Annotated in this window: 53 protein-coding genes, 2 tRNA genes and 2 pseudogenes (1 of these 57 only partly in view); 24 read left to right on the top strand and 33 right to left on the bottom strand. The window is 56.9% G+C overall.

Annotation, left to right across the window (positions count from 1 at the left end):
- The 4 genes in view from VY732_RS07095 to VY732_RS07080 are tightly spaced (at most 3 nt apart) and all read right to left on the bottom strand, a layout consistent with a single transcriptional unit that may run on beyond the window.
- Nucleotides 1-1,938: the 5' portion of a DUF6311 domain-containing protein gene (locus VY732_RS07095; RefSeq protein ID WP_331695066.1), read on the bottom strand. The gene continues 159 nt to the left of window position 1, outside the view; the window shows 1,938 of its 2,097 coding nt (coding positions 1-1,938); its start codon is at nt 1,936-1,938; its stop codon lies off the left edge, out of view.
- Nucleotides 1,935-2,321 carry a GtrA family protein gene (locus tag VY732_RS07090; protein WP_137218105.1) on the bottom strand — a complete coding sequence of 129 codons (387 nt, stop codon included), beginning with the start codon at nt 2,319-2,321 and terminating at the stop codon, nt 1,935-1,937. The genes VY732_RS07095 and VY732_RS07090 overlap by 4 nt, the downstream gene beginning before the upstream one ends.
- On the bottom strand, nt 2,318-3,028 hold the full coding sequence (locus VY732_RS07085) for a class I SAM-dependent methyltransferase (protein WP_077571539.1): 711 nt from the start codon (nt 3,026-3,028) through the stop codon (nt 2,318-2,320). The genes VY732_RS07090 and VY732_RS07085 overlap by 4 nt, the downstream gene beginning before the upstream one ends.
- Nucleotides 3,029-3,031: 3 nt before the next feature.
- A complete protein-coding gene (locus VY732_RS07080; RefSeq protein WP_077571538.1) occupies nt 3,032-3,997 on the bottom strand; it encodes a glycosyltransferase family 2 protein in 966 nt (321 codons plus the stop codon).
- A 276-nt stretch (nt 3,998-4,273) separates the two neighbouring features.
- Here VY732_RS07080 and VY732_RS07075 point away from each other — a divergent pair, with 276 nt between their 5' ends.
- A complete protein-coding gene (locus VY732_RS07075; protein WP_212622765.1) occupies nt 4,274-4,465 on the top strand; it encodes a YegP family protein in 192 nt (63 codons plus the stop codon).
- Between the two features lie 148 nt (nt 4,466-4,613).
- Here the strand turns inward: VY732_RS07075 and VY732_RS07070 are convergent, their stop codons facing one another.
- The 7 genes from VY732_RS07070 to dapA form a co-directional block, all read right to left on the bottom strand.
- Nucleotides 4,614-8,114, bottom strand: a complete 3,501-nt coding sequence (locus VY732_RS07070; protein ID WP_331695065.1) for a glycosyltransferase — start codon at nt 8,112-8,114, stop codon at nt 4,614-4,616.
- Between the two features lie 480 nt (nt 8,115-8,594).
- Nucleotides 8,595-9,713, bottom strand: coding sequence for an alginate O-acetyltransferase AlgX-related protein (locus VY732_RS07065; protein WP_331695063.1), 1,119 nt, complete (start codon nt 9,711-9,713; stop codon nt 8,595-8,597).
- A gap of 501 nt (nt 9,714-10,214) precedes the next feature.
- Nucleotides 10,215-10,304 (bottom strand) — tRNA-Ser (locus VY732_RS07060).
- Between the two features lie 83 nt (nt 10,305-10,387).
- On the bottom strand, nt 10,388-11,101 hold the full coding sequence (purC, locus tag VY732_RS07055) for a phosphoribosylaminoimidazolesuccinocarboxamide synthase (RefSeq protein WP_077571533.1): 714 nt from the start codon (nt 11,099-11,101) through the stop codon (nt 10,388-10,390).
- A gap of 28 nt (nt 11,102-11,129) precedes the next feature.
- Nucleotides 11,130-11,891 (bottom strand): MBL fold metallo-hydrolase, encoded by a 762-nt coding sequence (locus VY732_RS07050; RefSeq protein WP_331695062.1) that lies wholly within the window; start codon nt 11,889-11,891, stop codon nt 11,130-11,132.
- Between the two features lie 6 nt (nt 11,892-11,897).
- Entirely contained in the window at nt 11,898-13,013 is a 1,116-nt protein-coding gene (bamC, locus tag VY732_RS07045) for an outer membrane protein assembly factor BamC (RefSeq protein ID WP_038358367.1), read from the bottom strand.
- Between the two features lie 17 nt (nt 13,014-13,030).
- Complete coding sequence (gene dapA, locus VY732_RS07040; protein WP_007911392.1) at nt 13,031-13,909, bottom strand: 4-hydroxy-tetrahydrodipicolinate synthase; 879 nt, start codon at nt 13,907-13,909, stop codon at nt 13,031-13,033.
- Nucleotides 13,910-14,239: 330 nt separating this feature from the next.
- Here dapA and VY732_RS07035 point away from each other — a divergent pair, with 330 nt between their 5' ends.
- On the top strand, nt 14,240-14,800 hold the full coding sequence (locus tag VY732_RS07035; RefSeq protein WP_034153153.1) for a glycine cleavage system protein R: 561 nt from the start codon (nt 14,240-14,242) through the stop codon (nt 14,798-14,800).
- Between the two features lie 10 nt (nt 14,801-14,810).
- Nucleotides 14,811-15,284, top strand: coding sequence for a peroxiredoxin (locus tag VY732_RS07030; RefSeq protein WP_127926198.1), 474 nt, complete (start codon nt 14,811-14,813; stop codon nt 15,282-15,284).
- A 131-nt stretch (nt 15,285-15,415) separates the two neighbouring features.
- On the opposite strand, the gene VY732_RS07025 is transcribed toward VY732_RS07030, so the two are convergent.
- Both VY732_RS07025 and VY732_RS07020 read right to left on the bottom strand, forming a co-directional pair.
- Entirely contained in the window at nt 15,416-16,486 is a 1,071-nt protein-coding gene (locus VY732_RS07025) for an AI-2E family transporter (RefSeq protein ID WP_077571529.1), read from the bottom strand.
- 32 nt (nt 16,487-16,518) lie between these two features.
- Nucleotides 16,519-16,758 (bottom strand): sulfurtransferase TusA family protein, encoded by a 240-nt coding sequence (locus tag VY732_RS07020; RefSeq protein WP_007911399.1) that lies wholly within the window; start codon nt 16,756-16,758, stop codon nt 16,519-16,521.
- A 98-nt stretch (nt 16,759-16,856) separates the two neighbouring features.
- Between VY732_RS07020 and VY732_RS07015 the strand changes: the two genes are divergently transcribed.
- Entirely contained in the window at nt 16,857-18,290 is a 1,434-nt protein-coding gene (locus tag VY732_RS07015; protein ID WP_116028861.1) for a M48 family metalloprotease, read from the top strand.
- An 81-nt stretch (nt 18,291-18,371) separates the two neighbouring features.
- Here the strand turns inward: VY732_RS07015 and VY732_RS07010 are convergent, their stop codons facing one another.
- Entirely contained in the window at nt 18,372-19,805 is a 1,434-nt protein-coding gene (locus VY732_RS07010) for a DegQ family serine endoprotease (protein ID WP_116028860.1), read from the bottom strand.
- A gap of 34 nt (nt 19,806-19,839) precedes the next feature.
- Here VY732_RS07010 and VY732_RS07005 point away from each other — a divergent pair, with 34 nt between their 5' ends.
- Nucleotides 19,840-20,001 carry a hypothetical protein gene (locus VY732_RS07005; protein WP_176091700.1) on the top strand — a complete coding sequence of 54 codons (162 nt, stop codon included), beginning with the start codon at nt 19,840-19,842 and terminating at the stop codon, nt 19,999-20,001.
- 14 nt (nt 20,002-20,015) lie between these two features.
- On the opposite strand, the gene VY732_RS07000 is transcribed toward VY732_RS07005, so the two are convergent.
- Genes VY732_RS07000 through rpoE form a run of 3 tightly spaced genes read right to left on the bottom strand, consistent with a single transcriptional unit; the run spans nt 20,016 to nt 22,189 of the window.
- A complete protein-coding gene (locus VY732_RS07000) occupies nt 20,016-20,981 on the bottom strand; it encodes a MucB/RseB C-terminal domain-containing protein (RefSeq protein ID WP_331695061.1) in 966 nt (321 codons plus the stop codon).
- 8 nt (nt 20,982-20,989) lie between these two features.
- The gene (locus VY732_RS06995; protein ID WP_116028859.1) at nt 20,990-21,577 is read right to left on the bottom strand and encodes a sigma-E factor negative regulatory protein; all 588 of its coding nucleotides are present in this window, start codon (nt 21,575-21,577) and stop codon (nt 20,990-20,992) included.
- Between the two features lie 30 nt (nt 21,578-21,607).
- Entirely contained in the window at nt 21,608-22,189 is a 582-nt protein-coding gene (gene rpoE, locus VY732_RS06990; RefSeq protein WP_003172477.1) for an RNA polymerase sigma factor RpoE, read from the bottom strand.
- Nucleotides 22,190-22,747: 558 nt separating this feature from the next.
- On the opposite strand from rpoE, the gene nadB reads away from it, so the two are divergent.
- Complete coding sequence (gene nadB / locus VY732_RS06985) at nt 22,748-24,355, top strand: L-aspartate oxidase (RefSeq protein WP_331695053.1); 1,608 nt, start codon at nt 22,748-22,750, stop codon at nt 24,353-24,355.
- A 310-nt stretch (nt 24,356-24,665) separates the two neighbouring features.
- On the opposite strand, the gene VY732_RS06980 is transcribed toward nadB, so the two are convergent.
- From VY732_RS06980 to VY732_RS06960, 5 genes are all read right to left on the bottom strand, one after another.
- Nucleotides 24,666-25,202: a hypothetical protein gene (locus tag VY732_RS06980; RefSeq protein ID WP_331695052.1), complete on the bottom strand. Its 537-nt coding sequence runs from the start codon at nt 25,200-25,202 to the stop codon at nt 24,666-24,668.
- A gap of 241 nt (nt 25,203-25,443) precedes the next feature.
- Complete coding sequence (locus tag VY732_RS06975) at nt 25,444-26,457, bottom strand: hypothetical protein (protein WP_331695051.1); 1,014 nt, start codon at nt 26,455-26,457, stop codon at nt 25,444-25,446.
- A 52-nt stretch (nt 26,458-26,509) separates the two neighbouring features.
- The gene (locus VY732_RS06970) at nt 26,510-26,905 is read right to left on the bottom strand and encodes a hypothetical protein (RefSeq protein WP_331695050.1); all 396 of its coding nucleotides are present in this window, start codon (nt 26,903-26,905) and stop codon (nt 26,510-26,512) included.
- 199 nt (nt 26,906-27,104) lie between these two features.
- Complete coding sequence (locus VY732_RS06965; protein ID WP_331695049.1) at nt 27,105-27,407, bottom strand: hypothetical protein; 303 nt, start codon at nt 27,405-27,407, stop codon at nt 27,105-27,107.
- 511 nt (nt 27,408-27,918) lie between these two features.
- Nucleotides 27,919-28,533: a hypothetical protein gene (locus VY732_RS06960; RefSeq protein ID WP_331695048.1), complete on the bottom strand. Its 615-nt coding sequence runs from the start codon at nt 28,531-28,533 to the stop codon at nt 27,919-27,921.
- Nucleotides 28,534-28,815: 282 nt separating this feature from the next.
- Between VY732_RS06960 and VY732_RS06955 the strand changes: the two genes are divergently transcribed.
- Complete coding sequence (locus tag VY732_RS06955) at nt 28,816-29,061, top strand: protein L (RefSeq protein ID WP_331695047.1); 246 nt, start codon at nt 28,816-28,818, stop codon at nt 29,059-29,061.
- Between the two features lie 55 nt (nt 29,062-29,116).
- On the opposite strand, the gene VY732_RS06950 is transcribed toward VY732_RS06955, so the two are convergent.
- Complete coding sequence (locus VY732_RS06950; protein ID WP_331695046.1) at nt 29,117-30,574, bottom strand: tyrosine-type recombinase/integrase; 1,458 nt, start codon at nt 30,572-30,574, stop codon at nt 29,117-29,119.
- Between the two features lie 43 nt (nt 30,575-30,617).
- Between VY732_RS06950 and VY732_RS06945 the strand changes: the two are divergent.
- A pseudogene (locus tag VY732_RS06945) lies at nt 30,618-30,809 on the top strand (L-aspartate oxidase); the annotation flags it as partial.
- On the opposite strand, the gene VY732_RS06940 reads toward VY732_RS06945, so the two are convergent.
- Nucleotides 30,778-31,230 carry a protein YgfX gene (locus tag VY732_RS06940; protein WP_331695045.1) on the bottom strand — a complete coding sequence of 151 codons (453 nt, stop codon included), beginning with the start codon at nt 31,228-31,230 and terminating at the stop codon, nt 30,778-30,780. The pseudogene VY732_RS06945 and the gene VY732_RS06940 sit on opposite strands and share 32 nt — an antisense overlap.
- Nucleotides 31,214-31,468, bottom strand: coding sequence for an FAD assembly factor SdhE (locus VY732_RS06935; RefSeq protein WP_095049216.1), 255 nt, complete (start codon nt 31,466-31,468; stop codon nt 31,214-31,216). Before VY732_RS06935 ends, VY732_RS06940 begins: the two co-directional genes overlap by 17 nt.
- A gap of 150 nt (nt 31,469-31,618) precedes the next feature.
- On the opposite strand from VY732_RS06935, the gene ygfZ reads away from it, so the two are divergent.
- Together ygfZ and VY732_RS06925 are read left to right on the top strand one after the other, a co-directional pair.
- Nucleotides 31,619-32,551 (top strand): CAF17-like 4Fe-4S cluster assembly/insertion protein YgfZ, encoded by a 933-nt coding sequence (ygfZ, locus tag VY732_RS06930; RefSeq protein ID WP_331695044.1) that lies wholly within the window; start codon nt 31,619-31,621, stop codon nt 32,549-32,551.
- A 35-nt stretch (nt 32,552-32,586) separates the two neighbouring features.
- Nucleotides 32,587-33,408: an HDOD domain-containing protein gene (locus VY732_RS06925; protein ID WP_331695043.1), complete on the top strand. Its 822-nt coding sequence runs from the start codon at nt 32,587-32,589 to the stop codon at nt 33,406-33,408.
- Between the two features lie 148 nt (nt 33,409-33,556).
- Here the strand turns inward: VY732_RS06925 and VY732_RS06920 are convergent, their stop codons facing one another.
- Nucleotides 33,557-34,942, bottom strand: a complete 1,386-nt coding sequence (locus VY732_RS06920; RefSeq protein WP_095119116.1) for a sensor histidine kinase — start codon at nt 34,940-34,942, stop codon at nt 33,557-33,559.
- A complete protein-coding gene (locus VY732_RS06915; RefSeq protein WP_007911422.1) occupies nt 34,935-35,606 on the bottom strand; it encodes a response regulator in 672 nt (223 codons plus the stop codon). The genes VY732_RS06920 and VY732_RS06915 overlap by 8 nt, the downstream gene beginning before the upstream one ends.
- 236 nt (nt 35,607-35,842) lie before the next feature.
- Between VY732_RS06915 and VY732_RS06910 the strand changes: the two genes are divergently transcribed.
- The 5 genes from VY732_RS06910 to VY732_RS06890 are packed head-to-tail and all read left to right on the top strand — an operon-like array spanning nt 35,843 to nt 41,231.
- Nucleotides 35,843-37,135: an OprD family porin gene (locus VY732_RS06910; RefSeq protein ID WP_007911430.1), complete on the top strand. Its 1,293-nt coding sequence runs from the start codon at nt 35,843-35,845 to the stop codon at nt 37,133-37,135.
- Nucleotides 37,136-37,188: 53 nt separating this feature from the next.
- The gene (locus tag VY732_RS06905) at nt 37,189-38,166 is read left to right on the top strand and encodes a Bug family tripartite tricarboxylate transporter substrate binding protein (RefSeq protein WP_034153137.1); all 978 of its coding nucleotides are present in this window, start codon (nt 37,189-37,191) and stop codon (nt 38,164-38,166) included.
- A 57-nt stretch (nt 38,167-38,223) separates the two neighbouring features.
- Nucleotides 38,224-38,688, top strand: a complete 465-nt coding sequence (locus VY732_RS06900; RefSeq protein WP_123594780.1) for a tripartite tricarboxylate transporter TctB family protein — start codon at nt 38,224-38,226, stop codon at nt 38,686-38,688.
- 1 nt (nt 38,689) lies between these two features.
- Nucleotides 38,690-40,204 (top strand): tripartite tricarboxylate transporter permease, encoded by a 1,515-nt coding sequence (locus tag VY732_RS06895; RefSeq protein ID WP_123594781.1) that lies wholly within the window; start codon nt 38,690-38,692, stop codon nt 40,202-40,204.
- A complete protein-coding gene (locus tag VY732_RS06890; protein WP_331695041.1) occupies nt 40,197-41,231 on the top strand; it encodes an AbrB family transcriptional regulator in 1,035 nt (344 codons plus the stop codon). The genes VY732_RS06895 and VY732_RS06890 overlap by 8 nt, the downstream gene beginning before the upstream one ends.
- A 119-nt stretch (nt 41,232-41,350) precedes the next feature.
- Here VY732_RS06890 and ung read toward each other — a convergent pair whose 3' ends face one another.
- A complete protein-coding gene (ung, locus tag VY732_RS06885; protein WP_331695040.1) occupies nt 41,351-42,043 on the bottom strand; it encodes a uracil-DNA glycosylase in 693 nt (230 codons plus the stop codon).
- 132 nt (nt 42,044-42,175) lie between these two features.
- Here ung and VY732_RS06880 point away from each other — a divergent pair, with 132 nt between their 5' ends.
- A complete protein-coding gene (locus VY732_RS06880; protein ID WP_212622773.1) occupies nt 42,176-43,288 on the top strand; it encodes an enoyl-CoA hydratase/isomerase family protein in 1,113 nt (370 codons plus the stop codon).
- A 67-nt stretch (nt 43,289-43,355) separates the two neighbouring features.
- On the opposite strand, the pseudogene VY732_RS29925 reads toward VY732_RS06880, so the two are convergent.
- The 5 genes and pseudogenes from VY732_RS29925 to VY732_RS06845 all read right to left on the bottom strand — a co-directional run bounded on the left by VY732_RS29925 (nt 43,356) and on the right by VY732_RS06845 (nt 52,056).
- Nucleotides 43,356-48,918 (bottom strand): annotated as a pseudogene (locus VY732_RS29925) (calcium-binding protein).
- A 2-nt stretch (nt 48,919-48,920) separates the two neighbouring features.
- The gene (locus VY732_RS06860; RefSeq protein WP_331695036.1) at nt 48,921-49,775 is read right to left on the bottom strand and encodes a hypothetical protein; all 855 of its coding nucleotides are present in this window, start codon (nt 49,773-49,775) and stop codon (nt 48,921-48,923) included.
- Nucleotide 49,776: 1 nt separating this feature from the next.
- Nucleotides 49,777-51,021, bottom strand: a complete 1,245-nt coding sequence (locus VY732_RS06855; protein ID WP_116028852.1) for a glycosyltransferase family 4 protein — start codon at nt 51,019-51,021, stop codon at nt 49,777-49,779.
- 195 nt (nt 51,022-51,216) lie between these two features.
- Nucleotides 51,217-51,624 carry a hypothetical protein gene (locus tag VY732_RS06850; protein ID WP_034153134.1) on the bottom strand — a complete coding sequence of 136 codons (408 nt, stop codon included), beginning with the start codon at nt 51,622-51,624 and terminating at the stop codon, nt 51,217-51,219.
- 180 nt (nt 51,625-51,804) lie between these two features.
- On the bottom strand, nt 51,805-52,056 hold the full coding sequence (locus VY732_RS06845; RefSeq protein ID WP_137218092.1) for a hypothetical protein: 252 nt from the start codon (nt 52,054-52,056) through the stop codon (nt 51,805-51,807).
- A gap of 326 nt (nt 52,057-52,382) precedes the next feature.
- Between VY732_RS06845 and VY732_RS06840 the strand changes: the two genes are divergently transcribed.
- From VY732_RS06840 to VY732_RS06805, 8 genes are all read left to right on the top strand, one after another.
- Entirely contained in the window at nt 52,383-53,870 is a 1,488-nt protein-coding gene (locus VY732_RS06840) for a sensor domain-containing diguanylate cyclase (protein ID WP_212622777.1), read from the top strand.
- Nucleotides 53,863-54,093, top strand: coding sequence for a cysteine-rich CWC family protein (locus tag VY732_RS06835; RefSeq protein ID WP_123452375.1), 231 nt, complete (start codon nt 53,863-53,865; stop codon nt 54,091-54,093). The genes VY732_RS06840 and VY732_RS06835 overlap by 8 nt, the downstream gene beginning before the upstream one ends.
- A 33-nt stretch (nt 54,094-54,126) precedes the next feature.
- Nucleotides 54,127-54,819 (top strand): pseudouridine synthase, encoded by a 693-nt coding sequence (locus VY732_RS06830; RefSeq protein WP_331695033.1) that lies wholly within the window; start codon nt 54,127-54,129, stop codon nt 54,817-54,819.
- A gap of 316 nt (nt 54,820-55,135) precedes the next feature.
- A complete protein-coding gene (locus VY732_RS06825) occupies nt 55,136-56,020 on the top strand; it encodes an alpha/beta fold hydrolase (protein ID WP_077571505.1) in 885 nt (294 codons plus the stop codon).
- A gap of 158 nt (nt 56,021-56,178) precedes the next feature.
- Nucleotides 56,179-56,252 (top strand) — tRNA-Gly (locus tag VY732_RS06820).
- 276 nt (nt 56,253-56,528) lie between these two features.
- Nucleotides 56,529-56,708 carry a type II toxin-antitoxin system HicA family toxin gene (locus VY732_RS06815; RefSeq protein ID WP_242204587.1) on the top strand — a complete coding sequence of 60 codons (180 nt, stop codon included), beginning with the start codon at nt 56,529-56,531 and terminating at the stop codon, nt 56,706-56,708.
- A 36-nt stretch (nt 56,709-56,744) separates the two neighbouring features.
- Nucleotides 56,745-57,152, top strand: a complete 408-nt coding sequence (locus VY732_RS06810) for a type II toxin-antitoxin system HicB family antitoxin (RefSeq protein ID WP_331695029.1) — start codon at nt 56,745-56,747, stop codon at nt 57,150-57,152.
- Nucleotides 57,153-57,295: 143 nt separating this feature from the next.
- Nucleotides 57,296-57,613, top strand: a complete 318-nt coding sequence (locus VY732_RS06805; protein ID WP_331695028.1) for a helix-turn-helix domain-containing protein — start codon at nt 57,296-57,298, stop codon at nt 57,611-57,613.
- Nucleotides 57,614-57,671: the final 58 nt, after the last annotated feature.

Raw genomic sequence — 57,671 nt, 5'->3', positions numbered from 1 at the left:
CAGCAGATTGCCCTCAACCTGCGTCAACCGCGTCGACAAGACTTCAACGCCATTGATGCTGACGATGACCCGTTGCGTCAACTTGGGCGGCATGACGAACGCCAGAACATCGATCACGATCGAAGAGGCTTGTGGCGCAACCCGCAGCGCAATTTCCGCGTCCTGCCCTTCACTCCAGGTACCCCAGGTTTCCGGAGCGGCCCAACCTTTGACCAACTGTCGGCTCTTGCGATTGAACGCTTGCACCCGCCCCGGCTGGCTCAAGGGAACAGCTGACATTGAGCGCCCCTCATCAACCATCGCCAGACATTGATCACAGCGTTTCCAGCCTGGTGCCAGTACGACAAAGTCGTCGACTCTGGTCAGCAGGTCGGTATCGCTGTGAACGTTTCTGATGGCCAGGTCCAGCGAATCATCGTCGAGGATGTACAGCGAATCGGCCTCGTATTGCCCCGAACTCAGCCGGCGTTGCGCGTCACGTTGAGCGATGTCTAGCGCCTTGGGGCTCATGCGCCCCATGTAAACAGCATCGGTCTTCATGCCATGAGCGGCAGCAAAGTCGGCAATGACTTGCCACTGGTCCGCCTGATTTTTGGGGATCAACGCACGGATGTTCTTGTAGTGCGCCGCCGCGCTGCTCCAGAACGGATCGTGCATGGGGCTTGCCCAGGTCGAAGTTTGCGTAACCATTTTTGCCGCTCTCAAGCCCGCCCAGGCAATGCGGGTATCGATGACTTGGGCCGTCAGCGCCACTGCCAGCAGCCCCATGGCGATCTGCGGTCGATAGCCACGCACCACCAGAAACGTAATCAGCAAAACGATGGCGTAGAACACCGGCCAGAACATACGGCCCGAGGCGCGGAAGATGCTTGCCAGTCCCTCGACCGTCTTCGGTAGCGGATAACTGAACGTCTGTGTGCCCAGACCAATTTGATTGGACAACGCAAACAGGCTCAGCCCGACCATCGCCAACAGTAGCCATGGCCAACGACTCAGCAACGCCTTGACGCGAATATTGCCGCGCAACATGGCGAAACCCGCCACCGGCACCAGCAGCAGCACTCCGAGGCCCAGATAGTTGAAACCTTCATAGTCTCCACCGCCCTTGGCAAAACCTGGCAAGACGAATGACCATCCATCCGCATCGAACAGCGAGACCAGATTCATCCGGTACCAACCGAAACCGCCCCCTCCCGCTCCGTCGACAATGCTGAAATAACCCGCCTGCCAGCAACACAAGCTGACCAGGGCAAACAGGCTGCCGAACTCGATCAGCCCCTGACGACGGGTCAGCTTGCCGATCATGACTTTGGCAAAAAGGTCGGCAACCCAGAGCAAAGCCACCATGACCAGCAGGTAGGCGTGCACCAGCGCCGTAGCTGCAAGCAACACGCCCCATGCCCGCCGTCGCCGCGCAAGCGCCGGATGCAGGGCCAGATAGAGGGCAGCGAGGATCAGGAAGTGTCCGGCGAGGGAAAGGTGCCCGCCGGTGCGCAAAAACATCGGCGGCGAAAACACCAGCAAACCGGTACCCAATAAGCGCAGCACAGGGTTATCGGTAATCAGGCCGAGCAGTTTCCAGGCAAACCAGGCTTGCAAAACAAAACAGGCCAGCAGCCATAAGCCGAAATATTGGAACGTTTGCGGCAACCAGCCATTAAACGGTTTGAACAGCAGTGCCAACAGCGGATTGGAGTCTGAAAAAATCACCGCACTGCCCAGCTCCAGTCCATAAGACGGATTGAGTCCGAGCGGAAACGCCCAGGGCGCATGCCGAAAATATAACCAGCCCAGATAGTGCGTCGCCGGATCCCCCTCCTTGAGCCAGGCGATGTTCTGCGGATCCAGCGCTCGCGGTCCGATTACCAGAAAAAACGCCAGCACACCCAACAACAACGGCAGCAGCGCGAGGGCTGGGTGCTTGTTCAATTCCCTCATCGGTACGTCCAGAAGTTATGCAGTACGAAGGTGAATGCCGGGATCGTCAGCGCCACCGCAGCGATGCCCAGCAAATAGTGGAAACCCGCTATTTGCGCAGCCCAGGCGACGAACATCGCCAGCCAAAACCCACAGACCGAAACCAGCAGAAAGCGCAGCAGGGTTCGGCCTTGCAATCGTGCCGAGAAGCTCCAGGTGGTGTTGATCACATACGACACGAGCGTCGCCACGGCAAAAGCCACGCCGTTGGCGAGGGGCGGTAGCGGACTGATGAAGTTGATGAACAAAACCGCGACCAGTGCATGTAGGGCCGTAACGAACAGCCCGGTCACGGCGAAACGCACACCGCGCTGGATCAGCGCTGATTTCTCGGCTGAAGTCACGGTTTTTGCGCCAGCACAAAAACGCTCAAACCCGCCAGACGATTCATGCCCATCAACGGTAGCTCCAGGCTGCAAAGTGTCTTGAGCAGCGTGTTCACCAGGGGATGATGACGCTTGAGCTGCGAACGCGGCGGTTGCGCTTGCGCGCCTTGCGGCAACAAGCGCAACGCCGCCGCAATCGGAAACACTGCACCGAAATAGTAGGCTCCGCGCTGCACCGTCAAACCGGCATCGTGCGCCAGTGTTTCGAATTGCGCCAACGTGTAGCGGCGCTTGTGCTCGAGAAAATCATCGTGCCCGCTCCACAAGAACTGGAACGCCGGCACTGTCATCAGAAATCGACTACCCGATGGCACTTTATCAACGTACATCTTGAGCAGACCGAGGTCGTCATCGACATGCTCAAGCACATCCATCAACAACACCAGATCGGCATCGATGGTTTCGATCCCGCGACGGTAATGCACCGGCTTGCCGGCGGTGGTCGCGCTGGAGTCGGCGGGATAGCTGATATCCACGCACCACGCTTCCCTTGCATCGGTATGCGTCAGCAAATGGTGGGAGAAAAACCCCGAGCCAGCGCCGACATCGAGGATCCGTGTGATCGGTGCCGCACCGAGCAACCGTGTGGTGGCTGCGGCTTTCGAGCAGTAATACCAATGCTCGCCGATGCTGTCGCCGAGAATGTCGGTTTCCTTGAGATCCATGTATCAGTCCTTGGGGTCGTAGACGCGACGCACCAGAAAAACCGGCCGGCGTTTGGATTCGATATACGTGCGGCCCAGGTACTCACCGAGCACCCCGATGCCAATCAATTGCAGGCCGCCGAGAAAGGTCACGGCCACCATCAGCGAGGCGTAACCGGGCATGTCGACCCCGTGGATCAACGTACGCACGACAATGAACATGGCGAAGGCAAAGGACACCAGCGACACCAATGCGCCGACATACGTCCAGATCCGCAAAGGCTCGGTGCTGAAACTGGTGATGCCTTCCAGCGCGAAATTCCACAACCGCCAACCATTGAACTTGCTCTGCCCCGCCACCCGCTCCGGGCGTTCGTAATCGACGTGGGTGGTACGAAAGCCGACCCAGGCGAACAGGCCCTTCATGAAGCGCCGGGATTCGGGCAAGGTCAGCAAGGCGTCGACCACGCAACGATCCATCAAGCGAAAATCGCCGACGTTTTCGGGTAAAGGCTGTTCGGCAATCTTGTTGTGCAGGCGATAGAACCAGTGAGCGGACGTCTGCTTGGCCCAGGTGTCGCTGCGACGGCTGATGCGGTGACCGAGCACCACTTCAAAGCCTTCTCGCCAGCGCTCGATCATCTGCAAAATGACCTCCGGCGGGTCCTGCAAGTCAGCATCGATGGGGACCACGATCTGTCCGGTCGCGATCTGCAAACCGGCGGACAGCGCCGCTTCTTTGCCGAAGTTACGACTCAGGTCGACGATACGCAGGCGCACATCCTGATGCTGATGTTCGAGCAGGCGTTCGAGGGTCGCGTCTGTGCTGCCGTCGTTGACGAACACCAGCTCCAGATCGATCAACGCCTGTGCCTGAAAGACTTCATTGATGCGCCGCAAAAAGGTGTCGAGGCTGTCCTCCTCGTTAAAAACGGGGACCACCAGCGATAACGTCACCTGCCCGGCCTGTTGCGTTCCGTGCTCAGTCAAAGGAGTGCTCTTCTTATAGTGTTTGTCGGTCGCCGAACGATATTCGACGCCATGAGCCGTCCCGTATTAAGCAGGAGCGTCGACGGCGTTGCAAGGTGCAGACGGCGTCATATTGGCCAATCCAGAGGCCTATCCACACGCTCTGGCCCGCGCCCTTCAGAAACATCCGCGAACGATTGGAAACAAATGTCCGATAGCCAAAAAAACCGTCTGCGCTAGGCTTGCGAGCATGCGCCACACAGGCTGTCGCACAATGAATCGCATGGAGCGAACTGAATGTATTTCGAGATTTACAGGCAATCCAGAGGCACCCCGAGCACTGGCAAAGGGCAATGGCGCTGGAGACTGAGGGCGGGTAACCACGAGACCATCGCCAGTGGCGAGTCTTATGTGAACAAGACGGACTGTTTGCATGTGATCGGGTTGATCAAGGCTGTGCAGGGAGAGACGCCGGTCAAGGAGATTTAGTCGCTCTGCACGACCCTGCGAAAATGGAAAAGCCCCACAGTTCAGAGACTGTGAGGCTTTTTTCGGGCCGGTATCGAACAAGCTAGGGCACTTTGCGCGACTGCGTGAAAAACCTGAAAGAGACCCGCCTGCAATGCAGGCTCGTTGTTCAGTCCGCCAGCCAGGCGTTTCGCCACGCCAACAGATGTTCGTCCTTGAGCATCCAGTGATCGAGGACAACGCTGCGCAGGGCCTCTCCAGCCTTGGCGCTGGCATCGGCGTCAGCAAGATGCTCGCGAATAGCGGCAATCCAGTCTTGCGAACGGTTCCTGACCCTCGTCACCGGGAAATCACCCTGATAACAAACGATATCCGAGCAGATCACGGGGAAACCACAGGCGCCATATTCCAACAAGCGCAAATTGCTTTTGCAGGCGTTGAAAAAGTTGTCTTTCAGCGGTGCCAAAGCCAGGTCCAGGTTCAGGCCGGCCAGTCTTTGCGGGTATTTTTCGATACTCACCCCTCTATGGAACTCATGGACATAGGGGCGCAGTGCTGGTGGGCACATGCCCATGAACACCCATTCAACTTCCCCTTCCAGCGCACGAACCACTTCGGCGATGACTTGCAGGTCGGCGCTGTGACTCGAGCCGCCGGCCCAGCCAACCCGAGGCTTGCGGCCTTGCTGGCGCTGGCTGGTCAGGTCGCTCCACCAATGGCTCGGCAGACGGTTTTCCATCACCCGGATATCGGCGCTGAACCCCTTCAGTGCATTGGCCAGCGGCTCGGTCGACACCACCAAGCGATCGCACAGTCCTACCGCTTTCTTCAAGCGTTTGGTGATGTCTTTGGGCAGCAATTCGTGATTCAAGTTGCCAGCGGGCACGTCAAGAATATAGTCATCCAGCTCGTAAACCTTGAACGCCCTGGAGAATGCCTTGGTGTCCTGCATGTACTCCAGATGAGGCGTTGTGTGCTGCCCCTGAAAAATGATCGTGTCCGGCGCAATGCGCTCCAGTTCCGTCGGTTGCAATCCCTCGTCGCTTACCGTTCCGCCGATCAGCTGCGCGGCTTTCAGAGCAGCGAAAGGCTGACGCACGCGGTAGTGTCCGCTGCCGAAAGAATCGAGGGGGTGACACAGCACGTGTGGCAACTCACGACGGGCAAACGGGTGCCAGTCCGTATCGGTGCGGTATTTGGAGGAGAAACCACTGCCCTCCAGGGTCAGGTTGCGGTTGTAGGCCGGATCGTTGGCGATTTGCGCAAGCCAACGCTGGTACATCACCGACTGTTCGCCCTTGAACCGTTTGCGCTTGGCTTGCTCCTTGGTCGTGTCGACGCTGTTCTGGCTCACACTGGCTTCGTGAACGAGCAGCGCATAAGGCGTCCAGACAATCAGCCGTCCAGCCTGGCCGACTTTCAGGCACAGATCCACATCGTTAAAGGAAACGGCCAGGCCGACCTCGTCCATTCCACCCACTTGCTGGTACAGCTCGGTGCTGATCATCAGGCAGGCGGCGGTGACCGCGCTGTAGTTCTGATCAAGATGCAAGCGGTGAAGGTAGCCGTTGGACTGCATTGAATCGCCGATAAACGGGTGGTCTGCAACGCCGCGCAACCCGAGTACTACGCCTGCATGCTGAACAGTCCCGTCGAGGAATAACAGTTTGGCGCCCACTATCCCCACTTCTGGCCGCTGGGCGTGATGCAGTAGCGCACCAAGCCAGTCGCCATCGATGATCGCAGTGTCATTGTTGAGCAGCACCAGGTAATCGCCGCGGGCATGGCTGGCGGCAAAATTATTGATCGCCGAATAGTTGAACGGGTGCGGATAACGCAGGATGCGCACCTTGGGGTCGTTCAACAGCTCCATACCGTTGAACCAGTCCCGGGCTTCGTCGGTTTCGCTGTTGTTGTCGACGATGATCAGTTCGTAATTCGTATAGCTGGTTTTCTCCATGATGCTTTCGATGCAGCGCAGCAGCATCGGCAGGCAGTCCTTGGTGGGAATAAGGATCGAGACCAGCGGCTGCTCCACATGTCGGTAGACCACACGGTTAGCCATTGGCAAAGGTCCGGCCTGCAGTTCATGAGCCACGCCCAGGCGCTGCAAGTGCGCCCCGACGATGGCTGCCGAGTTCGCGATGACTTGGGGTTCACCCAGCCACTGGGGAAAATTGATGGCCTGATGCACCAGCACATCCGCAAGGTGCCCGACAGTACCCAGACCGTGAGTTTCAATCAGCCGAAAAAGCAAATCGTGGGGCGCCAGTTCGCTGAAGGCAGGATCAAAGCCGTCAGCAGACAGCGCGGCCTCGCGACTGAAGGACAGTGCGCGGCCGACATACGGATAACTGCGCAACATATCCAGATTCAAATCCGGCTTGAATACCGGAGCCTGGCAGCCTTCCGCGGTCAGTGAGTCTTCATCGCTGTAGCAAGCGCTGACACCGGGATTCAGTGCAATGCCTTCGGCGAGCAAAAGGAGCGCGTGGGGATCAAGTTCGTCTCCGCCCCTTAACAGGTACCACCAGTCAACCTCGATCTCCTGCAACAGCTCATTGAGCTGGCTCGGCCAGGATTCAGCCAGCGGTAGCCAGACCAGATTGGCCGCCGGTGTCACACCAACAGGTTCGGCGTTGGAGAGCACCACGATGGCCGCCGCCTGATAAAGCTGACGATCGATGCTTGCCAGGCTGGAACGCAACAGTCCGATGTCACCCGCAGTGTCGGTCAACACCAACAACACGTCCGGTTGCCGTGGCCAGCTCGCCAGTCGCGCGGGTAAACCTTCGACCTCGACAGCAGCCAGTTGCCGACTCGCCAGCCAGCGCTGATAAAGGTCGAGATTGCGCTGCTGACGGCCAACATTCGCCAGAACACCGAAAAATCGCACCAGGGTGTGTGCGAGGGTGCCGTCGAGCTGGCCGCTTTCCGCTTCGAAATCGTTGCCCGTGAGTTGCATCCGCTCCAGTGGGGCAAACACTTCAGTGCGCGCAAAGAACATGGTGCCAGCAAAATAATCCGCTTCGTTGATGCCTTGCGGATCAATGCCGCCACGCTCGGCCAGAGTGACAAGCAAGGCGCGATTGCTTTCGCTGAGGGATCGGGTGACTGGCAGCAGGTATCGCTGGGGACCCAGCATTGGAACGTGCACCGGGTCGGCAAGATGCTCCAGTGCTCGACTGAATCGTACCGGGCCCAGCAGATCATCGAACAGTTCAACGCCCCAGTCGTTCTCCCCGCCCAAGTGCAGCGAACGCTTGGTGTGCAGCTTGACCAGCGTGCGGATATTATCGGCACGCAAGAACGGTAGCACCCGCAGAAACGGCAAAACGTCCCTGCCGTGGTTCGGCACCCGGTATAGCGAAAAACTCAATGTGCTGGCCGTCAGCTGAGCACAGACCGCATCGTCACGACCGGCTACGCAGGTTACGTAAAGATGCAGGCGTTCAGGCAGTTTGATCAAACGGCGCAGGATATCTTGCAGCACTTCGGGGTAATACGCATGGATAACCACGCCGACTGGCGGCTCGCCATCCTCGAATACTGGCGGCTGCGCAACCAGTACTTCGCACTCGTCGACGTGGGGAGCGGCGCTGCTGCCTGACTTGACGGACTGACGTTCAGAAACGCGGTGAGCACCTTGGGCTGATGGTGGAATTATCATGTTCAAACCAATTCAAATAGGGAGCGAGGCTGGAACTCGCTGGATGCGCCTTTCGCAGCCAAGGTGAGCAAGTATCCACTTTAGTGAGAGCGCTGGCCTCTTGGCTGGACAGAGGATAAACGACGACAGGGGCGATCTGGCGGCTGATTGCTGCCAATAATGACAGCCTCTACTCTGCGAGCACGGCATTCAATGGGTCGGCGAGTCCTGTGAGCGTCGTCTCTCTAATGTCGGCAGAGGCTGTGCTTACTTAAATTGCCTCTATGCCGATGACCTCACCGCGCAAGACACGCTTCAGCACCCTCGCTACCGCCACGAATACTGGATTCGCAGAAACGAAAAAGCCCCGTAGATTTCCATCTACGGGGCTTTTTCCATGTAATGGCGGAGAGATAGGGATTCGAACACTTCCCGTGTACCTTAAGTCGCCTGTCAGAGCTGCGAGTTCAATGCTTTTCGCTCAAGCGTTAAGCACTGAAATCATTTCAAAGATTTAGCCAGCTTTTGAGCAACATACTCTTCGTTTGTTTTACCGTGCTCGTCATCCGGGCAAGCAACAAGAAATCTTTCTGCCTGCTGGCTCAGTACAAAATCCGGTTTTTCACGCTCAAGAATCCCGTAGTCGATATTAGGCTGCCAAGCAATAACAAGTCTTCGAAAGGATTGCGCCAATATATGTGTAGAAATGGTCATAAACGAGTCCCTGAAAACAACGCAAGTTGGCAGAGACGGGTCATCGATTTCCGAAATAAAAAGATTACCCAAAGGTTTTATTTTATTATCAACAATAACCGTGTGTCTTGGCGCCTTCACCTTGGCAAAATATGGAACATCGGAAACCTCCATATTCAGCTTACTGCCCAAATCATTCATTTGACCATTTTGAATAACCAGATCGGAATCCGCGACACCTTTCAAGCCCCATGATTTCATAAGCTGTCTGTAGGCAACGTTAAAACCATAGTGATTCCAATGAGAGTCACATCTTGGAAAAACGTCAACTGAACGACTTTGCTCGACCAGTCCCTCCAACGGATATAAAGTCTCAACAAGCCCTTCAGCTTGTTTCAGTACATTAAACACCGGGCGCCGATCAGTAACATTGATATCGTCAGGCAGAAAGTCCGCATACACACACTCTTTATTTGGCACCACAAGAAACGAGTATTTTGAAGTATGCTTTTCTACTGCTTTCTTTCTGTACTCAAACAATAAGCGCCACTGCTGTTCAAAATCATCTGGCAGTGGATATGTGCCATTTAACTGCGAACTGACGTGGTTCGTCCCTGCTCTGAGAAAGAGCCACCCATCCTTACCGACTGCCACATGCTTATTCAAAGATTCCATTGCTCGACCTTCACGCCGCGGAAAACATAACAGATACATATTGTTTCTTAACATCATACCTGCTGAAACCATTACTGCAAGCGAGGAACGACCTGAAGTAGCCGCCGCTATTCTATGTCCCATCACGTTACCCAGTCGTTCGACTGGAAATATGCCGGCCGTTGTGCAGTGTTCTGTATGGACAAAGAGGCACCAGATGCTTTGCTTACGAAGCAGGAGAAGCAGGACATCGGGGCTAACCGGTAAGCGCACGCTTAGTTTCGTCTCGGATGCTTTTAGATGCCGCGTACTGTGCAGCCTGCCTCCTCGAATACCTTGGCTTCGCGGCACATGCTTCGGATCGACATAAGAGCCTAATTGGCAAGATAACAAGAGAACTGCAGTGTCGCCGCAATAGTGCGATGAACCTGAGCGACACTTCCAAGCTATCAGCTCTCGACCTAAGTTCTCGAGAGAATTCGGGATAAGTAGCCGGCACTCTGTTTAAGCAGTCGCCAACCGCTCCAGAAACGTCGATCAGCTCCAAGGCGATCTCCCAACCGGTGGGTATTCCAGCTGCCCTTAACCCCACTACCATCGAGAGGGCCACCTACATCCCTTTATTTTCGTTCATCGTCGGGAAGTCTCGGCGCAGAGCACTTTAGCGCGGACCTCCGACAGCCTATTGCCGGTAAGAACACCCCGACCCAATCCCGGAAACGAAAAAGCCCCCGTAATCAGTAACGATTACGGGGGCTTCGTCTTGTTCAATAATGGCGGAGAGATAGGGATTCGAACCCTAGGTACCGGTGAAGGTACAACGGATTTCGAATCCGTCCCATTCGGCCACTCTGGCATCTCTCCAACGGCGCGCATCATAACAACACTTTTACCGAAAGCAAACCCTCTTTCGAAAATTTCTTCGTGCTATCAGATGCTTGCGTCGATTAAAGCGGTACGCCCAGACGATTGGCGACTTCTTCGTAGGCTTCGATGACGTCACCAAGTCCCTGACGGAAGCGGTCTTTGTCCATCTTCTTCTTGGTGTCCTTGTCCCACAGACGGCAGCCGTCCGGGCTGAACTCGTCGCCGAGGACGATCGAGCCGTCGCTGAACACGCCGAACTCAAGCTTGAAGTCGACCAGCAGCAGGCCGGCGTCGTCGAACAGTTTGCTCAGGACTTCGTTGACCTTGAGCGACAGTTCTTTCATGCGAACCAGTTGCTCGGCAGTGCCCCAACCGAATGCCACAACGTGGGATTCGTTGATGAACGGGTCGCCCTTGGCGTCGTCCTTCAGGAACAGTTCGAAGGTGTAAGGATTGAGCTTCAGGCCTTCTTCGACGCCCAGACGCTTGACCAGGCTGCCAGCAGCGTAGTTACGCACGACGCACTCGACCGGGATCATGTCGAGTTTCTTCACCAGGACTTCATTGTCGGCCAGCAGTTTGTCGAATTGGGTCGGAATGCCAGCCGCTTCGAGTTTCTGCATGATGAAGGCGTTGAACTTGTTGTTGACCATGCCTTTGCGGTCGAGCTGCTCGATGCGCTTGCCGTCGAACGCCGAGGTGTCGTTGCGAAACAGCAGGATCAAGCGGTCAGCGTCGTCGGTCTTGTAAACCGATTTGGCTTTGCCGCGGTAGAGTTCTTCACGTTTTTCCATGATGGGCTCCGCTTGCTAAGTAGGTGGGCTAGGCGATGTGGCGCCAGTCGAGCCCTGAATCTTGATCGGCCAGTTGCAGCCAGTCCGGGTCACACCCGAGGGTGTCGACAAAACATTGCCGGGCCAGCTGCGGCAGGTTGTTCTTGCTGCTCAGATGGGCCAGAACCAGGTGTTGCAAACCCTGCCAGCCCAACTCGGACACCAGGAATGCCGCCTGATGGTTGTTCAAATGTCCTAGCTCGCCGCCCACCCGCTGCTTGAGAAAGTACGGGTAATGACCACGGGCCAGCATGTCGCGGCAATGGTTGGACTCGATCATCAACGCATCGAGGTCCCGATAACCGTCCAGCACCCGCTCGCAGTAGGATCCCAGGTCGGTCAGCAGGCCGAAGCGCCGCTGCTCGTGATCACTGAAGACATACTGGGTCGGTTCCTGCGCATCATGGGCCACGGCAATGACCCCGATGTTCAGTGCACCGATCTGCAGTTGCTCGCCGCCGGCCAGAAAGCCTGCGGGTTCGATCGGTTTGCGCATCCCGCGCAGTGTGCCGCGACTGAGGTAGACCGGTAGATTGTAGCGCCGAGACAGCAAACCCACGCCATGCACGTGGTCGGCATGTTCGTGGGTTACGAGTATCGCGCTCAGTTGCGCCGGGTTCACACTCAGGCGCAACAGGCGTTTTTCGGTTTCCCGCAGGGAAAAACCACAATCCACCAGCACATACGTATCAGCACTGGCGATCAGCGTGCCGTTCCCTTGGCTACCGCTGCCGAGAACGGCAAAACGCATGGTTGATCAGCCCAGGTTGTCCTGAATCACGCTCAACACTTTACGTGCCACTTCAGCCGGCGCGACGGTGTTGATGTTTTTCTCGACGGTGACCTGAATGTTCTCGCCAACCTTGCTCAGGCGAACCTGATAACGCTCGGCACGGGCTTCAACTTCTTCCTTGCTCGGCGCACTGCCGAACAGGCTGCTGAAGAAACCAGGCTTGTCGTCTTTCTTCTCGGCTTTTTCGGCCAGGTTGATGTAGTACAGGCCGAGGCTGCGGTTGATGTCTTCAACGCGCCATTCGCCTTGTTCCAGTGCACGGCCAACGCTCGACCAGGCACGGTCCAGATCGGTACCGACGTTCAACACCGGGTTACCACTGCCGTCTTCGCTGAGGCTGACACGGCTCGGCGTATCGAAATCACGCGAAGCGAGCATCGACACCGAACCGCCCTTCTCGGAGATCCGGCTCATGCTCGCGAGCATGTCGTCGACCAGCGCCGCGTCCAGGCCAGTGTTGACCGAACGGTTGGTGAAGGCCACGTCGGCCGTGCTGCCGGCAGGACGCTCGGCGCTGACCACGTAGATTTCACTGGTGTTGCGCTGCACGCCCGGCTCGATGCGAACACGCACACGGGTTTCGCTGTCGCTGGCAATGCCGGCTGCGCTCAGGCGCTTGGCCATGGACGCGGACAGTTCATCGGAATGCTGCCAGGTGGTGGTGAATTCGCCGGTTTGCGGGCGCTGCTCGTCCAGACGGAAACCGTTGTCCTGGAAGAATTGCACCGCCACTGGCCAGACTTCGGCCGGTGGGTGCTGGGCCACAACCCAACGCGAATCACCGCTCTTCTGCAGCGAGTAATCGCTGGCATCGGCAACGGCCGACAGCGGCTGAGGACGCGGCACAATGTATTCGCCCTTGGCGGTGTCATCAGCGACGTTGCGCGGGATCGGCAACAGCGGATCCAGACGCTTGGAGGTGCTGACCTCCGGTGGCAGTTGCATCGGTGCAGTCTGTTGCGCTTCCAGGTAATCGCTACCACGGTCACGGAAATAACCTTCCGGGCCCCAGACCCATCCGCAGCCACTGGTGCTGGAGATAATCAAGGCAAGTGCGGAAAGTCCGGCCATTCGCTTCATGCGTTGTACTTCCTCAATTAAACCAGGACGCTGCACTGGCGCAGAGCCGAGCGCAGCGTTTCATGACAAGGTGTGCTCAGCCAGGTCAGTGGCAGGCGGATGCCTTCGTGCATCAGGCCCATTTCAACCAAAGCCCACTTCACCGGAATCGGGTTGGCTTCGATGAACAGGTCTTTGTGCAGCGGCATCAGTTTTTCGTTGATCGCCCGTGCGGTGTCGGCGTCGCCTTTCAGCGCGGCCTCGCACAGATCAGCCATTTCGCGTGGCGCAACGTTGGCAGTCACGGAGATGTTGCCTTTGCCGCCCAGCAGGATCAGTTCAACGGCGGTCGGATCATCGCCGGACAGCACGATGAAATCCTTGCTCACACCATCGATGATCGCTTTGGCGCGTTTCAGGTCGCCAGTGGCTTCCTTGATGCCGATGATGTTCGGCACCGTGGACAGGCGGATCACGGTTTCGGCCTGCATGTCGCACGACGTGCGGCCCGGAACGTTGTAGAGAATCTGTGGAATGTCGACCGATTCAGCAATGTGTTTGAAGTGCTGATACAAGCCTTCCTGAGTCGGCTTGTTGTAGTACGGAACAACCAGCAGGCAGGCATCGGCGCCGGCTTCTTTGGCGTTGCGGGTCAGCTCGACGGCTTCGCGGGTCGAGTTGGCGCCAGTGCCGGCGATGACCGGAATGCGCCCGGCAACCTGTTTGACCACGGCTTTGATGACGGCGATGTGTTCTTCGACATCAAGGGTTGCCGACTCGCCGGTAGTACCGACCGCGACAATGGCATGGGTGCCGTTCTTGAGATGGAAGTCCACGAGTTTGCTGAGGCTGTCCCAGTCAAGACGCCCTTGTGCATCCATGGGAGTGACCAGTGCCACCATACTGCCCGCAATCATGAAACCGCTCCTGCCGGAAAAAGAGAGCGGTAATGGTACTGGCGCCAAGATGCTTGCACAAGCGAAGTACTGCGCTGCCGCCATTCCCCTTGGCGTCGCTTTTCGCTACCCTTCAGACTTTGATCGGTACTGATCAGCTTGTACGCCGGGTTCCAGCCTCCCTTTACGGCCTCCCAGACCCCGTTCCTGCGTCGCATCGACGCGCTCCCGCTATAGTGGAGCGAGCCGCGAGCGCTGGCCGGGCCTCTTTTTATGGACAGCCAGAACAGGCACTCCCCGGCAGCCAATGCCCGTAACCCTACCGACCGCTCATCGCTTTAGGAATGCTGCATGTCCACCCCCACAGTTCGCGAACAATTCCTTGTTATCAGTGCCCTTGGCGCCAACCCCATGGAGCTGACTAACGTCCTGTGCCGCGCCAGCCATGAAAATCGCTGCGCCGTGGTTACTTCGCGCCTGACTCGCCACGGCGAGTGCAGTGCGCTGGTCCTTGAGGTCTCCGGCAGCTGGGACGCCCTCGCCCGCCTGGAGGGCAGCCTGCCAGGCCTGGCCAAGAAACATGCCTTCACGGCTAACGTGGTGCGTAGCGCGCCGCTGGAAAATCGTCCGCAGGCGCTGCCGTACGTGGCCTATGTCAGCTCGGCGTATCGTCCGGACATCATCAATGAGCTGTGCCAGTTCTTCATGGATCACAACGTCGAACTGGAAAACCTGACCTGCGACACGTATCAGGCGCCGCAGACCGGCGGCACCATGCTCAACGCCACGTTCACCGTGACCCTGCCGGCCGGCACCCAGATCAGTTGGCTGCGCGACCAGTTCCTCGACTTCTCCGACGCGATGAACCTCGATGCACTGATCGAGCCTTGGCGCCCACAAAACCCAATGTAAGGAAGCTTTCATGGCCGTTGTCATCGACCAACCGGTTGCGGATTTCGAAGCACCTGCCACCAGCGGGCAGACCGTCAGCCTGTCTGCCCTGAAGGGCAAACAAGTGGTGATCTATTTCTATCCGAAGGACAGCACCCCGGGTTGCACTACCGAAGGTCAGGGCTTTCGTGATCAATACGCCGCGTTCAAGGCCGCCAATACCGAGATTTTCGGTATCTCTCGCGACAGCCTGAAGTCCCACGAGAACTTCAAGTGCAAGCAGGAGTTTCCCTTTGAGCTGATCAGCGACAAGGACGAAGCCGTCTGCCAATTGTTCGACGTGATCAAGTTGAAGAAGCTGTACGGCAAGGAATACTTGGGCGTTGATCGCAGCACGTTCCTGATTGATAAGGAAGGCGTGCTGCGTCAGGAATGGCGCGGTGTGAAGGTGCCGGGGCATGTGGATGCAGTTCTGGCTGCTGCTCAGAATCTGAATAAAGCTTGATGGTTTTGCGTCGCCCTCATTGACGCCTTCGCGAGCAAGCTCGCTCCCACATTGAACTTGTGAACGCCACAGATCCAATGTGGGAGCGAGCCTGCTCGCGAATAGCCTTCATACAAAATCTGACTCAACCGCTACAGCAGCGGCGCCACCGCCGGCTCTTGGCGCGGCCAGGCATCCAGCACCGCCTTGAACAGCGTCGCCAGCGGGATCGCAAAGAACACGCCCCAGAATCCCCACAACCCGCCAAACAACAGCACCGCGCAGATGATTGCCACCGGGTGCAGGTTGACCGCCTCCGAGAACAGCAACGGCACCAGCACGTTGCCATCCAGTGTCTGGATGATTCCGTAGACCGCCATCAAATAGATGAACTGATCACTCCAGCCCCACTGAAACAACGCAATCAGCAATACCGGCACGGTCACCACCACCGCGCCAACGTACGGCACCACCACCGAGACGCCGACCAGCAACGCCAGGAGCGCCGCATAATTCAGTCCGAGCGCCACAAAAGCGATGTAGGTCACGCCACCACAAATAACGATTTCAATGACCTTGCCGCGAATGTAATTGGCGATCTGTCGGTTCATTTCCTGCGCAACCCGGGTGATCAATGCACGCTCACGCGGCAAGTAGCCACGCACCCACTCGCCGATCATGACCCGGTCCTTGAGGAAGAAGAACACCAGAATCGGTACCAGCACCAGATAGATCATGATGTTCACCAGCAATGGCAGACTCGACAACGAGAATGTCAGTGCCCATTGGCCGAACTTGCCGATCTCGCCCCGCGCTGCTTCGATCGCCTGCAACACCTGCTCGTCGGACACCAGATGCGGATAGCGCTCCGGCAGCAACAGCAGCAGCGATTGCCATTTGGCGAGCATGCCCGGCAGTTCATTGAACAGGGTAATCAACTGATGCCAAAGCAGCGGCAGCACCACGACGATAAACAGCATCAACACGCCCATGAACAGCGCAAACACCAACCCCACCGCCACACCACCCGGCACACGCAGGCGTTCCAGCGTGACCACCAGGCCCTGCATCAGATATGCCAGCACCATCCCCGCCAGCACCGGTGCGAGCATGCCGCCAAGGGTGAGCACTGCGGTGAAGGCGAGAAACAGCAGCACCGCCAGCACCACGGCTTCTTCATCGGAGAAGTAGCGCTGAATCCAGTCGCGTAACACTTTGAACATCAATAATCCTTAGGTCTTTTACGCTGTCGGTTTCAGGCCTTTTTCAACCAGTAACGGTAAACACCTGCTTCGTCTTCTTCGCGCAGCAGGGTATGACCGGCCAACTTGGCAAAGGTGCGGAAGTCGCGCTGCGAGCCTGCGTCGGTCGCGATGACCTTGAGGACAGCGCCACTCTGGAGCTTGTTGAGTTCCATTTTTGCCTTGAGCAACGGCAACGGACAATTCAGGCCACTGGCGTCCAGTTCCACGTCATGGGCTACAGCGTCAGTCATTGCGTCACTCCGGTTCGGGTCGTCGAGCTGCCTAGAATATCTGGTCGCAGCTCCGGTGTCCGGCTACAGTAAGGTCTTTGTCTTCTAAGGCTTTGTGCATGACTTTTCTGCGCCCTACCCTGCTGACGCTCGCTTGCCTGCTCGCCTCACCAGGCTTTGCCGACGATCTGCCGTCACTCGGCGACGCCAGTTCTGCCATTGTCTCGCCGCAACAGGAATACCAGCTCGGCCGCGCTTGGCTGGCGATGTTGCGCAGCCAGGTTTCACAACTCAACGATCCGCAGCTCAAGGACTACGTCGAATCCAGCGTGTACAAACTGGTGGAGACCAGCCAGGTCACTGACCGGCGCCTTGAATTCATTCTGATCAACAGCCCGCAGCTCAACGCCTTCGCGGCGCCAGGTGGCGTGGTCGGGGTCAACGGTGGTTTGTTCCTCAACGCGCAGACGGAAGGTGAATACGCCTCGGTTCTCGCCCACGAATTGGCGCACTTGTCGCAACGCCACTTTGCCCGTGGCGTCGAAGCTTCACAGCGGATGCAGGTGCCGATGATGGCTGCGCTGCTGGCCGGCATCGTCATTGCGGCGGCCGGTGGCGGTGACGCTGGCATCGCAACAATTGCCGGTACGCAGGCAGCGGCGATTCAATCGCAACGGACCTTCTCCCGACAGAACGAACAGGAAGCCGACCGCATCGGTATCCTCAATCTGGAAAAGGCCGGTTATGACCCGCGCTCGATGCCGACCATGTTCGAGCGTCTGATGCGTCAATATCGTTTCGACGCCAAGCCACCGGAATTCCTGCTGACTCACCCGGTGACCGAATCGCGTATTGCTGACACCCGCAACCGTGCCGAACAGGCCAAACAGGGCGGTATAGAAGACTCCAAGCGCTATCAGTTGATCCGCGCGCGCGTGCAGCTGATCTATGAAGAAACCCCTGGCCTGGGTGCCAAGCGTTTCCGTGCGCAACTGGACGAGAACCCGAAAAACGATGTGGCGCGTTACGGTCTGGCGATCGCTCAGATCAAGGGCGGCCAGCTGAACGAGGCTCGCGAGAACCTCAAGCAATTGCTGGCAACATCGCCTAACGAAATTATCTATAACCTCGCCCAGGTCGATCTGGACATCACCAATAATCGTTTGCCAGATGCGCAATCGCGGGTTGACCGGATGCTCACGCAATATCCCGGCAACTATCCGCTGAATCAGGTTCGTGTGGATCTGCTGCTGAAACAGAATCGCGCGCCGGATGCCGAGAAGGCCCTGGAAGCGTTACTCAAATCCCGCCCGGATGACCCGGACGTCTGGTATCAGGTCGCCGAAACCCGTGGCTTGTCCGGCAATATCATCGGCCTGCATCAGGCGCGCGCCGAGTACTTTGCATTGGTTGGCGATTATCGTCAGGCGATCCAGCAGCTCGATTTTGCCAAGCGCAAGGCTGGCAGCAACTTCCCGCTATCCTCGCGAATCGATGCCCGCCAGCGTGAGCTGATGGAGCAGGAGCGGATGATCAAGGACATGATGGGCTGATCGTTACCCACCGGGACAAAAGCTTCAGGCATAAAAAAACCGCCTCTCTCGAGGCGGTTTCTTTTTTACCTTTGCGCTAGGTTATTCAGCCAGTTTGAAGGTGATGAAGCTGGCACGACCTTGACGTAGTACGCGCATCGACACCGAACGATTCTTCGGCAGCGCTTTGGCGATCTCGCCGAACTCCTTGGTGGAGCCGATGGCCTGGTTGTTCAGGTGCGTAATCACGTCACCTGGCTGCAGACCGATCAGGGCCGCAGGACCGTCCTGCACTTCCTTGATCACCACACCACCTTTGAGGTCGTAGGTTTTCTTCTGCTCGGCGGTCAGCTCACCCACGGCAACACCGAGACGGTTACTGGTGGTTTCAGCGCCGGACTTCGGCAGCGCATCCAGTTCTTTGTCTTCGTCCGGGATGGCGCCAACGGTCAGCTCGACGTTCTTGCGCTTGCCTTCACGAATCACTTCCAGATTGGCTTTGGCGCCAGCTTTCAGTGCACCGACCAGATGTGGCAGGTCCGCAGACATGACGATCGGCTGGCCGTTCATGCTCAGGATCACGTCGCCGACTTGCAGGCCACCTTTGGCTGCCGGGCCGTCATCCTGAATCTGGGCAACCAGCGCGCCGGCTGGTTTATCCAGACCGAACGACTCGGCCAGATCCTTGTTCACTTCCTGGATGACCACGCCCAACCAGCCACGGCTGACCTTGCCGCCGCTCTTCAGCTGATTGGACACATCCATCGCCACGTCGATCGGGATCGCGAACGACACGCCCATGAAGCCGCCCGAACGCGTGTAGATCTGCGAGTTGATGCCGACCACTTCACCGTTCAGGTTGAACAGCGGACCACCGGAGTTGCCCGGGTTGATCGGCACGTCAGTCTGGATGAACGGCACGTAGTTTTCGTTGGGCAGGCTACGGCCGACGGCACTGACGATGCCTTGGGTCACGGTGTGGTCGAAGCCGAACGGCGAACCGATTGCCACGACCCACTGGCCGGCCTTCAGGTCCTGGGATTTGCCGAGTTTGAGCACCGGCAGATCTTTGCCTTCGATTTTCAGCAAGGCCACGTCGGAACGCGGGTCGGTGCCGATCAGCTTGGCTTTCATTTCGCTGCGATCAGCCAGACGCACGAGAATCTCGTCAGCATCAGCGATCACATGGTTGTTGGTCAGGATGTAGCCATCCGGAGAGATGATGAAGCCCGAGCCCAGCGACTGCGCTTCACGCTGACGACCACCACCGCCCGGCGAGCGCTGTTGAGGCGGCATGCCACGCTCGAAGAACTCGCGCAGCATCGGCGGCAGACCTTCCAGATCAGGCATCTGCTGATTCACTTTGCGATCCGGCAGTTTCTGCGTGGTACTGATGTTCACCACGGCTGGCGACGCCTGTTCGACCAATTGGGTGAAGTCAGGCAGATCGGCCGCTTGTGCAGCAGGGACTGCCTGACCGAGCAACAGCACGGTGGCGAAAATGGAGAGATAAGATTTCAAACTTGGTATCGACATACAGCTCCCGTTACGACGAGCAGGGTTAAGCGATATGGAGCAAGGAACGCCGGAAACCACCGACCGGCATTTTTGTTCCGGCAAAAACAAACAAGGCCAGAGCCGTGAGGCTCTGACCTATAAAAAATTTCCGGGCTATTTGCAAATGAAAATGCTCAGCAAACATTTCATCTACGTCTCGACGAAGAAGTGGTAATGACTGAAATCAGCTCACTGCTTGCTGGTTGCAGTGCCATCAGTGTTACGCATCGACAGAGCAATTCGTTCGGCGGTGCCAATCGGGATTTCGCCGACCACCGTCACCATGATTTCGCCCTGAGGCGTGGTCAGGCGGCGTGAAACGGCAACGGTCGGGCCCAATTGAGTCCGAGTGTCGGTGACGGTTGCGCCGTTCAATGGCTCAAGGAAAACCGAGAAACGCGCCAGACCGTCGTCATATAGCAAGCTGCTGACCTGAGTCTTGGTTTCCGGATCTTTGTGCGAGTTACTGCTGGTCAGCTCGAAACCCGGTGGTAGCCAGTCCGAGTGCCAGACTTGAGTGGTCTTGACCGCCGAAGCCTTGTCACTGTCCAGCGTAATTGCCTTGCAGTCAGCGTCGGCCTGCAAGTCCTTGTCCGAAGGGACTTCATCAGTATCAAGACTGGTGAACTGGAAGCGCTCAAGCAACTGCCCCTTGTCGTTCAGCAGCAACGACTTCAGCGGCAAGCCGGTTTTCTTGTCCAGATGCAGCTCAAACCCGTAACGATGCTGATCGCGAGGCGTCAGCGATACGATCACTGCGTCTCGCCCAGCCACGCGCGATTTGCCGATGACGGCAAGGTCATACCAGTTTTTCAGCTTTTGCGGATCGAGAGGACGAGCGGCTGAGTTGGGAGAATCCCCCAGCCCGGCAATCAGGGTGCCGCTGACGCATTGAGTGTGTCCATCAATGCGCACGACTTCCTGCGCCGAACCGTCGAGCTGAAGTAAACGCTCGCGGACCTGGCCATTCTGGACGCGATGCCAGATGTTATGGGTAGAAAAGCTACCGTTACGCTCGTAAACGAATGTGCCGTGAAAGCTTTGCTGTTGCTCGGCCTGGCCCAGACGGGTCAACCAGTCCTGGGCCTCATCAGCGTGGGCTGGAACAATGAACCAGCCACTGAGCAGAAGCGAAAGTAGAGGTATGGCGCGCATGATCCTCCTTAACGGTTTTCCAGACTTGCTGCACGTGCGTATGGCAGTGCGCTTTCAGTGCCTTTCAGTGCAGCCTGTTGAGCGTGCTGGCGCAGATAACCTGGCAGACGCTGATCATGCCAGCCTGGTTGACCTTGCAGTACGCCGTTGGCCATAGGGCCAGTGGCTTCCGAACTCTCACTATAGCCTGCCAGAACAGCCGGACCTTTGACCTGTGGGGTCGCCAGGGTTGTCTGACTGGATTGCTGAGCCAGTTCGACGCCAGCGATTTCGTCCTGGTTGTACAGGCGAACACCGGCCAGAACGGCAACAGTCACCGAGGCAGCAACAGCCAGACGGCCGAGGTTGCGCCATGGGCTGCGAGATACTTTGGCCGGAGCCGTTTCGTCTTCCAGTGCAGCAGACACTGCCGCAGCGATATCCAGACGTGGAAGCAGCAGATCCTTGTGCATGGCTGCCCGAGCGATCTGGTAACGAGCCCAGGTCTCACGGGTATCAACATCATCCAGTGCATTAAGCACTCGACGCAATTCCAGTTCGTCCGCTTCGTTATCCATCACTGCGGACAGCGATTCCTGCAGGGCTTCACGACTCATGGCGTTCCTCTCTTGGCTGTCGCCGCTGTCTCAGTTTTCCTGCAACAACGGCTGCAGGGCTTTATCGATGGCCTCCCGAGCGCGGAAAATCCGGGAGCGCACGGTACCCACCGGACATTGCATGACGCTCGCAATGTCCTCGTAACTCAGACCATCGAATTCACGTAAAGTTAAAGCCGTACGCAAATCCTCTGGCAGTTGCTGGATGGTTCGATGGACGGTGCCTTCGATCTCATCCCGCAGCAGTGCACGTTCTGGTGACTCGAGATCCTTGAGGCCGTGATCGCCATCGTAGAACTCTGCGTCTTCGGAACTTACATCGCTATCCGGCGGCCGGCGGCCGCGTGAAACCAGGTAATTCTTCGCCGTGTTAATGGCAATACGGTACAGCCACGTATAAAACGCACTGTCGCCGCGAAAGTTTCCAAGTGCTCGATACGCCTTGATAAAGGCTTCCTGAGCCACGTCCTGGGCTTCATGGGTGTCGTGCACAAAACGCACGATCAACCCGAGAATCTTGTGCTGATACTTCAGCACCAACAGATCGAAAGCTCGCTTGTCGCCGCGTTGAACGCGCTCGACCAGCTGCTGATCCTCTTCCTGGGTTAGCATGAACACTCCTCGATAAGCCCGGAGGAGACTTGCATAACTAAACGACCAGACTTGCAAACATAGACTCGGGCTTTTCGCAAAAGTTCTCCCCCTCAAGGCAAGTTTCCTGCGGGCTCTGATTTGGCACGCACGAAAAACGCAGCTCGGGATAAACCGGCTGCGCGAATAATCTTGTCATCGGTTTCGCCGGCAGGAATCCAACCGCAGATTCCGCACTGAAGCCGACACTGTCCCTTATCTCTGGCACCGACTATTGATCTTGGGCCTTTGGCAAAAGTTCCAATTATTTATAGTCGCCACCACCCGACATTGGGCAACCCTGTGCTGAAAAAGTCTGTTTCAGCGCCGATACAGTCGCCTTTTCCCCAAACGGAGGAAAAAAACTTCCGACGAAGCACTCGTTTTTTCCCTTCACAGTAGTTTCACAATGCCATATCGGCCCGGCTATTGTGCCGCCCCACCCCTCTATATACTAGTGGGCTGTGTGGCTGTCTTGACTCGCCGATCCAGCTGTCTTGCGCCACCCCCGACCCGGGTCGCTTTGAGCGGAATCCTGTAATGAGCCAACAATTCCAACATGATGTTCTGGTCATAGGCAGCGGTGCTGCCGGTTTGAGTCTCGCGCTGACCCTGCCGGGTCATTTGCGCATTGCCGTATTGAGTAAAGGCGATCTCGCCAACGGTTCGACTTTCTGGGCCCAGGGTGGCGTTGCCGCCGTGCTCGACGACACCGATACTGTCGAATCCCATGTAGAGGACACCCTGAACGCCGGTGGCGGTCTGTGCCATGAAGATGCCGTGCGCTTCACCGTGGAGCACAGCCGCGAAGCCATCCAGTGGCTGATCGACCAAGGTGTTCCGTTCACCCGCGACGATCAATCCGGCACTGAAGATGGCGGGTTCGAATTCCATCTGACCCGCGAAGGCGGTCACAGCCACCGTCGCATCATCCATGCGGCCGATGCTACCGGTGCCGCAATCTTCAAAACTTTGCTGACTCAGGCCAAAGAGCGTTCGAATATCGAGTTGCTGGAGCAGCGAGTTGCCGTTGATCTGATCACCGAACGACGCTTGGGCATGGACGGCGAGCGCTGCCTCGGCGCCTACGTACTCAACCGCAAGACCGGTGAAGTCGACACTTACGGCGCACGCTTTGTGATTCTGGCCTCGGGCGGCGCCGCCAAGGTCTACCTCTATACCAGCAATCCCGATGGCGCCTGCGGTGACGGCATCGCCATGGCCTGGCGCTCGGGCTGCCGGGTGGCGAATCTGGAATTCAACCAGTTCCACCCGACCTGCCTCTATCACCCGCAGGCCAAGAGTTTTCTGATCACCGAAGCCCTGCGCGGCGAAGGCGCGCATTTGAAGCTGCCCAATGGCGAACGCTTCATGTCCCGCTTCGACAAGCGCGCCGAACTGGCGCCGCGCGACATCGTCGCCCGCGCCATCGACCATGAAATGAAGCGCTTGGGTGTCGACTGCGTTTATCTCGATATCAGCCACAAACCCGAAGCGTTCATTAAAAGTCACTTCCCGACTGTTTATGAGCGCTGCCTCGGTTTCGGCATCGACATCACCAAGCAGCCGATCCCGGTCGTACCGGCTGCGCATTACACCTGCGGCGGCGTAATGGTCGATCAGAATGGCCGCACCGATGTGCCCGGCCTGTACGCCATCGGTGAAACCAGCTTCACCGGCCTGCACGGCGCCAACCGCATGGCCAGCAACTCGCTGCTGGAATGTTTTGTTTATGCGCGCTCGGCCGCGGCGGACATCCTCGCGCAACTGGACGATGTCACCGCACCAAACGCCCTGCCCGTCTGGGACGCCAGCCAGGTGACCGATTCCGACGAAGATGTGATCATCGCGCACAACTGGGATGAACTGCGGCGGTTCATGTGGGACTACGTCGGCATCGTACGCACCAACAAGCGCCTGCAACGGGCGCAACACCGCGTGCGCCTGCTGCTGGACGAGATCGACGAGTTCTACAGCAACTACCGAGTAAGCAGAGACCTGATTGAGTTGAGGAACCTTGCTCAGGTAGCTGAACTGATGATCCAGTCAGCGATGGAACGCAAGGAATCCCGTGGTCTGCACTACACGCTGGACTATCCAGAGATGCTGCCAGAGGCGAAGGATACGATCCTTACACCGACCAGATGAGGCACGTTAGGAGACCTGAGCGTAGCACGCTAAGGCCCCGTTTTGTAACAGCTTTGCGCCATATTTGTCCCAGCTCTGGGGTCTCTATCGTCCGCCCATGAGGGTCTCTATGGCGCCTGTGCGGGCCTCTGCGAGTGCCTACGGGGGAACCTTGGCAGTCAGTATGAATGAGGTGGTCTTTCAGATTTTTCTGTCAGATTCTCATTAAGAGGTCTTGAAGTGCCCGTACAGCCAGAACACCACATGGACAACCACACAGACCCAGTAGGCAGCCTGTAGCGCGTCCATGAGGTTCTCCTTGGGGATTCGACTAGATGGCCTTGAGGCCAAGCTGAGCTGCTCGTGCCGGTGTCAGGTTGCCCTTTGCTACAGCAGCATGCAGACCCTTTTGGGTGTTCTTGTGGGGAATCTTAAGGGACTTCCAGTCACAGCGGTCATTGAATACATGACGCTCAAAGATGGCAGCGCTATGGTGATTGCCCTTACTGCGCATCTTGTCGGCAACAATGAGAGCGACCTCAGGCATCTCAAGGATGGCCTCGAAGGCGTCATAAACCATTCCTTCGAACTCATCTGAGACCCATCCGGCATACGCCAGAGTGGCACGCTTGGTGGCTTGAGTAACGGAGCCTGCTCGCCCCTTGTTTAACGAACCGATATTTCCGGTTTGTTCCAAGGTCTTAGCCTTCTTGGTATCTACCCATTTACCCGGCTGTTTGCCCTTAGGCAGCTTTAGGGCCCGCCAGATGTCTGTCAGATCCCACATACCTGAGTCGTTAGCCCTGAAGGCTTGCCCTTCGATGATGATGACGTGGGAAGCGTGCTTGTGTTGGATGTCGATTGTCATTTCATGGTGTCCTTTTTGTTTGCTCGCTGAGTTCGCTCCCACAGACCAGCACACAGACCCCATGACGGGTTCTGGCCGGTGGCGCAGAGAGCAAACAGAAAGACTGTGTATGGATGATTGCCCAGCGACGGGCGAAGGGTTGAAGAGAGACTGCCTATCCTCGTTGGTGAGGGGTTTTGTTAAGCGGTGCCCCTGCCGATCCCTCTCGGGTCGGTCTTACGGGGCTTCCAAAGGATATTTCTCAGGTCAGCTTAATGTTGGTAATCATCGGAAAAGCCACGGTTTGGGTCTGTAGACCATCCGCAGTCAGCTTCACTTTGACCTTGCCGTTAGCCACGATGTCCACGACTGTCATGATCTCCACGTCCCAGCACTGATGGGCGCCGTTACGAGTCGCTTGGATCTTCCAGATGTCTCCGTTACCACCTTCGCGATAACTCAGCGAGGTGAACATCTTAGGCAGCAAGAACAGCCCGTAGTCAGTGCCGCTATAAGGTTGCACAGAGGCACCGATCAGAGACTCGATGTCTTCAACACCTGCACGCTGAGCAGCACGCTCAAGAACCGCGAGCAACGACACCGGCAGCAGAACCACAAAGTCCGACAGCGAGCTACCTACGGTCTGGTTGATGTTCATCGTCAAGATGTCGATCAGATCCTCAGCGACCTCCACAGGCTTACCGGTTGGCTTAGTCTCGGAGACGCTTTCAGTGGATGGAGCGCTGGAGAGAATACCGGCGATCTTGCCAGCGGCATCATGCTCAATGTCCCGTAGTAGCTTCTCACCGGTCTGGTGCATTGAGCCTTCAGTGAAGCCCGCCATCAGGTTATGGTCGAGGATGGTGAAGCGCTTGCTAATGACCAATGCTGTATCGGTTGGCTCGGTGAAGATCACAGACCCGGCCAGGACTTCGCCCTTCGAGACGGTCTGGTTATCCCAGTTCTTACGAGGATCGAAACTGACGGAGCGATCAGCCATCGTGATGATTTGCTGACCAGTTGCTTCAGAGCCAGCCGGACGGAATTCACAAGGGGTGTGTTCGATTGCCGCTTGGCGCCACTCATCACCGTTGAGGTAATCGTCGAGGGCCTCTGTAAGGGCTTCCACAAAGGCGGACACATCAGTGGCCGCTTCGGTCTCAACGCGGACATCAGCGGTATTGAAGCGGATTGAGCCACTTGGGAATGGATTGCCATCATCGACAATGGCCGTGTAATGAGCAGATGGTTTGACGTATTGATTAGGCTGTTTCATTAAAATGTTCTCCTGAATTAGTTTGTGAGTAGTCGCGAAAGGGCTAGAGTAGTCAGCCGTTATTACGTGAGCGAGCTGCCAAAACTTTCCGACCGTGTTCACGGATGGCAGCAGCACGGGCCTCTCTTTCAGCTTTCGCTTGGGCCAGTTCGCGTGGAGTCCGCTCGCGTAAACGCTCAGCACGCTCGTCAGCTTCTCGCTGGAGTTGCTCACGGATCTCTTTCTGCTCCCGCTTGGTCATGAAGTAGACCTGAGCGTCCTCTTGGATGGCCTTGAGAGACAAACCGGCTTCCTCGAAAGCTTTGATAACGCCGAACTTGGTGCCGTTGTTCCGGCCACACTGGGCCATCAGCAAGGGCAACATGACGCTTTCGACGTACTCACGATTGAGGGTCTGCCCCGACACAGTTACTTCGTTCTTCAAGACTTTGGTAATGGTGATATTCATGGGTTTGGATCTCCTATGAGGTGACTCTTTGATCGACCTTGGCGCCATAGACGCGCACGACAAGACGGCAAGGAGGGAGCCGCATGGGCATCTTCCAAGGTCGATCAAAAGGTTCTTGGTTTGGGTTATGTGGCTAATGCTGGATCAGGACATGGCAAGCCTGAAGGCATCTGAAGGGCACCAGTGAGGCGACACTGGGTTATTGCTGAGCTGCTATGGGACGAGCTTTGAGGATAACGGGAACACCCTTCACGGCTCCGTAAAGAGCGATCAGGTCGAGACCAGTAGCAGCCATAAGAGCCTCAAGGGACTCCATTAGGAATGTTCCCAACTTGCCCGAGACGAACTCATTGGTTTTCTCTGGGGGCCGGTTCGTGAAAACATCGAGAGCTTTTAGATCGAACAAAGCGGTAGAGGATCGACCGGTCATTGCCGATTCGATAGATAACAAGGTTTCACGATGTTGATGATCGAGACCATTGAGTTTGAAGTGGAATCGCATGGGCCTCCTTTGAGACGAACTGAGAGAATGGGATATTCATGGTCGCCAGACCAGTCCTTAACTTAGAGAGAGCTTGAGAGAATCTTTAAGACAAAAGCAAAGATTTATTTAAAGAATAATAATCAGAGTTACTCAATGAGTAATCTTTAGAATCTTTAAGTTAACGGCCCCCATGAACATTGAGCAGTACACGGTGGCCCCAATCCCGTGCAAGGCTTCCCAGCGATGCCCTCAAGAGGCACCGACTAACGATCAGCAATTTCAATGTTCGCTCCTTCCTACTGGAGCCAGACACGGGGTCTGCTTACCGGGGACATTTGAGCGTTGGCGAGCTGGTCGCGCTTGGCACTCGGTGTTCTCTGGTCGGATCCATGGAGGAGCCGGTAGGAATATGGATGGTCAGCCGAACAACGATTTATTTTCGTCGGTGTGTTGCTCGGTAGCCATAGTGAGGGTTTTTAAATTTTGGTTGACATTTATGCAGTATTTACCTGAGGAACCCTTGACGAGATCAGCGACTGGTCTCGCCGGTCTCCACGTTCAGATAAACCTTGTTACTAAGGTTCATCCCTCCGCAATAGGTGAAATACATTCCCTTCCCTCTATTCGGTGAGGACATCCACCCACCCATTTCCTCGAAGTCACTCTCGCTGCAAATGCCTTCGTTGATTAGCTTGCGGGCGCCTTGAGAGAATTGCGCTCTATAAAGTCTGTAATCATCTGACGACTTAATAAGCGCATCATCACCACTTGCATCATTTGCTGGATCCTCAGGGCGATTCACAGCCAAATCTTTAGCTTGAACCCACTCAGCAAACTTACCATGCGTGATACCATTTGAGCTTACACAGGCTGCATTTCCATCCTTCACATACTCACTAACTCCATTTACACAGGAAGCTGAGTATCGTTTAGTTATCCGCACCCACCCACCTTTTTCCTCAAGAGCCTTGACGTTTTCCCTAAACATCAGACGACCTGCCACCCCGCACTCAATCGCAGGGCAGGTGTGCCGATCCGTGCGATCTGTAGTAACCCATAACTGATTCTCCGCAGCAGCGGATCCAGAGAGGGCGTGAAGCGTAATAAAAAGCACGGCACTGGAAGCGGAACGTCCTTTGTTCAATTTCAAGCCCTTTTTAATGTGATTTAGAGGTATTGGATCGAGTAAATCATACGGCTTTATTCGTTTCTTTGGGTTCCTCCTTGGCATCCTTTGTCTGCCTTTAGGCCATGACAGCGCCTGAAGGATCTTTCAGACCAGCCGCTTCGGCGACCCCGTGAGGCCACGAACATCAGCTCATGCTCAGGGTGACCCACGAGAACATCCAGATCGATGCCCATGAAGTCGTATTGACATCACACGCCATTTGATGATCCGCTAAGAGCGCCAACACATGGAGGATTTATGGCTTACTACACCGACAACTCAAAATTCGACAAGATCACTAACCCTAGCGATGTATGGTCGAAGCACTTTGGCCCCGCCGAAATTGTACCTGCCTCGGGCATCTACCGCTGCATCGGTTGCAAAAAAGAGGTCACTTCTAACAAAGGCGATAAGTTTCCACCACAGAATCACCACCAGCATGCAACTTCGGTTGGCCCTGTGAAGTGGCAGATGAACGTTTGGACAAATACCGAAGGTAAGTAATATTCAGGACTGCTCAACGGCTTTTCTTACATGCTGTTGAGCAGTTTCAAATTGATTATCTGAAGGCCTTAACTAGAGCATCAGCCATCCGCCCTACCTCTACAGCACTTCCCGCACCATAAAGGTCATAGCTAATTGACCCCGACGAATGCCCCAAGATCGACTCGGCAGTTCCCACAGGAACCTCAGCGGCCTTCAAGGCACCAGCCAAAGAGTGTCGTAGCGAATGGAAAGTCTGGGTGCGGTCAGTCTTCAGGCCCAAGACATCCCGAAGAGCGCCATTGAGCAACCCTGAGAACTGCCCTGCACCCAGCTTGAACAACTGCGAGTCGGCCTTCTCGACAAACCCAAGGAACGCTTGAAGGTCAAACCCGTAGGCCCCATCGGTCAGCGGTACGACACGGAGCGCATTCTTGGTCTTGGCTGTCTTGCCATCGTTCCTATTGATGTCGATGACCCAGATGCCATTACCGTCAGTGCCTGGGATCTTCTTAACATCAGCCTTGGTGAGCTGCCTCAGTTCCTCAATACGAGTCCCAGTGATGACCCCAAGAGACAATGCCCAACGCTGCCACGAGTCTTCAGGGAGCGTCTTGGCGCGGGCCATGAGTGTCTTTACTTGATCCTGAGAGAACGCCTCACGGGAGCTGTCGGCACCTTTGGTAGGCTTCAGACCCTTATCGAAGCTCTTGTCGATATAGCCGTTATGCACAGCCCAATCCATGACAGTGGTAAGGCGGGTCAGTATCTTCTTCACGGTGGACGCTGAGCGATCCTCAAGGAGTCTCTCCTTCAGAGCCACCATGTCAGCCCGCGTGTGGGTCTTCAGGTCAAGCTCACCCAGAACAGTAGCTATAGAGCCACAAGAAGACTTTATGTCCCTCATGGTGCTTGCTTCGACGTGTTCCTTGCGTTCCTCCATGTAAAGCTCAGAGATGGCCTTGAAGGTCAGCGGCTTGGAGGCTTCAGTTGATAATACAGATAGAGACGGACGGAGGGCCACAGACGTGCCACAAGACTCTTCTTTAAGTCCCCTAACGATCTCAACCAGCTTCCCCGGCCTCCCGTTCAGGCGCTCCTGTGATGCCTCAATGATCTCCAATGCCTTGCCCACTGCTCGTTGCTGATTGAGGCTCAAGGACATCTTGGCGCTGGCCTCTCGAAGCGCTTGATGATGCTCATCATGGATCATCTCGTAGGCGACCAATGAGCTATCACCATGCGCCATCGTCAAGGATGACTCAGCGATGTCTACCAGACGCTCACGGAGTACATCCCAAGTCGCCTCAGGGTTGTCGAAGTGATACGCCTTGAGGGTCTTGAGGATGTCCTTCGAGATGGTCATAGCGGTGGCCTTGTCGGTAGTTCTGAGCGAAAGCGTGAAGAAGCCCGTAGCGGTGCCTTGAGGGCGAAGGCGAAGGTAATAGCGACCAGACCGGCGATAGTGGTACGGCTTGGCGAGCGCAGTTTGTAACAGCTTTGTCCCACTTTGGGAGCGGTGGTTGACGGTCATCGGCTGAAACCCCGGTATCTATTGGGTTTAGCCTCATAGGGTCGAGTTCTACAGCAACTATAAGGTCAGCCGCGATCTGATCGAGCTGCGCAACCTGGCGCAAGTCGCCGAACTGATGATCTGCTCAGCCATGGAACGCAAGGAAAGTCGCGGCCTGCATTACACCCTCGACTATCCAGACATGCTGCCCGAGGCGCTCGACACTATTCTGGTGCCGCCCACCTACGTCGGCTGAACTTGAGCCGTACTCGCAGGCGCCGGTGCAAATCCGCCGCCTGCGAGTCTCGCGGCACGCAGATTGATCTGACCCGCCATTCGCCGCGCAAGCGAAAACGCAGAACCACAATCAATGGCAGCGCAAGGCTGTCCGGACGCAACTGCGCCGCTTGCCAACCATCAGCCTGATTCCACACCTGCCAACCATCGACGTCCCGACGCAATCCACGAAACGCCTTGGGATGATTCAACAGAATCTGCCTTGGCAACGCCCAAAAGCCATGCAGCAGACAGCCAAAAGCCCCGAGCACGCTGGCCCAGAGTGGAATCGAAAGCAGAAACAACGAACCCAGCGCGAACGCCTGGGCCAACAGATAAGCCGCCAGCAACTGCCGTGAGGCATGCCAGCGGCATTCGAACGTGTTACTTGGGCTGGACACGGTCCAGGATCATGCGAACCATGCGCTGCAGTTCCGGATCTTCAGACTCGCTGCGCTCCATGAACCAGCCGAACATGTCCTGATCCTCGCACTCCAACAGGCGAACATACAACGCACGATCCACCTCGTTCAGATCGGCATAAACCTCTTTCACGAACGGCACCAGCAACACGTCAAGCTCAAGCATGCCGCGACGGCTGTGCCAAAAGAGGCGATTCAGTTCAACTTGTTCGACCATGGAGCCCTCCTCAAATTTGGCGGCAAGTATACAGCCCCGGGACAGGTCGCACAGTCGGCTTTGGTCGGGGACCACCGATCCTTTATCAACTACCCATTTCAACAACGCGCCCTTATGATGTGCCCCAGTCTATTTACCCTGCGATGACCCATGGCCGATTCTGCTTTTTTCTGCACCCTGTCTCATGAAGGCGTTCTCGCGGTTCGCGGCGCGGATGCCGGAAAATTCCTGCAAGGCCAGTTGACCTGCAACCTCAATTACCTCAGCGACAACCGTGCCAGCCTTGGCGCCCGTTGCACGCAGAAGGGCCGGATGCAGTCGAGCTTCCGCATTCTGCTCGAAAGTGACGGTGTGGTTCTGGCGATGGCCAGTGAGCTGCTGGAGCCGCAACTGGCGGACCTGAAAAAGTACGCGGTGTTCTCCAAATCGAAACTGACTGACGAAAGTGCCGCTTGGGTACGCTTTGGTCTGGAGCATGGCGACAACGCCTTGACCAGCCTCGGCCTGGAGTTGCCAGCGGAAACCGACAGCGTCGTGCGTCACGAAGGCCTGATTGCGATTCGCGTCTCGCCGGATCGCGCCGAACTCTGGGTACCGGCCGATCAGGCTGACGCGATCAAAGCAAAATTGTCCGCAGCCCTGCCTGAAACCGAGCTGAATCAATGGTTGCTGGGCCAGATCCGCGCCGGTATCGGCCAGGTCATGCCGAGCACCCGCGAGCTGTTCATCCCGCAGATGCTCAACCTGCAAGCCGTTGGCGGCGTGAGCTTCAAGAAAGGCTGCTACACCGGCCAGGAAATCGTCGCGCGCATGCAGTACCTGGGCAAACTCAAGCGTCGTCTGTATCGCTTGAGCCTGGACGCCGCTGACTTGCCGGAGCCTGGCACACAACTGTTTGCGCCAAGCCACAACAGCGCCATTGGTGAAGTGGTGCTGGCCGCCAAGGCCGGGCAAAACATTGAACTCCTGGCGGTGCTGCAGGCCGAAGCCGGTGATTTGCATTTGGGCGCTCTTGAAGGCCCGGCGCTGCATCTGCTCGACCTGCCTTACGAACTGGATCGCGACCGCGAAATCCAGCGCTGATCGCAGCATTTGTTGCAACACCCTAGAGAGTTTAAATGAGCGAACTGGCGGAAAAAGTCCAACAGGATTTGGTTGAGGCCATCGATAACGATGACCTGGTTCTGCCCACGTTGCCGGAAGTGGCCCTGCAGATTCGCAAGGCCGCTGAAGACCCGGAGATCAGCGTCAGCGACCTGAGCAAAGTGATCGGCCGTGACACGGCGCTGTCGGCGCGTCTGATCAAAGTGGTCAACAGCCCGTTGCTGCGCGCCGCACAGGAAGTCACCGACCTGCACACGGCCATCACCCGGCTGGGCATCAACTACAGCAGCAACCTGGCGATCGGTCTGGTGATGGAGCAGATCTTCCACGCCCGCTCCGAAGTGGTCGAGCAGAAGATGCGCGAAGTCTGGCGCAAGAGTCTGGAAATTGCCGGGGTCAGTTATGCGCTGTGTCGCCGCTACACTCAGCTCAAACCCGATCAGGCAGCGCTCGGCGGGCTGGTGCATCAGATTGGCGTGCTGCCGATTCTGACCTACGCCGAAGATCACTATGAGCTGCTGTCGGATCCGGTCAGCCTCAACCATGTGATCGATCACATTCATCCGTTACTGGGCGACAAGTTGTTGCGCGTCTGGGAGTTCCCGGAGCGACTGGTGGAGTTGCCGGGGCGCTATCAGGACTTCAAGCGCGATTCGACAGCAATTGACTATGTCGATCTGGTGCAAGTGGCGAGCCTGTATTGCCACAAGGACACTGATCATCCGTTTGCGCGGATTGATCCAATGACCGTTCCGGCGTTCAGTAAGCTTGGGATTGATCCGGAGAACAAAGCGCTGTGTGAAGATCTGGAAGAGTCGCGGACGATGTTTTACTGATCCGAAACCGCGCCGCCCCCTTCGCGAGCAGGCTCGCTCCCACAATGAAATGCATTCCCCTGTGGGAGCACAGCTGATTCACACATTGAAATGCATTCCCCCTGTGGCAGCGAGCCTGCTCGCGAAGGGGCCAGCAAAACCATCACAATCACCCGGCAATGAAACTGACCCGCACCTTCAACCCCGCCTGCTCGCCATCATGCAACGTGATCTGGGCCAGATGCGCCCGACAGATCTCACCGACAATCGCCAGTCCCAGCCCAGAACCCGCCACCTGTTGATTACGCCGGTAGAACCGCTCGAACACCCGATCGCGCTCCTCCAGCGGAATGCCCGGGCCGTCATCTTCAACCTCAAGCACCGCCGGCGCCGTGACGCGCAAAATCACATTGCCGCCCGGCGGCGTGTGCGCCAGGGCGTTGTCCACCAGATTGCTCAGCAACTCATTCAACAACGTCGGTTCACCGCGCAACCACACCGGCTCATCCGCCTCCAGCGCCAGCGCCACCCCGCGCTTGTGCGCCAACGGCGCCATGGCCATGCCCAGTTCCCGGGCCAACTGACTCAGATCGAGCAACTGCGCGCCGCCCTCGGCAATCGCCCGCGCACCGTTTTCGACGCGCGCCAGCGACAGCAACTGATTGGCCAGATGGGTCAGGCGATCGGTGCTTTGCGCCGAAGACTCCAATGTCGTGCGCCACGTCTCGGGCTCGTTCGAACGCAGGCCCAATTCAAGCCGCGCCTTCAGCGCCGCCAATGGCGTGCGCAACTCATGGGCCGCATCGGCGATGAACTGCGCCTGCCGTTCAAACTGCCCACGCAGGCGTTCGGTGAAATGGTTAAGTCCACGCACCAAAGGCCACAGCTCATGCTGCACTTCAACCAATGGCAGCGGCCGCAAGTCATCGGGCTGACGCTCTTCCACCGCTGTACGCAAACGCTCCAACGGGCGCAATGCGGCACTGACCGCAAACCACACCAGCAACAAAGCGCCAATCGCCAGCATGCCCAATCGCAGCAAGGTATCAGCCGCCAGACTGCGCGCCATGCTCACCCGTGCTTCGTCGGTTTCGGCGACGCGAATTTCCGCCATGCCGTTCATGTTCGGTTCGGTCACCGCTTTCAGCAGGCTGACCACGCGCACGTTCTGCCCTTTGTAGGTGGCGTTGTAGAACCGCGCCAACGCTGGATAGCTGTCCGTGCGCGGCGTCCCCGGCGGCGGCCCGGGCAAGTTTTCATAGCCGGAAATCAGCTTCTGATGGATGTCATTGACCTGATAGTAGATCCGCCCCGCGCTGTCATAAGCGAAGGTGTCGAGTGCCACATAAGGCACATCGGCGCTCAATGTGCCGTCACGTTGCGACAAGCCAGCAGCGATGGTCCGCGCCGAGGCCAGCAACGTGCGGTCGTACGCCGTGTCGGCGGCTTCGCGACCGTTCCAGTACGCGCTCAATCCGCTGGCGAGCATCAGCACCACCAGCAGCAATGCGAGGTTCCACAGCAAGCGCCAGCGCAGGCTGCTGGGCTTATGCATCGCGGCTTTCCAGCAGGTAACCGAGACCACGGAAAGTCACGATGGCGACGGGTTGGCCATCGAGTTTTTTGCGCAAGCGGTGCACGTAGATTTCGATGGCGTCGGGGCTGGCTTCTTCGTCGAGACCGAACACCTGGGACGCCAGTTGTTCCTTGCTCATGACCCGCCCCGGCCGGGCGATCAGTGCTTCCAGCACCGCTTGCTCGCGGGATGTCAGGGTCAGCAATTCTTCGCCAAGGGTGAAGCGCCGGGTGTCGAGGTCGTAGGCCAGCACGCCACAACGCTGCTGGCGTTCGCCGCCGAGCACACTGCGGCGCAGCAAGGCTTTGACCCGCGCCTCCAGTTCAGTCAGTTCGAACGGTTTGGCGAGGTAATCGTCGGCCCCCAGATTGAGGCCGTGGACGCGATCCTTCACATCGCTGCGCGCCGTCAGCATCAGCACCGGCAGATTTTTTCCACGTGCGCGCAACCGCGCCAGCACCTCGAAACCGTCCATGCGCGGCAGTCCGACATCAAGGATTGCCACGGCGTATTCCTCACTGCCCAGCGCCAGATCGGCGGCTACGCCATCGTGCAACACATCCACGGTCAGACCGGTGCTCTTGAGCGCCTGAGCGACACTTTCGGCCAGTTGCAGATGGTCTTCGACGAGCAGGACACGCATGGATTTTTACCTCGTTCAGGGATGGCCGACGCCACGCTTTGCCGCGGAGTTTACAGCCGCAACCGCCGCTGTGAAGCCCGAAAACCTTGAAAGTCTGCTGAAAGGTTAGCGAAAGGTTAGCTGGTTACAGTCGGCCCACGGACAGTTCCGACTGCCGTCGCTGATGCCACACAGCGCAAAGAAAAACGCCTCGAAGCGTTTTCGACCAATAAGAACAATAAACGGAGTACACCCGCATGCCGTCCATGCAGCCTCAGGCGTCCACGCCTGTTCGCCCTTCCCGTTTCAGCCACACCGCCCTCGTCAGTGCCGCCGCTCTTGCCGGTTTTTCGCCGTTGAGTTTTGCCGACTTCATTGAAGACAGCAGCGCCACCTTCGAAACCCGCAACATGTATTTCAACCGCGACTTTCGCGATGGCACCAGCGCCCAGCAATCCAAGCGTGACGAATGGGCTCAGGGTTTCATGCTCAATCTGCAATCGGGTTACACCGACGGCACCGTGGGGTTCGGTGTCGATGCTTTAGGCATGCTCGGCGTCAAACTCGATTCAAGTCCGGACCGTACCGGCACAGGTCTGCTGCCAACCCACGATGATGGGCGCGCGGCGGATGAGTACTCGAAAGTCGGCCTGACCGGCAAAGTGAAAATCTCTGCCACCGAACTTAAAATCGGCAGCCTGATTCCTGAACTGCCGATCCTCAAACCCAACGACGGGCGCATCCTGCCGCAGACCTTTGAAGGGGGTTTGCTTACCTCCAAAGAGATCAAGAACCTGACCTTCACCGGCGGCCGTCTGGAGAAAGCCAAGGATCGCGACAGCACCGATTTCGAAGACATCGCCCTGAACAACAAGAACAGCCGTTTCGCTGGCACCGCTGCCGGCAAGCACTTTGATTTTGGCGGCGTGGATTACAAGTTCACCGACAAGATCACCGGCAGTTACCACTTCGCCCAACTCGACGAAGTCTACAACCAGCACTTCTTCGGCCTGGTCGCCTCGCGGCCGATGGGCCCGGGCACGTTTGCCACCGATCTGCGTTTTGCCGTCAGCGATGACCAAGGCGCGGCCCGTGGCGGCGAGATCGACAACCGCTCGCTCAACGGTCTGGTCAGCTACGCGCTGAGCGGGCACAAGTTCAGCGCCGGTTATCAGCACATGTCTGGCGACAGCGCTTTCCCTTACGTCGATGGCAGCGACCCGTATCTGGTCAACTTCGTGCAGATCAACGATTTCGCCGGTGCTGAAGAGCGCTCCTGGCAGGCTCGCTACGACTTCGACTTCGCCAAACTCGGCATCCCCGGTCTTAGCTTCATGAGTCGCTACTTGAGCGGTGACAACATCAAGCTCAAGAACGGTGAAGAAGGCAAAGAGTGGGAACGCAACACCGAGATCAAATATGTAGTACAAAGCGGCGCCTTGAAGGATGTCGCCGTGCGTTTGCGCAATGCCACTTACCGCTCCAACTACTCGGCTCGCGATGCAGACGAAGTGCGTTTGCTGGTGAGCTACAGCGTTGCCCTTTGGTAAATGCCCGTAAGTGAAAAACACGTCGAATAACAACAATGCCCGTGGAGAATCGAATGAACCTGTCACTGCGTAAAGTTGCACTGGCCGCCAGTTGCATCCTGTTTGCCGGCCAACTGATGGCTGAACCGAAACGTCCGGAATGTATCGCCCCGGCCTCCCCCGGCGGTGGTTTCGACCTGACCTGCAAACTGGTGCAGAGCGCACTGGTCAATCAGAAACTGCTGAGCAAACCGATGCGTGTGACCTACATGCCCGGCGGTGTCGGCGCGGTGGCCTACAACGCCGTGGTCGCGCAACGTCCGGCCGATGCCGGCACGCTGGTGGCGTGGTCAAGCGGTTCGCTGTTGAACCTGGCCCAGGGCAAGTTCGGTCGCTTCGATGAGACCAACGTGCGTTGGCTGGCAGCGGTCGGCACCAGCTACGGTGCCATCGCGGTGAAAAGCGATTCGCCCTACAAGACCCTCGACGATCTCGTTCAGGCTCTGAAGAAAGACCCAAGCTCGGTGGTGATCGGTTCCGGCGGCACCGTTGGCAGCCAGGACTGGATGCAAACCGCACTGATCGCCAAGGCTGCCGGAATCAACCCGCGTGACCTGCGTTACGTTGCGCTTGAAGGCGGCGGCGAAATCGCCACCGCCCTGCTCGGCGGTCACATCCAGGTCGGCAGTACCGACATCTCCGACTCCATGCCGCACATCCAGAGCGGTGACATGCGTCTGCTCGCAGTGTTCGCCGACAAGCGTCTCGATGAGCCGGAAATGAAAGACATCCCGACCGCTCGCGAGCAAGGCTACGACATCGTATGGCCGGTGGTGCGCGGCTTCTACCTGGGGCCAAAAGTCAGCGACGAAGACTACGCCTGGTGGAAAGACTCGTTCGACAAACTGCTGGCCTCCGATGAGTTCGCCAAGCTGCGCGATCAGCGTGAACTGTTCCCGTTCGCCATGACTGGCCCGGAACTCGACACCTACGTGAAGAAACAGGTAGCGGACTACAAAGTGCTGGCCAAAGAGTTCGGCCTGATCCAGTAACCGTCCCTGCATCCCACGGCCATGTCCCTCGTCAGGGGCATGGCCCAGGAGTTTGTCATGTCCACACTTTTACAACGCATTTTTGCCTCGGTGTTGCTGCTGGTCTGCGTCGGCCTGGCACTGATGGCGTGGCCGTACCAAGCGGCTTTTTCCTACGAACCGGTCGGCCCGCGTGCCTTTCCGCTGTTGATGCTTGCCCTGATGGGCGCGGCACTGCTGTACATGGTGTTCCGTCCGGCAGCGATCAAGCACAGTGATGACGAGCCGCCGCTGGACCGCGAAACCCTGACCAAGATCGGCATCTGCGTGGTGCTGTTGCTGGTGTTCGCCGGCACGTTCGAACCCCTTGGTTTCATCGTCGCCAGCATTATCACCGGCGTGCCGATGGCTCGCCTCTACGGTGGCCGCTGGCTGCCGAGCGTGGTGATCATCAGCCTGATGGCCATCGGTCTTTACCTGCTGTTCGACCGTGTGATGGACGTTCCGCTGCCTCTCGGCCTGCTCAGCGTTCTGGAGAACTGATATGGATACTCTTGGCTATTTGGGTCAGGGTTTCGGCGTCGCGCTGAGCCCGTACAACCTGGTGACCGCGCTGTGCGGCACACTGATCGGCACCGTGGTCGGCCTGCTGCCGGGCCTGGGCCCGATCAACGGTGTGGCATTGCTGATCCCGATCGCATTCGCCCTCGGCCTGCCACCGGAGTCGGCGTTGATTCTGCTGGCAGCGGTGTATCTGGGTTGCGAATACGGCGGCCGGATCAGCTCGATCCTGCTGAACATTCCGGGCGAAGCCTCCACCGTGATGACCACCCTCGACGGTTACCCGATGGCCCGCAAAGGCCTCGCCGGTGTGGCGCTGTCGTTGTCGGCGTGGAGTTCGTTTATCGGTGCGTTCATCGCCACTTGCGGCATGGTGCTGTTCGCGCCGCTGCTGGCGAAATGGGCGATTGCCTTCGGCCCGGCGGAATACTTCGTGTTGATGGTGTTCGCGATTGTCTGTCTCGGCGGCATGGCCGGTGATCGACCGTTGAAAACCTTCATCGCGGCATTGATCGGCCTGTTCCTGTCGACCGTCGGCATCGATGCCAACAGCGGTGTTTATCGCTTCACCGGCGACAATATTCACCTCACCGACGGTATTCAATTCGTCGTGCTGGTACTGGGTCTGTTCTCCATCAGCGAAATCCTGCTGCTGCTGGAAAAAACCCACCATGGCCAGGAAGCGGTAAAAGCCACCGGCCGGATGATGTTCAACTTCAAGGAAGCGGCCTCGGTATTCGTGGTCAACGTCCGTTGCGGCGTGCTGGGCTTCATCATGGGCGTGTTGCCGGGTGCCGGCGCGACCCTCGCCAGCGCCGTGGCCTACATGACCGAGAAGCGCATCGCCGGTGCCAGCGGCAAATTCGGTGAAGGTGACCCTCGTGGCCTCGCCGCGCCGGAAACCGCCATCGGCGGCGCAGCCTGCGGCGCACTGGTGCCGATGCTGACCCTTGGTGTACCGGGTTCGGGCACCACCGCGGTGATGATTGGCGCGCTGTCGCTGTACAACATCACGCCGGGCCCGCTGCTGTTCCAGCAACAGCCCGACATCGTCTGGGGCCTGATCGCCTCGTTGTTCATCGCCAACGTCATGCTGGTGATCCTCAACATCCCGATGATCCGCATCTTCACCCGCATCCTCGCCGTGCCGAACTGGGCGCTGGTGCCGGTCATTGCGATCATTACCGGGATCGGCGTTTACGCGGTGCACGCCACTACGTTCGACCTGTTCCTGATGATCGGCATCGGCATCTTCGGTTACATCCTGCGCAAGCTGGACTTCCCGTTGTCGCCGCTGCTGCTGGGCTTCATCCTCGGCGGTCTGATGGAGCAGAACCTGCGTCGCGCTCTGTCGATCTCCAACGGTGCGCTGGAAATCCTCTGGTCGAGCCCGATCACCTTCGGGGTCTGGGTACTGACGGCGATCATGCTGCTGATGCCGATCATCCGCATCTGGCGCAAACGTTCGGCCGCGCAACGCGCCATTGCCGATGTTTGATCGCGCCTCACTGAAATCCTGGTGGGGAACCCCGCTGGTCGGTCTGCTCGGCGGTTACCTCGCCAGCCAGATCGGCTGGCCACTGCCGTGGATGGTCGGCTCGTTGCTGGCGATCATCCTCGTGCGCTGCCTGACCCCGTGGCAACTCACGGAAATCCCTGGCGGCCGCAAGTGCGGCCAGTGGATTGTCGGCATCGGCATCGGCCTGCACTTCACCCCGGTGGTGATGGAGCAGGTGCTCAGTCATTTTGGTTTGATCTTCTTTGGTGCGCTGGTCACCAGCCTGTCGGCAGTGGTCGGCGTGTGGTTGATGCGCCGCACCGGTGAGGATCGCGCCACCGCATTTTTCTCGAGCATGCCCGGCGGTTCCGGGGAGATGGTCAACCTCGGCGCGCGTAACGGCGCGATGCTCAGCCACGTTGCGGCGGGGCAGAGTTTGCGGGTGTTGGTGGTGGTGCTGTGTGTGCCAGCGGCTTTCAAGTATTTGCTTGGCGATGGCAACCCGATTGCTCATGCGGGCAGCGTCGATTGGCGCTGGCTGGCGATTCTGTTTCCGGCGGGCGGTTTGCTTGCGTGGCTCTGGCAGCGTTTGCGCCAACCCAATCCATGGCTGTTCGGGCCGTTACTGGTGAGTGCGGCGGTGAGTATTGGCTGGGATCTGCACATTGGTTTGCCCAACGGCGGCAGTCAGATTGGCCAGTGGCTGATTGGCAGTGGTTTGGGTTGTCACTTCAACCGGCAGTTCTTCCGCCGCGCGCCCTCCTTTATGGGGCGGACGTTGATTGGCACGGCGCTGACCATGTTGATCGCGACGTTGGCGGCGTTGGGCTTGAGTGCGCTGACCCATCTGGATCTGCGGTCGCTGACGTTGGGCATGATGCCCGGCGGCATCGCCGAAATGAGCCTGACGGCGGAGACGCTGCAATTGTCGGTGCCGCTGGTGACGGCGATGCAGGTGATGCGGCTGTTGTTTGTGCTGTTTCTCGCGGAGCCGTTGTTCAAGTACTGGAATCGTAATCCCGAGTAAGTCTGGAAGACCGAGTTGCCTTCTTCGCGAGCAAGCTCGCTCCCACACTGGTCATGTGAACGCCGCAAAACCAATGTGGGAGCGAGCTTGCTCGCGAAGGGGCCCGCTCAGCCAACCGATCAGATCGGTGGCAGGCGCCACTCGATCGGCGTCTCGCCATTCTGCTCGAGAAACTTGTTGGTTCGGCCAAAGTGCCCGCAACCCAAGAACCCGCGATACGCCGACAACGGCGACGGATGCACCGACGTCAGCACCAGATGCTTGGTCGCGTCGATCAGCTTCTGCTTGCTCTGCGCATGGGCGCCCCAGAGCATGAACACCAGATGCGGCTGGCGCTCGCTGACCAACTCAATGATCCGATCGGTAAAAAACTGCCAGCCCTTGTCCTTGTGCGCATTGGCGTTGGCGCGCTCGACGGTCATGGTGGTGTTGATCATCAACACGCCCTGATCGGCCCAGCTCTGCAGATAGCCGTGATTGGGAATGTCGATGTTCAGGTCGCGCTTCAACTCTTTATAGATGTTAACCAGCGACGGCGGTGCCGGCACTCCCGGCTGCACCGAAAAGCACAAACCGTGGGCCTGCCCCGGGCCGTGATACGGGTCCTGGCCGAGGATCACCACCTTCACTTTATCCAGCGGCGTGGAGTTCAAGGCATTGAAAATCATCGGTCCCGGCGGATAGATTTCCTTGCCGGCCGCCCGCTCCTGCTGCAGAAAATTGCGCAACTCTGTCATGTAGGGCTGGTCGAACTCAGCACGCAGTGCCTCCTTCCAGCTCGGTTCGAGTTTGATACGGTCGTCAGCAGTCATGGTCATACCCGGCAAAAACAATGGGGCGAACCCTAGGAAAGCCGACCACGCTTGTCAATTGATCTGACGCAGATCCGGCACTTTCCCACACAACGATCATACTGATCGTTCAAATTCCCGATCGAGGTCACGATGAATCTGCACTTCGAAGAACTCACCGGCACCGACGGCGCCCGCATCGGTATCGCCAGCCTGGATGCTGAAAAGTCGCTGAATGCGCTGTCCCTGCCGATGATCAACGCCCTCAGCGACAAGCTGAACGCCTGGGCCAAGGATCCGCAAATCGTCTGCGTGCTGCTGCGCGGCAACGGCGCCAAGGCCTTCTGCGCTGGCGGCGAGGTGCGCAGCCTGGTGGAAGCCTGTCGCGCTCACCCCGGCGAAGTACCACCGCTGGCCGCGCAGTTTTTCAGCGCGGAATATCGCCTGGATTACAGCCTGCACACCTATCCAAAACCGTTGATCTGCTGGGGCCATGGTTATGTGCTCGGCGGCGGCATGGGCTTATTGCAAGGCGCGAGTACGCGGATCGTCACGCCGAGCAGCCGCTTGGCGATGCCGGAAATTACCATCGGTCTGTATCCCGACGTCGGTGCCAGTTGGTTTCTCGCGCGGCTGCCGGGCAAGCTCGGTTTGTTCCTCGGACTGACCGGCGCACATATGAACGCTCGTGATGCAATCGATCTGGATCTGGCCGACCGCTTCCTGCTCGACGAACAGCAGCCACAATTGATCGAAGGCCTGTTGCAGCTGAATTGGCAGGAGCAGACCGACAGGCAGCTCAATAGCCTGCTCAAAGCGCTGCAACAGGAAGCCGTAGCGCAGATGCCCGAGGCGCAGTGGCTGCCGCGTCGTCAGCAGATCGATGAACTGCTCGACGTCAGCGACGTGGCCTGCGCCTGGAAGGCCATCAGCCTGCAACGCGACAGCAGCGATCCGTTGATCGCGCGGGCGGCGAAAACCATGAGCGAAGGCTCGCCGCTGACGGCACATCTGGTCTGGGAACAGATCATCCGTGCCCGGCATATGTCGCTGACCGAGGTCTTTCAGATGGAATACACCCTGAGCCTCAATTGCTGCCGGCATCCGGAGTTCAGCGAAGGGGTTCGCGCGCGGTTGATCGATAAGGATCAGAAGCCGCACTGGCACTGGCCGGACGTGAGCAACGTGCCGGATGCGGTGGTCGAGGCGCACTTTCACAAGGTTTGGGAGGGGCGGCATCCGTTGGCGGATTTGACGCAGTATTGAAGATTGATTGCCCGCGATGATTACCTCTTTGTCCCATCGCGGTTCCCTCAATCTGAAGTTATTGCGGTTACATGTTCAGTTCGTAGAACTGAATTATTTCGGCCAATGCGAGTTGCGACTCTTCGTTTTCTTTTACAAGAATATCCTCCACATCCCGCAATGGCGGAAGAGGATGCAGTCGTTCGGCAATTTGCATTGTGGTGTAGTCTTGAACTGTCTTTCCTTCACCGCTAACCCTTATGAACCCAATCGCGCTTTCGCCTCCAGAAAAATGATTAGCCACTCGAATCTTGGGGCCCACGCCATAACTGACCACTATGACAAGATCATCCTGATCGCGATGAAACCTTAATTGTTCAATAGGTAGATCCACACCAGAAAAATCGATTCCATCGATCCCACCCCCGGTATTGTTAATCAAGTCTCTTCCAAGACCATCGTATTTATAGAGATCGTTGCCAGCACCACCAGACAATGTGTCATTACCGGGACCCCCGAGCAGCACATCATCGTCGACACTCCCCATCAGCACATCATGTCCCTGCATACCTCTGATTTCACCTGCGCCGCTTAGCGTGTCATTACCGTGACTTCCCACCAGTGGGAGCGCTTGGCCATCTCTCATGGATTTGGCACTGGCCGCATTACCGACCAAGAGACCATTGTGATAAGTATCCGGGGCAGGACCCAGCTGACTGGAGCCAAACAGCTCTTTGAGAGTAACGCTTGATCCATCTGCAAACTTTACAACCTCGATACCGGAACCCTTAATATCTCCGGCATTGGGTAGAACAATGCGAACTTTCTGCGACCTACCCCATTTAATATCGAGTGTCGAATAGAGCATTTTCGCCCGAGGCGGATGGCGAAAGGCATCACGACGCGGATCAGGTGCCAACTCAACATTCACTGCTTCAATGAGTGTTGCGCCCCAACTGAGCTGCAAATTCTCCTGCGTCGCGTCCTCTGGAAGCACGACAGTATCTTGATCGACCAATCCATACTCGTCCTTCCATCCGGCAACACCTACTTCAGGTCGGAGAAAAACCGGATTCAGCACATCCGCGATAATGGTCGTTGCGCCAGCATGTGCCTGCACGATGTAAGTATCGGCACCGTTTTCACCGTACAGGTAATCATCCCCTGCGCCGCTCACTAAATAATCAGCGCCTTCAGAACCGAGCAGGGTATCGTTGCCTGCCCCGGCGGACAAAAAGGCACCCGGTATCCTGTCATTAACAGAGCCATAATTAAGTAGAAACCCAGAATAGGCGACGATCAGGTCATCGCCCGCACCACCCTGGAAAAGATTGCCGACTTCGACATTAACTCGCCCACCGACATCGTCGCCGCGGACAACTTTATGTTTGATCGTTTCAGTTGTGACATCCCTCCGAAATTCCCTGCGGACAGTTTCGCCCGCCGCGAAACTTTCAGCGGGATAGATGTACCACCCTTCAATAGCGCCAGAATCATTTCTATCCGCGACAATTGCGTCGCCGATTTTGAATGAAAAACCGCTGGCAGTGCCAGATCGAAAATAACGTGGTATCAGGGATGACGGCGCTGCTGTGCCCTCTTTCTTGACCTCTCGAAAACTGGATTGAGATGTAGAGTTTGTCTGTCTTTCGCTAAATACCGCATCGCCGGTGGCAGCCCCCATCCATTGAGGTGTTTCAGACAACGTACCCGTTTCGGTGCTTTCATTGATCACGTCAGTGTGGGTGATATATCCCGTATCGCTGGTGGTTATATGGTTCCGACCCCAAACACCTTGGTTATTCAAAGTAAAACCTGTTACATGCCTGCTTTTGGAGCGCTTTGCGTTAAGCTCTGTCAGAAATCTGTCTGCCCAGCCAACGTTATGATCAATGGCATTACTTCGTTCCTCACCAGGAACAACGATCACTGATTGAACCGGAACAGCAACCGGATCTTCGTCTGCAATGATGTACTTATCTTCTTCTTTGGCCAGCACTCCATCCCCAGCTGGCGGCTCGATGATCTCTACAGCTGGCAGCGTTTTTTTCATGACCTCTTGATAGCCGAGAATGACACCATCGCTAAACGTGAACGTTGAATTCTTCCATTCTTCATAATTCCTGATAAGGATGGCGTCCCCCTCACCATTGAACAGCCGCAATACCCGGCCTACGGAAACATCAATGATGTCGGCTTTCAAACTTTCCGCAGAGAACCCGGCACCGAACTTGATGACATTGCTACCACCTGAATCGGTGATAACGTCAAGACCATCACCCACCCCGAAATAGTAAACATCAGCGCCGTCATGGCCCTCCATCACGTCGTTACCGGCCCCGCCATCAAAAACGTTATTGCCTGAATCTCCACGAAGGTGGTCTACACCCTCCCCGCCCAACAAAGTGTCGTTGCCACCACCGCCCAGCAAGGTATCGTTGCCTGATCCACCGTCCAGATAATCTGCGCCGTGTTCAGCCTCCGCTGTCTGCTCGTAATCGCCGGATAAAATGTCATCATCAGCGCCGCCATAAAGCGTGTCGGCGCCCAAGCCTCCCAGAAGGGTATCGTTTCCTTCATCGCCTTGAAGGTAATCATTGTTGATTCCACCTGACTGCAGGTTGGACACATCGCCATCCATCGCGTCAGCTCCTGCCCCTCCGATCAGGGTATCGGAGCCACCCATTCCCTGAAGTGTGTCATCGCCCGCTCCGCCATCAAGTGAATCATTGCCGTGGTACCGAATCGGATGCTCAGCATTGTCCCCGGCCAGCGCGTCGTTACCTTCACCTCCGAACAGCAGATCATCCGCCCCGCCCCCCAAAAGTGTGTCGTCTCCCGCACCACCGTCCAGCAGGTCATTTCCAAAAAAGTGCGCGGCGTCACCGGCAACGCCGTTCAGTACATCGTCATCCCCGTGGAGAGTGTCATTGCCAGAGCCACCATAAATCGCATCGGCTCCACCGTTACCAGCGAGCCAATCATCGCCAATGCCACCGTCCAATACATCGTTGCCATGGTGTTTGCTTTGCAGTCCACCTCCCCAGTCGAGGTTATCTCCCATCATTGTGTCGTTACCACTTCCTCCAGCCAGCGTGTCATTCCCCCCTCCCCCAAAGAAGATCATCTTCAGTTCCGCCATCAAGCAGATCCTCACCCCATCCGCCATTGAGAACATCGCGACCGCCCTGACCGTAGAGAACATCGTTATCGCCCTGCGTCGAACTATTGAAGGAGGCCTTAGAAAAGACAGTTCGGTGACTGGTGACACCACCGTCTATAAGAACTTTGACGCGTGTGAATCCCCATTTCTGCTCCAGCGCGCCGGTCGTTTCATCCCCTGATAAAATGTCATCTCCCGCACCTCCAATCAGCGTATCCCGATCGTTACCGCCCAGAAGCACGTCCTGGGATGCCGTACCGATGAGCAAATCGTGGCCGGCGCCTCCGTCAAGCCAATCGCCTCGAGCGGCTTTGCCTTTAGAGGCGCCAGCGGCCATGGCCTTTTCGAGCGTCGTCTGTTTATCCCCAAACAACTGATCGTTTCCGTCCTTGCCGAACAATCGGTCTGATCCACCAAGTCCGAGAATGACGTCGTCTTTTGCAGAGCCGTAGAGCACATCGGCCTTGTTTCTCTGTTTTACGTTGGCCAATAGCAAGGCGTTGCCCAACTCATCGTATGAGAACTGATCACCGGGAACATTGGGGTCGATATCTTTCGCTTTCCAGTCGCCCTGGAGAACCAGATCGGGAGCAGAGAACGTAGGGTCTTGGTGTTCAGGAAGTCGGATGCCAAGCATCCCGGGGCGGAAGTTCTTGATAACGACGAGATCGTTCAGGCCATATTTGATGTTGAGCGTGGGTTCATTGCGTTCTTCGATGAGGGTCAGGGTGATGGCCTGATCCTCGGTCGACCAGATATTGCTCAAAGGGGCGCGACGTTTGAGTGAAGGAATCGGCGCGCCGTTGATCCACAGCTGCCCATTGGCGTTGGCGTCGAAGATCTCATCAATGCCATCACCGCTGGAAAACTCATAGCGGTCGCTGCCTTCGCCACCGATCAAAGAGTCGTTACCCTTTCCTCCGAGCAAAACATCATCACCGGCCATTCCGTACAGCGCATCATTGCCGTCGCCTCCGGCAAGCAAGTCATTGCCGCGTCCACCCTCGATGACATCCTGACCTGCCAGTCCGTTGATCGTGTCATTGCCCGCGCCGCCATACAGATGATCAGTGTTCGTACCGCCCTCGAAAGACCGCGCGCCGTCATCGCCGAACATGACCAGCGGATTCAACACACCGGTCGTCATCGGCGCCTGTTTGGCTGAGGCGAGATCAGAGTAGGAGAACTTCTGCAGCGATTGTTTTCCAAACGAGCCCTGGGTTCGAGCAATCAACCGGGCCAACATCTGCGCACGATCGGCGAGCCATTGCGCGGTGATGAAACCTTCGCCGGTCAGCGGATCGTAGAGCTCCAGTCCGCGTCCGAGATAACCGTCATCGCGTTCAATGACGATTTCACTGAGCTGCTTCAGGGAATTGCGCAACGCCAGGCCGATGGGTGTCGACTCCCCAGCCAGTTTTGCCCATGAATTCGCGTTTCCGTATTCGCCTATTGATCGGGTGACGATGCTTTGGGATTGCTCTGGTGAAAATGCCGAGAAGAATGCGTAGGCGTTGGTGGCGAAGGTTTCATCGGTGGTAGGTGGCGCTTCTGAATCGCCGTCGTAGGTGCGCTTGAACATGTCCAGGAATTCGTTCTGGCCATAGCGCAATATCAGGTCGACCACGACGGAAACCGGCGTGCCTTGAACGACATGCTGAATCAGCGGATTGAGGCTGCCACTGGCGAGCGCGATATTGATTTGCTCTGGCACGACGGAAAGCAGACTTTGCAATGGGTTGACGCCGAAATTGCTGAGCGCCGCTCGCAGGCCGACACTGTATGAATCGATGGCGAACAGAATATTTTTATAGTCATCGAGCCTGTTGGCTTGTGCCTGAATTGGCGGGCCACCATCTTCCCCCTGCGAATCACCAGCAGAGATCAATCTCCAGGTTTCATAGGGCGGCGCTCCACCCAACAGGCTGAATCCGACTGTCCCTGACCAGCCGGCGTTATGGCTCACGGCTGTATCCTTCTCTCCGCAAGTCTCACTAAACAGTGCCTTGCCGATCGCACTGGCATCAATCTCTGCAATCTGGCTGATGGATGGGACCGTCTAGGGTGCCAGCCGACCCGCGAGGGATCCGTCGATCAAGGTATTGATAAAATTGGCGGCGACCTGATTGGATGACAGTTGCATCAGGTCTTCACTGAAGATTTTATTCAGTCTCAATTCGCCTTGGCGCGAGGTGTAGCCGCGAATCAGGGCGGAGTAGGCACCGTTTCCCCCGTTGGCATCAATGGCCACGGCAAGCCAGAGCCTGGCGCTTTCAAGAATTTTTCCAGCCTCCTCATTGACAGCGAAAACTTCAGAAATTCTTCCACCGATAATATCGAATAGCTTTTGATACAGGGGAGCGCAGTTAGCCCCTGTTAATTTCAGCGCAAGATATTCGATATCTTCAGAATCGAACTTCAGCCCCTTGCAAATATTTGCTGCATTTAAAATTTCTGATTTTTCCAGATCATTAAAAACATAACTCATCGTTACTTCCTTGTAATAACAGAGCGTGAAAGATAGCTACTGAGAAACTTAAGCATTTCAGGTGATTCGCGTAATGACGATAGACCGAGACTTACCCGACCGTGCCCTCCGGAAAAGTCAAAGCTGTGTAACTCCACGGTGCAAAAAAAATTCAAACTTCCAAAATCCAGGTTTTCCAATTCGGTCCTGCTGAGCTTTGCCAATTTCTCGTCAGTCAGTTCTTCCTCAGCAGCCGGGCGAATCAAGCCGTTACAGCTTATCAATCGAGGGGTGCCATCACGCCGCGGCCAGTCAGCAATGACAAACTTTCGAACGGAAGCCTCATTCTTGAAATGCGGCGGAGGTGCATTAAGCCAAATCTCCAGTCCCGGATAATTTTTTAGCTTCACAATCAACTCATCCGGCCAGTTGACGTGTCGATAGCCCCGTTCATGGGGCTCGGTAGTCTCTTTTATTGTATAAAGCCCGGCGGTCAATTTATAAAGACGCCAACTTTCAGGAATCGACTTCAGGCTCTGATCCTGGTACCGGCGCAAGCCCGTCCCGGTCCACCAGAAATGCCCCTTGAGCGTATTGGCAAGGCACGCTTTCTTATTCGACAATTCAGGCATGCCAACATAAAACTCAGGCACCAGAGTCTTATCCACATAGCTACCGCCCAGGATGGGCACCTGCTTCATGCTCGCCAGCTTCTTTTGACAGGCCTCCTGATCCGCGTAATAGATTGCCATCGCCTCGGCGACTTCCTCTTCACGGATATAAAAATCCACCACGCAATAACAGATATAAATAAAAAAGCCGTATTTCACGAACTTCTTAAACCATTTAACCAGTTGCTTACGCGACATCCGGAGCATTTCAAGTCTCCCTGTCAAACTGAAGAGCAGGCTGTTTCTTCAGATGCCCGAACGTCGCGTTTTCAAATACCTCAAAGTACTGTTTCGTGCCGCACTCCACATCAAATCTGTTCGCCGTCAACTTCGCAGCGTTGCGAAGGCAGTCGTACTCATCAACGGAATCAAGAACCCTGGCAATACGTTTGGCAATACCGTGATGATCGAAGAAATCCACCAGCAACCCATTGTGACCATCAACGATCACCTCCCTTACCGGAGCCGTATCCGACGCTACTACCACACACCCAGCCGCCATCGCCTCCAGTAACGACCACGACAAAACAAACGGATACGTCAAATAAACATGGACTTTCGAACATTCCAGAACTGCCCGGTAAGTCTGGTAAGGAAGCTTCCCTGTGAAATGCACCCTGGAGTCATCGAAACTTACCTCTGCCTCCATCCTGCTGCGCCAATTTGCATATCCAACCGGCTTACACCCGTAACTGACGTCATCACCGCCCACTATGATTATCTGTGCATCGGGACACTCAGCCTGAATATGCGGGATCGCTCGCATAAAACTATGAAACCCGCGATAAGGCTCAAGATTCCTCGCGACATAAGTAACGATCGGCTGCCCGGCTCTCAGCTCGATGCCATTGGGCAACCTGACTGCCCCAGCTTTCGCCAGGTAAGAACTTTGAATGACGCCCTCGTGAATAACCCGAATGGCCGACCGATAAGCTGCAGGAAACAGGCTGCGCTGCCACCGCGTAGGCGCGATGGCAATGTCACATTGTTCGAGATTCAAAAGATGCAGCGAATTGAGTATTCGCAGCCTTGATGACTCCCTTGGGGCTCGCGGGAATTCAGGGTCGAACCCGGAATCCGCGCCCTGCGCTCGATAGTAATATTCGCAATAGTGAATAAGCGGCGTCTCAGGATAGACATCCTTGACGAAGAGCGTTTCCCCCCATCCGGGATGAGCGAGAATCACGTCCGGCCGATAACCCGAATGTTTCAGCCGGCTCAGAATTTCAAAAACCTTCTGTCCATCAGTCACCGCTTGTTCGTAACGGGTCAGATAGGGGTGAATATCGCCTGGTGCTCTACTGGCAGCGCGGTATCGATAAATTTTCACCTCTGCGATACCCGGCGCCGTATCCCGACCTATCGCCAAAACCTCATAACGCCTGTCAATCGCTGCCAGCACCACGTGACGGAACTGGCCCGGAAAATTTTGGTGAATCACAAGAAGCTTCATAGCGGCATCGTCCGTTTATTCGCCGCTATTGAACTGAGTTTTGCTCACCTCGATCGGCAGGAACAAACGCTAACAAATGCAAGGAAATGAAACTGTAGGAAGCGTCTGGGAATGTCCTAGGAGATGGCTAACGGGACGACTTTTCGACGGGCATAAAAAAGCGGCGCTAATTGCGCCGCTTTCATTTGCGTGGATTTACCAGCGGTTGCCACGTCCATTGTGGTCACCGCGCCCGCTGTGGCGATCATAGTTGCCACGACCGCGGTGGTCGTTGTCCCAACCGCCGCGACGGTGGCCATCCCAGCGTCCGCGATCGTTGTCGTGCCAGCGACGGCTTTCGTAATAGCGCGGGGCCGGTTGATAGTAACGCGGCGCCGATTGGTAATAGCGCGGTTGCTGGTAATACCGCGGGGCTGGCTGGTAGTAGCGTGGCTGCGCGTAATACGTGCTGCCACCGTTGTAATACGTGCCGCCCGTGTTGTAGTAGGCCGGTGCGGGTGATGTGTAGACCTCTGAGCTGTAATACGAGTCCGCGTAGGAGTACGGGACGCAACCGGCAACGGAAAACATCAACGCAGCAAGTAGAAGAATTCGTCTATACATGGCGGCCTCCTGGACCGCGGGTTGGCCACACCAGCGACGCTGGCAGGCGACAGTCATTTAATCGGTGACTGTCGAAAAATCAGACAGCGTTTTCGGCATCTGGTGCGTTCCTGCAACAAGTTGAAACAAGTGATTGATGAAATCCTGTTCATTTGGAAAACGCTGTCATTCAGCCGCTGATTAATGGTGGCCACCGTGATATCCGCCGCCGTGATAACCCCGTCCGTAACCGCCTCGATAGCCGTAGCCACCATGGTAATAACGCGCACCGCCGTAATAGCGCGGACCGTAATATCCGCCGTAGTAATAGGGTGAGTAATAGCCGGGAGAGTAGTAGGTGGCGGGATAAGCATCGTAGGGACCGGCGTAGTAGTAACAGCCGGAAATACCGAAAACCAGAACTGCACCGAGCAACACTTTGTGAACACGCATGGCGGCCTCCTGAAAGACCCACGGCCGCAACGGAACAGAGCAGCCGACACACGTTTGACTGGCGCGAATCAATCAAGTGCCAAGTCCCGCTTGGCTTCAGATCAGCGGTGTTCAGCCCATCGCAAAACCTTGCAGGAGTGAGCCTGCTCGCGATGACGGTGTATCAGCCACATCTTCACTGAATGTCACACTGCAATCGCGAGCAGGCTCACTCCTACAAGGTTGGCTTTGCGTCAGGAACGATCATTCGCGCCGCACATGGTGCAGTTATTTCCAGGCAGTGCCACTAGAATGCATGCCATCGGGCCACTGCCAACGGAACCGCCATGCCGCTTCGTTCTCCCCTGTACTCGCAACGCTCACTGGTCCTGACGCTGATCGCCCTGCTCGGCGCCGGGTTTCTCGCCACGTCGTTGCTCAGCTACTACGCCTCCCGCGCGTCGATCCGCGACAACATCGTCAACACCGAACTGCCGCTGACATCCGACACGGTCTACTCGGAAATCCAGAAAGACCTCGTCAGACCGATCCTGATTTCCTCGATGATGTCCCGCGACACCTTCATGCGCGACTGGGTGGTCAATGGCGAGCAGAATCCCGAGCAGATGACCCGCTACCTCGACGAAGTCATGACCCATTACGGCGCCTACACGGCGTTCTTCGTCTCCAACGCCAGCCACACCTACTACCACGCCAAAGGCGTGCTCAAGCAGGTCAAGGTCGACGAACCGCGCGACGCCTGGTACTTCCGCGTGCGTGACATGAAGGATCCGTACGAAATCAACGTCGATCCGGATCTGGCCAACAAGGACAACCTGACCTTCTTCATCAACTACAAGGTGTACGACTACCACAACCGCTTCATCGGTGCGGCAGGCGTCGGTCTGACCGTGGACGCGGTGATCAAGCTGATCGACAAGTATCAACAGCGCTATCAACGCAGCGTGTATTTCGTCGACACCTTCGGTCGACTGGTATTGACCGGCGCCGAGGGCGGTCCGGAAGGCGCGCACATCGGCAAGAGTCTCGGCGAACTCGAGAGCATGAAGAGTCTGGTCAGCCAGTTGCCGAAGCCGCACAGCGGCAGCTACGAATATTCCGCCCACGGTCAGGGGCATTTCCTCAACGTGCGGTTTATCCCGGAGCTGAACTGGTACCTGTTTGTCGATAAACGCGAAGACGGCGCGCTGAGTGAAATCCGTCAGTCGCTGTACCTGAATCTGCTGATCTGCCTGCTGGTGACGCTGATTGTGCTGGCGTTGCTCAACCGCGTAATCAAACGCTACCAAAGCAAAATCCAGGCGCAGGCCATTCTCGACAGCCTCACCGAACTGCCCAATCGCCGAGGCTTCGACATTCTCGCCGCACAGGCCCTGCACGAAGCGCAACGCGAAACCAAACCGCTAACGGCGTTGCTGCTCGACCTCGATCACTTCAAAGTGTTGAACGACACTTACGGGCACATGGCCGGCGATCAGGTGTTGATCGGTTTTGCTCGCGACCTGCAAAGTTGCCTGCGCCACGCCGACATTGTCTGTCGCTGGGGCGGAGAGGAATTTATCGTGTTGCTGAAGGACACCGACGGCGACACCGGTCAGAAAATTGCCGAAAAGATCCGCCAACACGTCGAACAGCACGAATATGCCTACGACGGCCACCGCCTCCATCTGACGGTGAGCATCGGCGCCACCACCCTGCAACGCGATGACACCTTGCACAGCCTGCTGTCGCGGGCCGATCATGCGATGTACCGAGCCAAACAAACCGGCCGCAACCGCACCTGCGTGGAAATGCCTCACTCGACTTATGCCTGATTCCGACGTTAAACCCGACCATTGCCCGGCCTGCGGCGCCCGCAACGACTGCAGCCTCGCCGACCCGCGCACCGCCGACCGCGAATGCTGGTGCTATGGCGTGAGCATCGATCCGGCCGTGCTTGAAGCGCTGCCGCCAGAACTTCGCGACCAATCCTGCCTGTGCCCGCGCTGCGCGCAGGTCGAGGCGCAACTGCAAGCGGCCAAGCGGCCGATCCCGTAAGATGCGCGGCCCTTCATTCATCGAACACTGAACATGCGCGTTGACCGTTTCCTCAGCAAGCTGCCCCGCTACAACCGTCAGCAGGTTCGCCTGTTGCTGGTGGAAAAGCGCGTGCGGATTGACGGAAAAGTCGTCAGCGATCCGCACAGCGAAGTGCTGGAATTCAGCCGTGTCGAAGTCGATGACGAAATCCTGCAAAGCGGCAAAGCGGCGCGCTACTTCATGCTGCACAAGCCGCCGGGCTGCGTCAGCGCCACCCGCGATCCGCAGCATCCGACGGTGCTCGACCTGATCGATGAACCGGACAAGGACGACCTGCACATCGCCGGGCGCCTGGACTTCAACACCACTGGCCTGATGCTGATCACCAACGACGGCGCGTGGTCGCGACGCCTGACCCAGCCGCAGACCAAATTGCCGAAGGTCTATTACGTCGAGACCGAGCAAGAGATTGGCGCGCAATATGCGAGCACTTTTGCCGAGGGGATCTATTTCGCCTTCGAAGACCTGACCACGCAGCCGGCGCAACTGGAGCTGCTCGGGCCACGGTCGGCGCGGTTGAGCATCGTCGAGGGGCGCTACCATCAGGTGAAGCGCATGTTTGGTTTCTTCAACAACAAAGTCCTGCGTCTGCACCGCGAATCGATGGGCCCGCTGCTGCTCGATAACGCGCTAAAACCGGGCGAGTACCGCGCTTTGCGCACCGAAGAGATCCATTTGTTCTAAGCCGGCGACCGCTCAGCAGAAGTTGTCGAACAATTTACCAACGGCACTTGCGCGATCCCGACTCCCCTGCTTGAATCAGGACGTCGGCCAGATTGTGACCGATGAGTCACAACATACATCCAAGAAACTTTTTGCCGGTAGAGAGCCTTCAAGGCTCCGCCTCAGCCGGCAGACTGCCCGCCAATAACAATACCCGTCGACCGCAGTCATGGATCGACATGGGCCAAGCAAATTCCAGGCGTATGCCTACCTGTCACAAAGCTCGTGCAATCTCTATTTGCGCGCATACCCGCTTGCTTGCCAGGAGTCTTATGACATGAGGCCAGAAATCGCTGTGCTGGATATACAGGGTCAGTATCGGGTTTACACGGAGTTCTATCGCGCAGACGCCGCAGAAAAGACCATCATCCTGGTCAACGGCTCGATGGCCACGACTGCGTCGTTTGCACAGACTGTGAAAAACCTGCACCCGCAATTCAACGTGGTTTGCTACGACCAACCCTACGCGGGTCGGTCAAAAGCCCACAACCGCCATGAGAAACATCTGACGAAAGACGTCGAAGGGCAGATTCTGCTGGAGCTGATCGACCACTTCGCCGCCGAACACGTGCTGTCGTTCTCCTGGGGCGGCGCCGCGACCCTGGTCGCTCTCGCCCAGCAGCCACGGCGCATCGAACGGGCGGTGATCAGCTCGTTCTCGCCGGTGATCAACGCGCACATGCTTGATTACCTCGAACGCGGCGTCGACTACCTCGGCCAGCGCGACGGCGACCGCGTCGGCCATCTGGTCAACAACACCATCGGCAAACACCTGCCGTCACTGTTCAAACGCTTCAACTATCGCCACGTCAGCAGCCTGGCCGAGCACGAATACGGGCAGATGCACTTCCACATCAGCGACGTGCTGCACAGCGATCGGCAGTGCTACTTGAATGCGGCGAAAAAGATCAACGTGCCGGTGCTGTTTCTCAACGGCGAATGGGACGAATACACCGCAGCCGAAGACGCGCGCCTGTTTGGCAATCATGTGGCGCAGAGCACGTTCACCACGCTGCAAGCCACCGGGCACTTTCTCGATATGGAACACAAAGCGGCATGCCGCGATAGCCAGAACGCCTTGCTCGGCTTTCTGAAACCGGCACAGCAGACCAGCCGAACGCGTTACTCGTTTGTTCAGGATCAACATGCATTGGCTATTTGAAAGGGTGTCGTCGCGAGCGAGGCTGTGGGGTTGAGATTCTGCTTTACGCACCGCAGTGCTCGCCCGCGATTGACCGTTTTCAATGATTCAAAGCGTTCATGAGTAAAAGAAAAACTTCAAATCCGTGGCCGAGTCTGGTACAAAGTCAGCCGCTCTGAGCGGGTATAGTTTAATGGTAGAACAGTAGCTTCCCAAGCTTCCGACGAGGGTTCGATTCCCTCTACCCGCTCCACTCAATTTTGTCTCACGTTGTGTTTTTTGACGGGGGATGCAGGAACAGAAAAAACCGGCCTTGATGGCCGGTTTTTTTGTGCCTGAAAAATCCGATGCTGCATTTCGAAACAATGCAAAAACCTGCAACACACTCTGAATCCCTGCGCGGCCTCCCCATCTAGACTGATTCACACCGCTGAGCCGAATGACGGACGATGACCACTTGGTGGTTATAGTGTTGATCGCAAAAGCCAAGTAGGTATAGTACCCACCAAGCACACCACAAGGAGGTGTTGTGAATAGCCGTTTTTTAATCGGCCAACTCGTCGCAGACGGTTGGTATTTAGTGCGAGTCAGAGGCAGCCACCATCACTTCAAACACCCGGTCAAGCCTGGACTGGTCACTGTGCCGCATCCGAAGAAAGATCTGTTGAAGAAAACGGCCATCAGTATTTTGCAACAAGCGCTGCTCTGACTTGTTCAGGTCATCGGCGCGATGGAGGAAACGAATATGCTCTACCCGATTGCGATTTCAATAGGTGATGAGGAACACGCCTGGGGCGTGGAGGTGCCGGACATTCCGGGCTGCTTTTCGGCTGGCGATGATCTGGATGATGCCGTCGCCATGGCTCGCGAAGCCATCGAAGGTCATTTCGAGATTCTGGCGGACGATGACGCCCCCATTCCAGCGGCCAGCAAACTGAACCTGCACGTGGCCAACCCGAAATACGCCGGTTGTGCATGGGCCGTGGTGGATATCGATGTGCTCAAGTATTTGGGCAAAGCCCAGAAACTCAACATCACCCTACCGGGGCACTTGCTCAACCGCATTGACGAGTATGTGTTGCATCACCCGGAAGAAAAAAGCCGCTCGGGCTTTCTGGCGTCGGCGGCTCTGAAAGTTTTGCAGCAGGGTTGAACCTTGGCGCGTCAACCCGTGCTGGCCTATCCTACCCATAAACCCTAATTACATTTCCCTGTGAGTTAAATGGTATTTTTAGGTTTAATCCACAGTATATTGTGTACTGATAATCAAAACTGAACGCCGACGGTACACACGACATGCTGGATGTAAGCCTCACTACCGCGAGCGAGATCGTCAAACGGATTTGCCAACGCCTGCGCACAGAACGATTGGCCTTGGAGATGACACAAGCAGACGTGGCCGCTCGCGCGGGCATTGCGACGAATACGGTGTCAAACCTTGAAGCCGGTCGTAATGTGAGTTTCGACAACATGGTGCGAGTGGCGATGGTTCTCGGACGCGAAACGGAGCTCGAAGGGTTGTTTCTGCCAAGGCTCGAAACTCTTGACGATATCATTCGCTACGAAAAGACGGCCAAGCGTCATCGCATCAAAAGGAAAGCCGACAATGCTTGAACAAGTTGACGTCTACTACGCGGGCTGGGGTGAACGTTGGCGGTGGGGCACACTTGCT

The organism is Pseudomonas sp. ZY71 (genome assembly GCF_036542145.1).
Classification (GTDB): domain Bacteria; phylum Pseudomonadota; class Gammaproteobacteria; order Pseudomonadales; family Pseudomonadaceae; genus Aquipseudomonas; species Aquipseudomonas koreensis_A.
Note: the sequence above shows the minus strand (reverse complement) of the source record. Positions and strands in the feature narration are given on the sequence as shown.

Coding starts and splice junctions, on each gene's coding strand:
- VY732_RS07085 (WP_077571539.1), bottom strand. CDS start 3,028: ATGGATCTCAAGGAAACCGACATTCTCGGCGACAGCATCGGCGAGCAT.
- VY732_RS07075 (WP_212622765.1), top strand. CDS start 4,274: ATGTATTTCGAGATTTACAGGCAATCCAGAGGCACCCCGAGCACTGGC.
- VY732_RS07070 (WP_331695065.1), bottom strand. CDS start 8,114: ATGATAATTCCACCATCAGCCCAAGGTGCTCACCGCGTTTCTGAACGT.
- purC (WP_077571533.1), bottom strand. CDS start 11,101: ATGGAAAAACGTGAAGAACTCTACCGCGGCAAAGCCAAATCGGTTTAC.
- VY732_RS07050 (WP_331695062.1), bottom strand. CDS start 11,891: ATGCGTTTTGCCGTTCTCGGCAGCGGTAGCCAAGGGAACGGCACGCTG.
- bamC (WP_038358367.1), bottom strand. CDS start 13,013: ATGAAGCGAATGGCCGGACTTTCCGCACTTGCCTTGATTATCTCCAGC.
- dapA (WP_007911392.1), bottom strand. CDS start 13,909: ATGATTGCGGGCAGTATGGTGGCACTGGTCACTCCCATGGATGCACAA.
- VY732_RS07035 (WP_034153153.1), top strand. CDS start 14,240: ATGTCCACCCCCACAGTTCGCGAACAATTCCTTGTTATCAGTGCCCTT.
- VY732_RS07030 (WP_127926198.1), top strand. CDS start 14,811: ATGGCCGTTGTCATCGACCAACCGGTTGCGGATTTCGAAGCACCTGCC.
- VY732_RS07025 (WP_077571529.1), bottom strand. CDS start 16,486: ATGTTCAAAGTGTTACGCGACTGGATTCAGCGCTACTTCTCCGATGAA.
- VY732_RS07020 (WP_007911399.1), bottom strand. CDS start 16,758: ATGACTGACGCTGTAGCCCATGACGTGGAACTGGACGCCAGTGGCCTG.
- VY732_RS07015 (WP_116028861.1), top strand. CDS start 16,857: ATGACTTTTCTGCGCCCTACCCTGCTGACGCTCGCTTGCCTGCTCGCC.
- VY732_RS07010 (WP_116028860.1), bottom strand. CDS start 19,805: ATGTCGATACCAAGTTTGAAATCTTATCTCTCCATTTTCGCCACCGTG.
- VY732_RS07005 (WP_176091700.1), top strand. CDS start 19,840: ATGGAGCAAGGAACGCCGGAAACCACCGACCGGCATTTTTGTTCCGGC.
- VY732_RS07000 (WP_331695061.1), bottom strand. CDS start 20,981: ATGCGCGCCATACCTCTACTTTCGCTTCTGCTCAGTGGCTGGTTCATT.
- VY732_RS06995 (WP_116028859.1), bottom strand. CDS start 21,577: ATGAGTCGTGAAGCCCTGCAGGAATCGCTGTCCGCAGTGATGGATAAC.
- rpoE (WP_003172477.1), bottom strand. CDS start 22,189: ATGCTAACCCAGGAAGAGGATCAGCAGCTGGTCGAGCGCGTTCAACGC.
- nadB (WP_331695053.1), top strand. CDS start 22,748: ATGAGCCAACAATTCCAACATGATGTTCTGGTCATAGGCAGCGGTGCT.
- VY732_RS06980 (WP_331695052.1), bottom strand. CDS start 25,202: ATGACAATCGACATCCAACACAAGCACGCTTCCCACGTCATCATCATC.
- VY732_RS06975 (WP_331695051.1), bottom strand. CDS start 26,457: ATGAAACAGCCTAATCAATACGTCAAACCATCTGCTCATTACACGGCC.
- VY732_RS06970 (WP_331695050.1), bottom strand. CDS start 26,905: ATGAATATCACCATTACCAAAGTCTTGAAGAACGAAGTAACTGTGTCG.
- VY732_RS06965 (WP_331695049.1), bottom strand. CDS start 27,407: ATGCGATTCCACTTCAAACTCAATGGTCTCGATCATCAACATCGTGAA.
- VY732_RS06955 (WP_331695047.1), top strand. CDS start 28,816: ATGGCTTACTACACCGACAACTCAAAATTCGACAAGATCACTAACCCT.
- VY732_RS06950 (WP_331695046.1), bottom strand. CDS start 30,574: ATGACCGTCAACCACCGCTCCCAAAGTGGGACAAAGCTGTTACAAACT.
- VY732_RS06935 (WP_095049216.1), bottom strand. CDS start 31,468: ATGGTCGAACAAGTTGAACTGAATCGCCTCTTTTGGCACAGCCGTCGC.
- ygfZ (WP_331695044.1), top strand. CDS start 31,619: ATGGCCGATTCTGCTTTTTTCTGCACCCTGTCTCATGAAGGCGTTCTC.
- VY732_RS06925 (WP_331695043.1), top strand. CDS start 32,587: ATGAGCGAACTGGCGGAAAAAGTCCAACAGGATTTGGTTGAGGCCATC.
- VY732_RS06920 (WP_095119116.1), bottom strand. CDS start 34,942: ATGCATAAGCCCAGCAGCCTGCGCTGGCGCTTGCTGTGGAACCTCGCA.
- VY732_RS06915 (WP_007911422.1), bottom strand. CDS start 35,606: ATGCGTGTCCTGCTCGTCGAAGACCATCTGCAACTGGCCGAAAGTGTC.
- VY732_RS06910 (WP_007911430.1), top strand. CDS start 35,843: ATGCCGTCCATGCAGCCTCAGGCGTCCACGCCTGTTCGCCCTTCCCGT.
- VY732_RS06905 (WP_034153137.1), top strand. CDS start 37,189: ATGAACCTGTCACTGCGTAAAGTTGCACTGGCCGCCAGTTGCATCCTG.
- VY732_RS06900 (WP_123594780.1), top strand. CDS start 38,224: ATGTCCACACTTTTACAACGCATTTTTGCCTCGGTGTTGCTGCTGGTC.
- VY732_RS06895 (WP_123594781.1), top strand. CDS start 38,690: ATGGATACTCTTGGCTATTTGGGTCAGGGTTTCGGCGTCGCGCTGAGC.
- VY732_RS06890 (WP_331695041.1), top strand. CDS start 40,197: ATGTTTGATCGCGCCTCACTGAAATCCTGGTGGGGAACCCCGCTGGTC.
- ung (WP_331695040.1), bottom strand. CDS start 42,043: ATGACTGCTGACGACCGTATCAAACTCGAACCGAGCTGGAAGGAGGCA.
- VY732_RS06880 (WP_212622773.1), top strand. CDS start 42,176: ATGAATCTGCACTTCGAAGAACTCACCGGCACCGACGGCGCCCGCATC.
- VY732_RS06860 (WP_331695036.1), bottom strand. CDS start 49,775: ATGCTCCGGATGTCGCGTAAGCAACTGGTTAAATGGTTTAAGAAGTTC.
- VY732_RS06855 (WP_116028852.1), bottom strand. CDS start 51,021: ATGAAGCTTCTTGTGATTCACCAAAATTTTCCGGGCCAGTTCCGTCAC.
- VY732_RS06850 (WP_034153134.1), bottom strand. CDS start 51,624: ATGTATAGACGAATTCTTCTACTTGCTGCGTTGATGTTTTCCGTTGCC.
- VY732_RS06845 (WP_137218092.1), bottom strand. CDS start 52,056: ATGCGTGTTCACAAAGTGTTGCTCGGTGCAGTTCTGGTTTTCGGTATT.
- VY732_RS06840 (WP_212622777.1), top strand. CDS start 52,383: ATGCCGCTTCGTTCTCCCCTGTACTCGCAACGCTCACTGGTCCTGACG.
- VY732_RS06835 (WP_123452375.1), top strand. CDS start 53,863: ATGCCTGATTCCGACGTTAAACCCGACCATTGCCCGGCCTGCGGCGCC.
- VY732_RS06830 (WP_331695033.1), top strand. CDS start 54,127: ATGCGCGTTGACCGTTTCCTCAGCAAGCTGCCCCGCTACAACCGTCAG.
- VY732_RS06825 (WP_077571505.1), top strand. CDS start 55,136: ATGAGGCCAGAAATCGCTGTGCTGGATATACAGGGTCAGTATCGGGTT.
- VY732_RS06810 (WP_331695029.1), top strand. CDS start 56,745: ATGCTCTACCCGATTGCGATTTCAATAGGTGATGAGGAACACGCCTGG.
- VY732_RS06805 (WP_331695028.1), top strand. CDS start 57,296: ATGCTGGATGTAAGCCTCACTACCGCGAGCGAGATCGTCAAACGGATT.